At 67.6% G+C, this 56,390-nt stretch carries 52 protein-coding genes, 2 tRNA genes and 2 pseudogenes (1 of these 56 cut by a window edge); 23 read left to right on the top strand and 33 right to left on the bottom strand.

Annotation, left to right across the window (positions count from 1 at the left end; genetic code table 11):
- From rplT to infC, 3 genes are all read right to left on the bottom strand, one after another.
- Positions 1–345, bottom strand: the 5' portion of a protein-coding gene (rplT, locus tag ACYVKL_RS04765) for a 50S ribosomal protein L20 (RefSeq protein WP_040807291.1). The gene continues 36 nt to the left of window position 1, outside the view; only the first 345 of its 381 coding nucleotides appear in the window; it begins with the start codon at positions 343–345; the stop codon falls past the left edge of the window.
- Positions 346–414: 69 nt separating this feature from the next.
- Positions 415–609, bottom strand: a complete 195-nt coding sequence (gene rpmI / locus ACYVKL_RS04760) for a 50S ribosomal protein L35 (protein ID WP_213560616.1) — start codon at positions 607–609, stop codon at positions 415–417.
- A 64-nt stretch (positions 610–673) separates the two neighbouring features.
- Positions 674–1,393 (bottom strand): translation initiation factor IF-3, encoded by a 720-nt coding sequence (infC, locus tag ACYVKL_RS04755; RefSeq protein ID WP_213561037.1) that lies wholly within the window; start codon positions 1,391–1,393, stop codon positions 674–676.
- Positions 1,394–1,734: 341 nt separating this feature from the next.
- On the opposite strand from infC, the gene ACYVKL_RS04750 reads away from it, so the two are divergent.
- On the top strand, positions 1,735–2,103 hold the full coding sequence (locus ACYVKL_RS04750) for a DUF1844 domain-containing protein (protein WP_213560615.1): 369 nt from the start codon (positions 1,735–1,737) through the stop codon (positions 2,101–2,103).
- A gap of 64 nt (positions 2,104–2,167) precedes the next feature.
- On the opposite strand, the gene ACYVKL_RS04745 is transcribed toward ACYVKL_RS04750, so the two are convergent.
- Together ACYVKL_RS04745 and ACYVKL_RS04740 are read right to left on the bottom strand one after the other, a co-directional pair.
- Positions 2,168–2,782, bottom strand: coding sequence for a TetR/AcrR family transcriptional regulator (locus ACYVKL_RS04745; protein WP_379170819.1), 615 nt, complete (start codon positions 2,780–2,782; stop codon positions 2,168–2,170).
- A gap of 6 nt (positions 2,783–2,788) precedes the next feature.
- A complete protein-coding gene (locus ACYVKL_RS04740; protein WP_379170821.1) occupies positions 2,789–3,625 on the bottom strand; it encodes a class I SAM-dependent methyltransferase in 837 nt (278 codons plus the stop codon).
- A gap of 423 nt (positions 3,626–4,048) precedes the next feature.
- On the opposite strand from ACYVKL_RS04740, the gene ACYVKL_RS04735 reads away from it, so the two are divergent.
- From ACYVKL_RS04735 to ACYVKL_RS04720, 4 genes are all read left to right on the top strand, one after another.
- Positions 4,049–4,879 (top strand): LppX_LprAFG lipoprotein, encoded by an 831-nt coding sequence (locus tag ACYVKL_RS04735; RefSeq protein ID WP_213560612.1) that lies wholly within the window; start codon positions 4,049–4,051, stop codon positions 4,877–4,879.
- 212 nt (positions 4,880–5,091) lie between these two features.
- Entirely contained in the window at positions 5,092–6,576 is a 1,485-nt protein-coding gene (locus ACYVKL_RS04730) for a fatty acid desaturase (RefSeq protein WP_379170823.1), read from the top strand.
- Between the two features lie 82 nt (positions 6,577–6,658).
- On the top strand, positions 6,659–7,855 hold the full coding sequence (locus ACYVKL_RS04725) for a type III polyketide synthase (RefSeq protein WP_379170825.1): 1,197 nt from the start codon (positions 6,659–6,661) through the stop codon (positions 7,853–7,855).
- Positions 7,856–7,895: 40 nt separating this feature from the next.
- Positions 7,896–9,800: an ATP-binding cassette domain-containing protein gene (locus ACYVKL_RS04720; RefSeq protein WP_379170827.1), complete on the top strand. Its 1,905-nt coding sequence runs from the start codon at positions 7,896–7,898 to the stop codon at positions 9,798–9,800.
- Between the two features lie 58 nt (positions 9,801–9,858).
- Here the strand turns inward: ACYVKL_RS04720 and uvrA are convergent, their stop codons facing one another.
- The gene (gene uvrA / locus ACYVKL_RS04715; RefSeq protein WP_213560608.1) at positions 9,859–12,861 is read right to left on the bottom strand and encodes an excinuclease ABC subunit UvrA; all 3,003 of its coding nucleotides are present in this window, start codon (positions 12,859–12,861) and stop codon (positions 9,859–9,861) included.
- A gap of 147 nt (positions 12,862–13,008) precedes the next feature.
- Positions 13,009–13,845 carry a sigma 54 modulation/S30EA ribosomal C-terminal domain-containing protein gene (locus tag ACYVKL_RS04710; RefSeq protein ID WP_379170829.1) on the bottom strand — a complete coding sequence of 279 codons (837 nt, stop codon included), beginning with the start codon at positions 13,843–13,845 and terminating at the stop codon, positions 13,009–13,011.
- 258 nt (positions 13,846–14,103) lie between these two features.
- Between ACYVKL_RS04710 and ACYVKL_RS04705 the strand changes: the two genes are divergently transcribed.
- The gene (locus tag ACYVKL_RS04705) at positions 14,104–14,751 is read left to right on the top strand and encodes a response regulator transcription factor (RefSeq protein WP_357202637.1); all 648 of its coding nucleotides are present in this window, start codon (positions 14,104–14,106) and stop codon (positions 14,749–14,751) included.
- 71 nt (positions 14,752–14,822) lie between these two features.
- Entirely contained in the window at positions 14,823–16,568 is a 1,746-nt protein-coding gene (locus ACYVKL_RS04700) for a GAF domain-containing sensor histidine kinase (RefSeq protein WP_379170831.1), read from the top strand.
- Here the strand turns inward: ACYVKL_RS04700 and ACYVKL_RS04695 are convergent.
- Positions 16,565–17,710, bottom strand: a complete 1,146-nt coding sequence (locus tag ACYVKL_RS04695; RefSeq protein WP_379170833.1) for a beta-ketoacyl synthase N-terminal-like domain-containing protein — start codon at positions 17,708–17,710, stop codon at positions 16,565–16,567. The two genes, ACYVKL_RS04700 and ACYVKL_RS04695, sit on opposite strands and share 4 nt — an antisense overlap.
- 236 nt (positions 17,711–17,946) lie before the next feature.
- Here ACYVKL_RS04695 and ACYVKL_RS04690 point away from each other — a divergent pair, with 236 nt between their 5' ends.
- Together ACYVKL_RS04690 and ACYVKL_RS04685 are read left to right on the top strand one after the other, a co-directional pair.
- Positions 17,947–19,290, top strand: a complete 1,344-nt coding sequence (locus ACYVKL_RS04690; RefSeq protein ID WP_379170835.1) for a diguanylate cyclase domain-containing protein — start codon at positions 17,947–17,949, stop codon at positions 19,288–19,290.
- 137 nt (positions 19,291–19,427) lie between these two features.
- Positions 19,428–21,737, top strand: a complete 2,310-nt coding sequence (locus ACYVKL_RS04685; protein WP_379170837.1) for a HelD family protein — start codon at positions 19,428–19,430, stop codon at positions 21,735–21,737.
- An 89-nt stretch (positions 21,738–21,826) separates the two neighbouring features.
- Here the strand turns inward: ACYVKL_RS04685 and ACYVKL_RS04680 are convergent, their stop codons facing one another.
- The 3 genes from ACYVKL_RS04680 to ACYVKL_RS04670 form a co-directional block, all read right to left on the bottom strand.
- Positions 21,827–22,279: a universal stress protein gene (locus ACYVKL_RS04680; protein WP_213560603.1), complete on the bottom strand. Its 453-nt coding sequence runs from the start codon at positions 22,277–22,279 to the stop codon at positions 21,827–21,829.
- Between the two features lie 348 nt (positions 22,280–22,627).
- Positions 22,628–23,047 carry a DoxX family protein gene (locus ACYVKL_RS04675; protein WP_379170840.1) on the bottom strand — a complete coding sequence of 140 codons (420 nt, stop codon included), beginning with the start codon at positions 23,045–23,047 and terminating at the stop codon, positions 22,628–22,630.
- An 89-nt stretch (positions 23,048–23,136) separates the two neighbouring features.
- The gene (locus ACYVKL_RS04670) at positions 23,137–24,000 is read right to left on the bottom strand and encodes a DUF6597 domain-containing transcriptional factor (protein ID WP_379170842.1); all 864 of its coding nucleotides are present in this window, start codon (positions 23,998–24,000) and stop codon (positions 23,137–23,139) included.
- Positions 24,001–24,056: 56 nt separating this feature from the next.
- Here ACYVKL_RS04670 and ACYVKL_RS04665 point away from each other — a divergent pair, with 56 nt between their 5' ends.
- Positions 24,057–24,539 carry a VOC family protein gene (locus ACYVKL_RS04665; protein ID WP_213560600.1) on the top strand — a complete coding sequence of 161 codons (483 nt, stop codon included), beginning with the start codon at positions 24,057–24,059 and terminating at the stop codon, positions 24,537–24,539.
- Between the two features lie 146 nt (positions 24,540–24,685).
- Here ACYVKL_RS04665 and uvrB read toward each other — a convergent pair whose 3' ends face one another.
- Positions 24,686–26,851, bottom strand: coding sequence for an excinuclease ABC subunit UvrB (uvrB, locus tag ACYVKL_RS04660; RefSeq protein WP_379170844.1), 2,166 nt, complete (start codon positions 26,849–26,851; stop codon positions 24,686–24,688).
- 386 nt (positions 26,852–27,237) lie between these two features.
- On the opposite strand from uvrB, the gene ACYVKL_RS04655 reads away from it, so the two are divergent.
- Positions 27,238–27,822 carry a DUF402 domain-containing protein gene (locus ACYVKL_RS04655; RefSeq protein ID WP_357202611.1) on the top strand — a complete coding sequence of 195 codons (585 nt, stop codon included), beginning with the start codon at positions 27,238–27,240 and terminating at the stop codon, positions 27,820–27,822.
- A 68-nt stretch (positions 27,823–27,890) separates the two neighbouring features.
- Here the strand turns inward: ACYVKL_RS04655 and ACYVKL_RS04650 are convergent, their stop codons facing one another.
- Positions 27,891–28,355, bottom strand: coding sequence for a hypothetical protein (locus ACYVKL_RS04650; protein ID WP_213560597.1), 465 nt, complete (start codon positions 28,353–28,355; stop codon positions 27,891–27,893).
- A 212-nt stretch (positions 28,356–28,567) separates the two neighbouring features.
- Here ACYVKL_RS04650 and ACYVKL_RS04645 point away from each other — a divergent pair, with 212 nt between their 5' ends.
- A complete protein-coding gene (locus tag ACYVKL_RS04645) occupies positions 28,568–29,092 on the top strand; it encodes a ribonuclease FAU-1 family protein (protein WP_213560596.1) in 525 nt (174 codons plus the stop codon).
- Positions 29,093–29,170: 78 nt separating this feature from the next.
- Here ACYVKL_RS04645 and coaE read toward each other — a convergent pair.
- Positions 29,171–30,115, bottom strand: a pseudogene (coaE, locus tag ACYVKL_RS04640) (dephospho-CoA kinase); the annotation flags it as partial.
- A 271-nt stretch (positions 30,116–30,386) separates the two neighbouring features.
- Between coaE and ACYVKL_RS04635 the strand changes: the two are divergent.
- Positions 30,387–30,605, top strand: coding sequence for a hypothetical protein (locus tag ACYVKL_RS04635; RefSeq protein WP_379170848.1), 219 nt, complete (start codon positions 30,387–30,389; stop codon positions 30,603–30,605).
- Positions 30,606–30,781: 176 nt separating this feature from the next.
- Here ACYVKL_RS04635 and ACYVKL_RS04630 read toward each other — a convergent pair whose 3' ends face one another.
- Both ACYVKL_RS04630 and rpsA read right to left on the bottom strand, forming a co-directional pair.
- A complete protein-coding gene (locus tag ACYVKL_RS04630) occupies positions 30,782–32,308 on the bottom strand; it encodes a phospholipase C (RefSeq protein ID WP_379170849.1) in 1,527 nt (508 codons plus the stop codon).
- A 141-nt stretch (positions 32,309–32,449) separates the two neighbouring features.
- The gene (rpsA, locus tag ACYVKL_RS04625) at positions 32,450–33,916 is read right to left on the bottom strand and encodes a 30S ribosomal protein S1 (RefSeq protein WP_357202601.1); all 1,467 of its coding nucleotides are present in this window, start codon (positions 33,914–33,916) and stop codon (positions 32,450–32,452) included.
- A gap of 293 nt (positions 33,917–34,209) precedes the next feature.
- Between rpsA and ACYVKL_RS04620 the strand changes: the two genes are divergently transcribed.
- Together ACYVKL_RS04620 and ACYVKL_RS04615 are read left to right on the top strand one after the other, a co-directional pair.
- On the top strand, positions 34,210–35,079 hold the full coding sequence (locus ACYVKL_RS04620) for a class I SAM-dependent methyltransferase (protein ID WP_379170851.1): 870 nt from the start codon (positions 34,210–34,212) through the stop codon (positions 35,077–35,079).
- Positions 35,080–35,104: 25 nt separating this feature from the next.
- Positions 35,105–35,284, top strand: a complete 180-nt coding sequence (locus tag ACYVKL_RS04615; RefSeq protein ID WP_379170853.1) for a hypothetical protein — start codon at positions 35,105–35,107, stop codon at positions 35,282–35,284.
- Here the strand turns inward: ACYVKL_RS04615 and ACYVKL_RS04610 are convergent, their stop codons facing one another.
- From ACYVKL_RS04610 to ACYVKL_RS04600, 3 genes are all read right to left on the bottom strand, one after another.
- Complete coding sequence (locus ACYVKL_RS04610) at positions 35,285–35,449, bottom strand: type II toxin-antitoxin system antitoxin (RefSeq protein ID WP_169815404.1); 165 nt, start codon at positions 35,447–35,449, stop codon at positions 35,285–35,287.
- Positions 35,449–36,183 (bottom strand): SPFH domain-containing protein, encoded by a 735-nt coding sequence (locus tag ACYVKL_RS04605; protein ID WP_379171450.1) that lies wholly within the window; start codon positions 36,181–36,183, stop codon positions 35,449–35,451. The genes ACYVKL_RS04610 and ACYVKL_RS04605 overlap by 1 nt, the downstream gene beginning before the upstream one ends.
- A 209-nt stretch (positions 36,184–36,392) precedes the next feature.
- A complete protein-coding gene (locus ACYVKL_RS04600) occupies positions 36,393–37,757 on the bottom strand; it encodes an FAD-binding oxidoreductase (RefSeq protein ID WP_379170855.1) in 1,365 nt (454 codons plus the stop codon).
- Between the two features lie 70 nt (positions 37,758–37,827).
- Here ACYVKL_RS04600 and ACYVKL_RS04595 point away from each other — a divergent pair, with 70 nt between their 5' ends.
- Complete coding sequence (locus tag ACYVKL_RS04595; protein ID WP_379170857.1) at positions 37,828–38,769, top strand: LysR family transcriptional regulator; 942 nt, start codon at positions 37,828–37,830, stop codon at positions 38,767–38,769.
- Here the strand turns inward: ACYVKL_RS04595 and ACYVKL_RS04590 are convergent.
- Positions 38,727–39,182, bottom strand: a complete 456-nt coding sequence (locus tag ACYVKL_RS04590) for a DUF4383 domain-containing protein (protein WP_379170859.1) — start codon at positions 39,180–39,182, stop codon at positions 38,727–38,729. The genes ACYVKL_RS04595 and ACYVKL_RS04590 overlap by 43 nt on opposite strands.
- Positions 39,183–39,317: 135 nt before the next feature.
- Here ACYVKL_RS04590 and ACYVKL_RS04585 point away from each other — a divergent pair, with 135 nt between their 5' ends.
- Both ACYVKL_RS04585 and ACYVKL_RS04580 read left to right on the top strand, forming a co-directional pair.
- A complete protein-coding gene (locus ACYVKL_RS04585; protein WP_379170861.1) occupies positions 39,318–39,743 on the top strand; it encodes a helix-turn-helix domain-containing protein in 426 nt (141 codons plus the stop codon).
- A complete protein-coding gene (locus tag ACYVKL_RS04580; RefSeq protein WP_379170863.1) occupies positions 39,740–40,579 on the top strand; it encodes an alpha/beta fold hydrolase in 840 nt (279 codons plus the stop codon). Before ACYVKL_RS04585 ends, ACYVKL_RS04580 begins: the two co-directional genes overlap by 4 nt.
- A gap of 50 nt (positions 40,580–40,629) precedes the next feature.
- Here ACYVKL_RS04580 and ACYVKL_RS04575 read toward each other — a convergent pair whose 3' ends face one another.
- The 4 genes from ACYVKL_RS04575 to ACYVKL_RS04560 all read right to left on the bottom strand — a co-directional run bounded on the left by ACYVKL_RS04575 (position 40,630) and on the right by ACYVKL_RS04560 (position 44,560).
- Positions 40,630–41,382 (bottom strand): amino acid ABC transporter ATP-binding protein, encoded by a 753-nt coding sequence (locus ACYVKL_RS04575; RefSeq protein ID WP_379171452.1) that lies wholly within the window; start codon positions 41,380–41,382, stop codon positions 40,630–40,632.
- A gap of 90 nt (positions 41,383–41,472) precedes the next feature.
- Positions 41,473–42,411 carry an amino acid ABC transporter permease gene (locus tag ACYVKL_RS04570; protein WP_357202577.1) on the bottom strand — a complete coding sequence of 313 codons (939 nt, stop codon included), beginning with the start codon at positions 42,409–42,411 and terminating at the stop codon, positions 41,473–41,475.
- A gap of 5 nt (positions 42,412–42,416) precedes the next feature.
- Positions 42,417–43,322 carry an ABC transporter substrate-binding protein gene (locus tag ACYVKL_RS04565; RefSeq protein WP_379170865.1) on the bottom strand — a complete coding sequence of 302 codons (906 nt, stop codon included), beginning with the start codon at positions 43,320–43,322 and terminating at the stop codon, positions 42,417–42,419.
- A gap of 152 nt (positions 43,323–43,474) precedes the next feature.
- Positions 43,475–44,560 (bottom strand): isocitrate/isopropylmalate dehydrogenase family protein, encoded by a 1,086-nt coding sequence (locus ACYVKL_RS04560; RefSeq protein WP_379170867.1) that lies wholly within the window; start codon positions 44,558–44,560, stop codon positions 43,475–43,477.
- A 93-nt stretch (positions 44,561–44,653) separates the two neighbouring features.
- Between ACYVKL_RS04560 and ACYVKL_RS04555 the strand changes: the two genes are divergently transcribed.
- Positions 44,654–45,175: a 2'-5' RNA ligase family protein gene (locus ACYVKL_RS04555; protein ID WP_357202569.1), complete on the top strand. Its 522-nt coding sequence runs from the start codon at positions 44,654–44,656 to the stop codon at positions 45,173–45,175.
- A gap of 62 nt (positions 45,176–45,237) precedes the next feature.
- Positions 45,238–45,606 (top strand): thioredoxin, encoded by a 369-nt coding sequence (gene trxA, locus ACYVKL_RS04550; RefSeq protein ID WP_357202567.1) that lies wholly within the window; start codon positions 45,238–45,240, stop codon positions 45,604–45,606.
- Positions 45,607–45,676: 70 nt separating this feature from the next.
- On the opposite strand, the gene ACYVKL_RS04545 is transcribed toward trxA, so the two are convergent.
- Both ACYVKL_RS04545 and polA read right to left on the bottom strand, forming a co-directional pair.
- Entirely contained in the window at positions 45,677–46,108 is a 432-nt protein-coding gene (locus ACYVKL_RS04545) for a 2-isopropylmalate synthase (protein WP_379170869.1), read from the bottom strand.
- Between the two features lie 539 nt (positions 46,109–46,647).
- Positions 46,648–49,383, bottom strand: coding sequence for a DNA polymerase I (polA, locus tag ACYVKL_RS04540; RefSeq protein WP_379170872.1), 2,736 nt, complete (start codon positions 49,381–49,383; stop codon positions 46,648–46,650).
- A 121-nt stretch (positions 49,384–49,504) separates the two neighbouring features.
- Between polA and ACYVKL_RS04535 the strand changes: the two genes are divergently transcribed.
- Positions 49,505–49,577: transfer RNA gene (locus tag ACYVKL_RS04535), tRNA-Trp, on the top strand.
- A 61-nt stretch (positions 49,578–49,638) separates the two neighbouring features.
- On the opposite strand, the gene ACYVKL_RS04530 is transcribed toward ACYVKL_RS04535, so the two are convergent.
- The 6 genes from ACYVKL_RS04530 to ACYVKL_RS04505 form a co-directional block, all read right to left on the bottom strand.
- On the bottom strand, positions 49,639–50,334 hold the full coding sequence (locus ACYVKL_RS04530; RefSeq protein ID WP_379171454.1) for an ABC transporter ATP-binding protein: 696 nt from the start codon (positions 50,332–50,334) through the stop codon (positions 49,639–49,641).
- Between the two features lie 47 nt (positions 50,335–50,381).
- Complete coding sequence (locus ACYVKL_RS04525) at positions 50,382–51,344, bottom strand: ABC transporter ATP-binding protein (RefSeq protein WP_379170874.1); 963 nt, start codon at positions 51,342–51,344, stop codon at positions 50,382–50,384.
- Entirely contained in the window at positions 51,341–52,558 is a 1,218-nt protein-coding gene (locus ACYVKL_RS04520) for a branched-chain amino acid ABC transporter permease (RefSeq protein WP_379170876.1), read from the bottom strand. The genes ACYVKL_RS04525 and ACYVKL_RS04520 overlap by 4 nt, the downstream gene beginning before the upstream one ends.
- Positions 52,555–53,595, bottom strand: a complete 1,041-nt coding sequence (locus ACYVKL_RS04515; protein WP_213560579.1) for a branched-chain amino acid ABC transporter permease — start codon at positions 53,593–53,595, stop codon at positions 52,555–52,557. The genes ACYVKL_RS04520 and ACYVKL_RS04515 overlap by 4 nt, the downstream gene beginning before the upstream one ends.
- 74 nt (positions 53,596–53,669) lie before the next feature.
- Positions 53,670–54,902 (bottom strand): branched-chain amino acid ABC transporter substrate-binding protein, encoded by a 1,233-nt coding sequence (locus tag ACYVKL_RS04510; protein WP_379170880.1) that lies wholly within the window; start codon positions 54,900–54,902, stop codon positions 53,670–53,672.
- Positions 54,903–55,131: 229 nt separating this feature from the next.
- Positions 55,132–55,755 (bottom strand): ANTAR domain-containing response regulator, encoded by a 624-nt coding sequence (locus ACYVKL_RS04505; protein ID WP_213560578.1) that lies wholly within the window; start codon positions 55,753–55,755, stop codon positions 55,132–55,134.
- A gap of 224 nt (positions 55,756–55,979) precedes the next feature.
- Between ACYVKL_RS04505 and ACYVKL_RS04500 the strand changes: the two genes are divergently transcribed.
- A tRNA-Leu gene (locus ACYVKL_RS04500) sits at positions 55,980–56,066 on the top strand.
- A 59-nt stretch (positions 56,067–56,125) separates the two neighbouring features.
- Here ACYVKL_RS04500 and ACYVKL_RS04495 read toward each other — a convergent pair.
- Positions 56,126–56,212, bottom strand: a pseudogene (locus tag ACYVKL_RS04495) (site-specific integrase); the annotation flags it as partial.
- A 43-nt stretch (positions 56,213–56,255) separates the two neighbouring features.
- Between ACYVKL_RS04495 and ACYVKL_RS04490 the strand changes: the two are divergent.
- On the top strand, positions 56,256–56,369 hold the full coding sequence (locus ACYVKL_RS04490) for a hypothetical protein (RefSeq protein WP_379171456.1): 114 nt from the start codon (positions 56,256–56,258) through the stop codon (positions 56,367–56,369).
- Positions 56,370–56,390 lie beyond the last annotated feature (21 nt).

The following is a 56,390-nucleotide window of genomic DNA, read 5'->3' as shown; positions in this document are numbered from 1 at the left end:
GGCCTTGGCGGCGGCGACCAGCTGGGCGAAGGCCTCGGCGTCGGAGACGGCGAGCTCGGCCAGGATCTTGCGGTCCACCTCGATGCCGGCGGCCTTCAGGCCCTGCATGAAGCGGTTGTAGGTCATGTCGTTCAGACGCGCGGCGGCGTTGATACGAGTGATCCACAGCTGACGGAAGTCACCCTTGCGCGCCCGGCGGTCCCGGTAGGCGTAGGTGAGCGAGTGCAGCTGCTGTTCCTTGGCCTTGCGGTACAGACGCGACCGCTGACCGCGGTAGCCCTTGGAGGCCTCGAGAACGGAACGGCGCTTCTTCTGAGCGTTGACGGCCCTTTTGACGCGTGCCACTTTTCAGTCCTTGATCAAGTAAGGGGTGCGGCGATTGCACCCGGAGGTTGGTCGGTCGGCTCAGCCGAATTACTTGGCGAGCAGCTTCTTGACGCGAGCGACGTCCGCCTTCGCGACGACCTCCACGCCGTCCAGACGACGAGTCCGGGTGCTCGGCTTGTGCTCGAGCAGGTGGCGGCGGTTCGCCTGCTGACGCAGCAGCTTGCCCGAGCCGGACACCTTGAATCGCTTCGAGGCACCGCTGTGCTTCTTCATCTTCGGCATGGATTCCTCAATCTGTCTCGTCCCGGAGGCAGGGGTGAACCCCTGTCTCCGGTGCTTGTCGTTATTACTGCTGCGGGGTGGCCGCCGAAGCTTCGGCAACCGGTGCCTCGGCCGGAGCCGCGGCAGCATCGGTAACCGGTGCTTCAGCCGGAGCCGGCGCCGGCGCACTGCTGCGCTGCTGCGTCGAGCTCGCGTCGTTCTGCGCCTTCACCCGCGTCTTCGCGCCCTTGTGCGGCGCGAGGACCATGGTCATGTTTCGGCCGTCCTGCTTGGCCGAAGTTTCGACGAAACCGAGGTCGGCGACGTCGGCGGCCAGTCGCTGCAGGAGCCGGAACCCGAGTTCGGGGCGCGACTGCTCGCGACCACGGAACATGATGGTGACCTTGACCTTCGACCCGGCCTCCAGGAAGCGCATCACGTGGCCGCGCTTGGTGGCGTAGTCGTGGTCATCGATCTTCGGGCGGAGCTTCTGCTCCTTGATCACGGTCTGGACCTGGTTCTTCCGGGACTCGCGCGCCTTCTGCGCGGTCTCGTACTTGAACTTGCCGTAGTCCATGATCTTGCACACCGGCGGGCGTGCATCGGGCGCGACCTCGACCAGGTCGAGATCAGCTTCCTGAGCGACGCGTAGTGCATCTTCAACACGCACGATCCCAACCTGCTCGCCGCCGGGTCCGATGAGTCGGACCTCGGGAACGCGGATGCGATCGTTGATGCGGGTCTCAGTGCTGATGGGGCCTCCTAGGTCAAGCGGTTCGTCAACGACCGCAAGCAATAACTGCAACCCCAATTTCAACACGAAAGCCCCGTGCTGGTATTTCACCACCACGGGGCCCGAGTCGACCGATCGACGACGCGAACAACTCGCATCGCACCGCACGCAGGGAAAACCCACGCGCAGAACCCATCCGGTAAATGATGGGCGACCGGACCGTGCAATCTCGCTGCCCTGATACAAGAACAGCTGATTGACGGTGGGAGTCGGGCTCCACTTGATGCCCCGAGTCGGTTGCGGGAACCTGTCCGGGACGGTCGTCGCGGAAGAGTCTAACACTCATAGCCGCGAGCTCCGAATCGCCCGCCCCCGCGACCAGCGCCGACCCGCGCGATGGCATTCTCTAACCCATGAGCGAGGCTACCTTGAACGACGATTCCGCCCTCATCGACGGCGAGGTCGTGCGCGAATTGGCCGAGATCCCCGCGGTCGAGGTCATCAGCCGCGCCGCCGTCATGCTGATGAGCTCGGCCGCCGAGAAGCTCGGCCTGGGCGAACCCGATCCGGCCAGCAGCCCGCACCTGGATCTGGACGAGGCCCGCCGGGTGATCACCGCCCTCGCCGGCCTGGTCACCGCGTCGGTGGAATACCTCGGCCCGCACGCCGGCCCGATCCGCGACGGACTGCAGTCCCTGCAGCGCGCGTTCCGCGAATCCTCGGAGTACCCGGACGCCCCCGGCGCGGGCCCGGGCGAGAAGTACACCGGCCCGGTGTACTGACCAGCAGTCGACACGGCCCGCCCCGGACTTCGCCCGGGGCGGGCCGTTGTCGTTTCGGGGGCTGTTATTCCAGCGGCCCGATGCCCGCCAGCAACGTGGTGACGACCGCGTCCTGATCGACGGTGGGCGACGCCATGCCGGGTAGCAGAGCGCCCAGCACCTGGTCGTGACAGATGCCCACCAGGATCGCCGCCGCCGCGGTGGTGTCGGCCCCGGGGGCGATGCGGCCGAGCCGCTGTTCTCCGGTCAGATAGTCCGACAAGAGCATTCGCCAGTCGGTGTGAGCGGCGGGCAGTTCGGCGAAGCGGGTGAGCACGACCGGGGTGGCCAGCAGGCTCGCGAACACCGGGAGCACCGCGCGGTGCAGGTCCAGCCCCGCACGCAGATAGGTACCGAGATTGCCGGCGACGGCGGCCTCGCCGGGTGCGGGCAGGGGCCCCAGCGCACGCTGCGCCTCGTCGACGTGGGCGCGCACGGCGATGGCCAGCAGCGTGTCCTTGTCCGGGAAGTGGTTGTAGAGGACACCGTCGGCCACCCCGGCCGCGCGGGCGATGGCGCGGACGGTGAGGGTGGCGGCCGACCCCTCGGCGAGCAGGCGTTGCGCGGTGGTGACGAGGTGGTCGCGGAGGGTGCGGGCGTCGTCGGTGGCGCGCAGCGCCGCGGCCTTGCGGGGGGACATGGATGGTTACGGTAGCGGGGTCGTGGCGGTGACGAGCCAGGCAGTCATGCGCAGGACGACGCCGTCGGCGCCGAGGTGCGGGACCAGGGCGGCGGAGATCGCCTCGCGGACTCGGTCGTCGGTGGCGAAGCCGGCCAGGGAGCGGTGGTAGCGGACCGGACCCCAGCCCATGATGAATTCGGTGGCGTCGGGGATGTCGGCGCCCCAGCTGCCGTCGGCCTCGCTGTATTCGATGGCGATGTCTTGGAAACCGGCGCTGGACAGCAGGTCTCGGATGTGGTCGGGGTCGGAGAACGGGCCCTCGGCGGGGCTCACCGCGAAGGTGTCGAGATGTGCTGCGGCAGCTCCGAATACGTCGCCGAGGTCGGTGCCGGGGAGCGGCGTCATGGCGACGAGGGCGAGCCGGCCGCCGGGGCGCAGGGCGCGGGCGATATTGGCGAAGGCCGCCACCGGGTCGGTGAAGAACATGATGCCGAAGCGGCTCAGGGCGGCGTCGTAGGCGGCAGCGGGGAACGGATGGATCTGGGCATCGCCCTGTTCGAAGGTGACATTCGAGATGCCTTCGGCGGTGGCGAGCCCGCGGGCGCGGGCGAGCATCGGGCCGGACAGGTCGATTCCGGTCGCGGAGCCGCTGCCGGTCCGGCGGGCGGCAGCGCGGGTCAATTGACCGTTACCGCAGCCGATGTCGAGGACGCGGTGGCCTTCGGCGACGCGGGCGGCAGCCAGCAGAGGCTCGTTGAAGCCCTGGTTCACCGCGTCGTATCGGTCGTGCTGCCCGGCCCAGTGTTCGCCCTCGTAGCCGTTCCAGGCTTCCGACTGGGCGGTATTCACGATTTCGGTCATGATCACTCCTATATGAACGACAGTTCATGAACGCATGTTCATATTGAGCGCAGCGGGCGGACAATGTCAATACCCGAACAGGAGAAGGCCAATATCGGCACAGGAAAAGGGGTTACACCGAACCATCATCGAGCCGCTGGCAAATATTCAGCGACAGAACGGCATCCAGAGAATCGAACGCTGGGCTTGCTGCGATCTTCGCTGACCTGTTAACACTTGGCCCGACGTGCGACATAGCTGGGTTGCAGGGTAATCGCCTGTGCGGCTGCAAGATCGAAATGCGCTGGCGACACCGAGCCGGTGCTGGTTGGATGCCGCAGTATCGCACCGATCGGCGCGAACGCGGGCGACGTCCTGCATACTACGACGGGCGGCGGCAAGGCTGCCCTCACTACGAGATCGAATGGACTTCGGGGGTTGTACATGAATGACTTGATATCCCAGGGGAACCGCACGTCCGGCAGCCGAATTCGGCGCGGCGTCCTCCCGATCATGATCGCCGCGGCCGCGACCGCCGCACTGGTGGCCGGCTGCACCTCGTCCTCCAGCTCGGACAGCAAGGCCACCACCTCGCAGGCGGCCCCGCCGTCGCAGCTGCCCGACGGCGCGCAGATCGTGGCCGAATCCGCCAAGACCACCCAGACCCTGCAGTCGGTGCACGTGGTGCTCGACGTCAAGGACCTGCCGACGCTCTCGGTCAAGAACATCAAGGCCGACGTCACCAACCAGCCGCAGGGCCAGGGCCAGGCCATCGGCGACGCCGAGGTGAAGGTCAAGGAAGGCGGCGACTTCACCAAGACCAAGTTCATGGTCGTCGACAAGACCCTCTACACCGGCGACGGCACCAAGTACTCCCCTGTCGGCCCCGCCGAGAAGATCTACGACCCGGGCGTCCTGCTCGACAAGGACAAGGGTCTCGCGTTCGCCATCTCGCAGGTGAAGAACGCCAAGGCCGAGGCCCGCGAGAAGATCGACGGCATCGACACCGTCAAGATCACCGGCACCATCGACGCCTCCGTCATGGACCCGGTCGTCCCGCAGATCGGCAAGGACGGCGGCGAGTTCCCGATCACCCTGTACATCAAGGACGTCGCCCCGCCCAGCGGCACCGGCACCACCCTGCCCTCCACCGCCGCCTCGCCGGGCACCGGCCCGAACCTGGTGCGCGCCATCGTGACCAAGGACTCGGGCACGGTCACCGTCACCCTGTCCGACTGGGCCAAGCCGGTCCACGTCACCAAGCCCGGCGGCTAGACACGCGCCCGCTTGTCCTGTGAGTTGAGAGCCGGTTCGGGGAACACGCAACGGCGGCAACGGCTGTCGTAGTGCCCCGGCCGGCTTTCGCATTTTTTCCGGGCCACTGTTAACAAAAGCCCGCTTAAGAGATTGTTCAGTGAAATGCAAGCCGCAACGCCGACGATTCCATCCGTAAGTTCGAACGCGGTGTGTGCGTGTGGAGGAAAGCTATGACGATCGAACGGCCCGAGGCCGAGGCGACGATCGAACGGCAGGCGCCAGAAGGTGAATTTCGCCGGCCCCCGCTCGACGGACCGCCGCCGATTTCCAACGTCTGGGTCTACGACGGGAAAGCCTACGACCTCTCCGACTGGATTTCCAAGCATCCGGGCGGCGAGTTCTTCATCGGCCGCACCAAGAACCGCGACATCACCTCGATTGTCGGTTCGTACCACAAGAATCCGGAAGCCATCGGCAAGATTCTGAAGAAGTACGCGCTCGACCGTGACGCCCTGCCGGAGGACATCCACCCCAAAGCCAACGCGCCCGCGTTCCTGTTCAACGAGGGTTTCGACAGCTGGCGCGACACCCCGAAGTTCAGCTTCGACAACAAGGACGACCTGCTGCACAAGGTGAAGGCGCGGCTCAAGGAACCCGAGCTGGCCGCCCGGATCCGCCGCATGGACACCTATTTCAATATCGTGGTCGCCATTCTCGCGGTGGCGTACTTCGCGGTGCAGGGCCTGCGGTTGTTCGAGCGGTCCTGGATGCCGTTGCCGGTCTTCGTGATCGCGATGGTGCTGCTGCGCAGCTCGCTGGCCGGGTTCGGGCACTACGCCATCCACCGTGCCCAGAAGGGCATGAACAAGATCTACACGAATGCCTTCGACTTCAATTACGTCGCACTGGCTTTCGTGACCGCCGACGGGCACGCCCTGCTGCACCACCCGCACACCCAGAGTGAAGTCGACATCAAGAAGAACGTCTTCACCATGATGATGCGGATCCCGCGGCTGTACCGGGTGCCGATCCACACCCTGCACAAGTTCGGTCACGCCGTCACCGGCATGACCATCCGCCTGCTCGACGTCTGCCGCCTCACCCGCAAGGTGGGCATCAAGGACATGTACGGCACCTGGGGCGGGGCGCTGCCGCACTTCATCGGGTCCTTCGGCGCGCGGTTCCTGCTGCTGGGCGAGCTCATCGCCTTCACCGTGATGGGCGACTTCTGGGCCTGGGCCCTGCAATTCGTGATCACCCTGTGGGTCTCCACCTTCCTGGTGGTGGCCAGCCACGACTTCGAGGTCGAAGCCGAGGAACTGGAGCACAACACCGAGGACTGGGGCATCGACCAGATCGAGCAGGCCTACGACCTGAAGGTGGTCGGCAACCGCTACCTGGACTGCTTCCTGTCCGCGGGCCTCAGCTCGCACCGGGTGCACCACGTATTGCCATACCAGCGCAGCGGTTTCGCCAACATCGCCACCGAGGACGTGCTGCGTGAGGAGTCGGAGAAGTTCGGTGTGGAATGGCTGCCGGCCAAGAGCTTCTTCACCGACCGCTTCCCCAAGCAGATCCGCACCTACATCCTCGCGCCGTCCGACGACGCGGTGGAACGCAAGTGGGGGTTCGTCAAGGAGCACTTCTCACCGCTGGCCCTGAAGACCTGTGTCGTCTACACCGCGCAGGGCTTCACCGGAATCGGCACGGTCTGAACCGATTCCGAGCACCGCGGGGCGTCCGAACATGCGCCGGACGCACCGCGGATCTTCACCAAAGAATACGAGGGGAGTCATTGTGTCCATCACCATCGATGAAGGGGCCACTGGGCCCGTGACCCGGTTCGCGGGAGGCGAACCCGGGTACGACTTCGCGCCGACGCCGCTGCCGCCGGCCCCGCCGACCACCGTCGGCGTGATCGAGTCCATCGCCACCGGAGCGCCCGCGCAGATCTTCTCGCAGGCCGAGGCCGCCGCCCAGGTGGCCGGACTGTTCACCGACCCGGCCCAACAGGCCCGGATTCCGCGGATCTACCAGAAGACCCGGGTCACCACCCGCCACCTCGCGGTCGACCCGATCGACCCCGAATTCCTGTCCTACAGCCGGGAATCGGGCACCATCCGCGACCGCATGAACACCTTCTACGACCACGCGGTGCCGCTGGCCGTGGACGTGGCCGGACGCGCCATCGCCCATCTCGAGGACCCCGCCGCCGAGATCGGCATGCTGGTCTTCGCCACCAGCACCGGGTTCATCGCCCCCGGCGTGGACGTGGCCGTGGTCAAGCAGCTGGGCCTGTCCCCCACCGTCAACCGGGTCGTCGTGAACTTCATGGGCTGCGCCGCGGCCATGAACTCGGTGCGCGCCGCCACCGATTACGTGCGGGCGCACCCGGACAAGAAGGCGCTGGTCATCTGCATCGAGCTGAGCTCGGTGAACGCCGTGTTCGACGACAACGTCAACGACGTCATCATCCACAGCCTCTTCGGTGACGGCTGCGGCGCGGTGGTCATCGGCGCCCGCCAGGCGCACCAGCAGCTCCCGGCCGGCTCCATCGTCGTGCGCGACAGCTTCAGCTACCTGTTCGACGACGCCGAGGACGGAATCGTGCTGGGCGTCAACGACAACGGCATCACCTGCGAGCTGTCGGAGAACCTGCCGCAGTACATCCTGCGCGGCGTGGACCCGGTGGTGACCGAGGTGCTGGCGCGCCAGGGCCTGACCAAGTCCGACATCGATCTGTGGGCCATCCACCCGGGCGGCCCCAAGATCATCGAGGAGTCGGTGCGCTCGCTCGGCCTCGGCTCCGAGCAGGCCGCCACCAGCTGGGACGTGCTCGCCGAATACGGCAACATGCTCAGCGTCTCGCTGATCTTCGTGCTCGAGCAGATGGTCGCACAGGCGGCGGCACAGCCGATCTCGACGGGCGTCGCGTTCTCCTTCGCGCCCGGCGTCACCCTCGAGGGCGTCGTCTTCGACGTCATCCGTTCCTGACCAGCCCGACCCGCACAGTCGTCCAGAGAGCCCAGCAGCCATGCAACTCATCAGATTCCTCGTCTCCATCTCGTGGATGCGGATCGCCGGCGTCATCGCCTCCGGTCTCGTCTGCGGTGCGGCCAATACCTACCTGGTGACATTGATTCGGGGAGTGGTGTCACCGGAACCGCACCCGGGCGTCACCGTCGGGGCCTTCGTGGCGACCGCGCTGGTCATCCTGATCAGCGGCGTGATCTCGCAGGTGCTGCTGATCCGGCTGGCGCAGGACGCCATCTACCGGCTGCGCGCCGACCTCAGCTCGCGCATCGTGTCCGCACCGCTCGAACACCTCGAGCGGCTCGGCCAGCACCGGCTGATCGCGACGCTCACCGAGGATGTGCGGGCGCTCTCGCAGGCGGTCACGGCCATTCCGAGCATCTGCATCGACCTGGCCACCATCGTGGGTTGCTTCGTGTTCCTCGCGGTCGTGTCCGGCCCGATCTTCGCCACCACCGTGGCGGGCACGCTGCTCGGAATCGCCTGTGTCGAACTGGTTCTCAAGCGGGTGCGCGCCCTGTACCACTCGGCGCGCGAGAACGAGGACGGGCTGCTGCGCTCCTTCCAGGCGGTGTCGCTGGGCATCAAGGAGCTCAAGCTGCACCGCGGGCGACGGCGCGACTTCATGGACAAGCACCTGCTCGGCTCCGCCGAGACGCTGCGGGCGCAGAACATCGACGCCGGGTCGAAATTCACTGTCGCCCAAGGGTTCGGGCAGCTGTTGCAGCTGGCCACCATGGCGCTCATCCTGTTCGGGCTGGCGCGGTCCCTGCATCTGCCACAGAACGTCATGGTCGGCTATGTCCTGGTCACCACGTTCCTGGCGATGCCCATGCAGAACTTCATGCACCGGATCCCGGACCTGCTACGCGGTGACGTGGCGCTGTCCAAGATCCGCTCGCTCAACCTGAGCATCCAGACCGCGCACGACGAATCGACCCTGCCCTACACCGAGCGGCCCGCCGTCACCGCCGCCCGGCTGGAACTCAACGACGTCGGCTACAGCTATCTGACCGAGGCCCCGCCCGCGTTCCCGCCGCCCGGCACCGGACCCCACCCCGGCGGCGGTGCGCGACCGCATCCCGGCGGCGGCGGTGGCCGGCCCGGGGCGCCGGGCGCGCCCGTGGGCGGACGCCCCGGACCGCATCCCGGCGGACGGCCCGGCGGCCCGCCTCCGGGACACGGGGTGGATCGGCCGGATGTCAACGGGCACAAGTTCGTCGGCCACGGCGGCCGCGGCGGACCCGTACCGATGGCCGGACCCATGGACCCGCCACAGGCCGACGGCTCCGGGTTCCACCTCGGACCGCTGGACCTGACCTTCGAGCCCGGTCAGCTCACCTTCATCGTGGGCGGCAACGGCAGCGGCAAATCCACCCTGGCCAAACTGCTCACCGGCCTCTACGTCCCGCAGCAGGGCCACCTGTCGCTCAACGGCGAGGCGATCGACCACGAGAACATCGAGTGGTTCCGGCAGAACACGTCGGCGGTGTTCACCGACTTCCACCTGTTCGAGGACTATCTGGGCTTCGACGAGGGCGTCGACGAGGAGGTCCGGAAGTACCTGCGGGAACTGCGGATCGACCACAAGGTCACCGTGGAGAACGGCCGGCTGTCCACCATCGCGCTGTCCCAGGGGCAGCGCAAGCGGCTGGCGCTGCTGACCGCTCTGCTCGAGGATCGGCCGATCTACCTGTTCGACGAATGGGCCGCCGATCAGGAACCGAAGTTCCGTGACGTCTTCTACCGCGAGATCCTGGTCTCGCTGAAGAACCGCGGCAAGACCGTCATCGTGATCACCCACGACGACCGGTACTTCGACTGCGCCGACCAGATCGTCAAACTCGACTTCGGTCACATCGCCGAGGTCAAGGAACTCACCACGCCGGTGGCCGCGGCCGAGTAGGCGCGAAAGGCGAAGGCCCCGTACCGGAATCGGTACGGGGCCTTCGGCTATGGAGTCGTCACCGCAGCGCGGCGGCCTTGCGGCGCGCGGCCGCCGCCTTCTTGGTGGCCGCGGCCTGGGCCTCGGTCTTCGGCGCGGCCTTCTTGGCGGGAGCCTTCTTCGCCGCCGCCTTCTTCACGGCCTTGGGTTCGGCCGGCGCCGACGGCTGGGCCTCGAGCACGTCCTTCAGGAACTGGCCCGTGTAGCTTTCCGGCACCGCCGCAATGTCTTCCGGGGTGCCCTGGGCGATGACCATGCCACCGCCGGAACCGCCCTCCGGACCCATGTCGATGACCCAGTCGGAGGTCTTGATGACGTCGAGGTTGTGCTCGATGACGATCACCGAGTTGCCCTTGTCGACCAGGCCGTTGATGACCGCCAGCAGCTTGCGGATGTCCTCGAAGTGCAGGCCCGTGGTGGGCTCGTCGAGGATGTAGATGGTGCGGCCGGTGGAACGCTTCTGCAGTTCTGCGGCCAGCTTCACGCGCTGCGCCTCACCACCGGAGAGCGTCGGAGCCGACTGGCCCAGGCGGACATAGCCGAGACCGACATCGACCAGGGTCTTGAGGTAGCGGTGGATCGAGGTCACCGGCTCGAAGAAGTCCGCGGCCTCCTCGATCGGCATGTCCAGCACCTCGGCGATGGTCTTGCCCTTGTAGTGGACCTCCAGCGTCTCGCGGTTGTAGCGCGCACCGTGGCACACCTCGCACGGAACGTACACGTCCGGCAGGAAGTTCATCTCGATCTTCAACGTGCCGTCACCCGAGCACGCCTCGCAGCGGCCGCCCTTCACGTTGAAGGAGAACCGGCCCGGCTGATAACCGCGCACCTTGGCCTCGGTGGTGGCCGCGAACAGGGTGCGGATCTTGTCGAAAACGCCGGTGTAGGTGGCCGGATTCGAGCGCGGCGTGCGGCCGATCGGCGACTGGTCCACCTGCACCAGCTTGTCCAGGTGATCGAGACCGTTGACCCGGGTGTGGCGGCCCGGCACCTGGCGCGCGCCGTTCAGCTTGTTCTGCAGCACGGTCGCCAGAATGTCGTTGACCAGCGTCGACTTACCCGAACCCGAGACACCGGTGATCGCGGTGAGCACGCCCAACGGGAAATTCACGTCGATGTCGCGCAGGTTGTGCTCGGTCGCGCCGACCACCGTCAGCTGCTTCTTCTTGTCGATCGCCCGCCGCACCAAGGGCAGCTCGATGCGCTCGCGGCCGGAAAGGTAAGCGCCGGTGAGGGAGTCCTTGTCCTTCAGCAGTCCCTCGTACGGGCCCGAGTACACCACCTGACCGCCGTGCTCACCGGCCAGCGGGCCGATGTCGACCACCCAGTCCGAGGCGTGGATGGTGTCCTCGTCGTGCTCGACCACGATCAGGGTGTTGCCGAGACTCTTGAGGCGCGTGAGGGTTTCGATCAAGCGACGGTTGTCGCGCTGGTGCAGGCCGATGGACGGCTCGTCCAGCACGTACAGCACGCCCACCAGGCCCGAACCGATCTGGGTGGCCAACCGGATGCGCTGCGCCTCACCGCCGGAGAGGGTCGCCGCGGCGCGCGACAGCGTCAGATACTGGAGGCCGACATCGAGCAGGAAGCCCAGCCGGGCCTGGATCTCCTTGACCACCTGCGCGGCGATCGCCGCCTGCCGGTCGTCCAGGGTCAGCGTGTTCAGGAACTTCGCGGCATCGCCGATCGACAGATCCGACAGGTCCGCAATGGATTTGCGGTCCGGCCCGGCCGAGAGCGTGACCGCCAGGATCTCCGGCCGCAACCGCGCGCCGCTGCACACCGGGCACGGGATATCACGCATGTACCCGTCGTAGTGCTCCTTCATCGCCTCCGACTCGGTGGCGTCCATGCGCCGCTGCAGGAACGGCATCACACCCTCGAAATCGGCGTAATAGGAACGCTTGCGGCCGTAGCGGTTGGTGTAGGAGACGTGCACCTGCTCGGAGCTGCCCTCCAGCACCGCCTTGCGCGCCTTGAGCGGCAGCTGACTCCAGGGCGTGTCCATGGAGAAGCCGATCGCTTCGGCCAGGCCCGACAGCAGGCGGGTGAAGTATTCGGCGGTCTGCCCGCGCGACCACGGGGCGATCGCGCCGCCGGCCAGGCTCAGATCCTGATCCGGCACAACCAGATCCGGATCGACCTCCTTGCGAATACCCAGACCCGTGCAATCCGGGCAGGCGCCGTAGGGCGAGTTGAAGGAGAACGAGCGCGGTTCCAGATCCTCGATGTCGAGCGGGTGCCCGTTCGGGCAGGCCAGCCGCTCGGAGAAGCGCCGCTCCCGATCGTGGGCGTGCTCGTCGCGGTCCACGAAGTCCAGCACCACGATGCCGTCGGCCAGCCGCAGCGCGGTCTCGATCGAATCGGTCAGGCGCTGTTTGGAACTCGGCTTCACGGCGAGGCGGTCCACGACCACCTCGACATCGTGCTTCTCCTGCTTCTTCAGCTTGGGCGGATCGGTCAGCGCGTGCACCACGCCGTCGACCCGGACCCGCGAATAACCCTGCGAGTTCAGCGACTCGAACAGGTCCACGAATTCGCCCTTGCGGGTGCGCACCACGGGCGCGAGCACCTGGAACTTGGTGCCCTCCGGCATGGCCAGCACCTGGTCCACGATCTGCTGCGGGCTCTGCTTGGCGATCAGATGACCGCAGACCGGGCAGTGCGGGGTGCCCGCGCGCGCGAAGAGCAGACGCAGGTAGTCGTAGACCTCGGTGATGGTGCCGACCGTGGACCGCGGGTTGCGGTTGGTCGACTTCTGGTCGATGGACACCGCGGGCGAGAGGCCCTCGATGAAGTCCACGTCCGGCTTGTCCATCTGCCCCAGGAACTGGCGGGCATAGGCGGACAGCGATTCCACGTACCGGCGCTGGCCCTCGGCGAAGATCGTGTCGAAGGCCAGCGAGGACTTCCCGGATCCGGACAGGCCAGTGAAAACGATGAGACTGTCGCGAGGTAGGTCGAGGTCGACCCCTTTGAGGTTGTGCTCTCGCGCTCCGCGCACCGTCAGGCGATCCGCCACCTGGCCATCCTTCCAACGTTCCGGCATCCAGACATACCCCCGACGCCATGCTAGGTGCACCCACCGACAAGTTGGGTTACGGGCACTGAAACGCTGGTCACACTGTGTTTATTGCCTGCGACGACGGTGATCCCGCCCGCAGCGGGCTCAGGCGGACTTCTCGGCGATCCGGCTGGTCGCCTCCACCGTGGACGGCAGGGCGCGGCGCACGCAGCCCGCGATCACCCGCGGCTGCCGGGCCCGGTCCCGGTCCCGGCCGCGCTCCTCGGACCCGGCCGCGGCGACCAAGGCCAGATCGCCGTCGAAGCGGCGGTAGAGCAGCCGGCCGCGGCGGACATCGGAGTCGATGAAGAACAGGTACGGCAGCCCGCCCAGGCACAGCCGGGCCACCGCCTCGTCCTCGAGCAGCACCGGGACGCCGTCGCGCGGCCGGCCCAGCGTCCGCACCCCGAGCGGTCCGGTCCAGCAGACCACCGCCTCGGCGCCGGTCTCGGCGTCGATGAACAGGTGCGCGTCGTAGTCCATGGCGTCGAGCACCCGGGCGGCCGCCGCGGGCGTGGCCACCTGTAGTCGGAAGTCCTTGCGCCGCACGATCGGCCGCAGTTCGGTGACCGCGGACAGCGACGGGCGCGCCGGATCGGGCCAGGGCCTGGACAATTCGTCGGGCGGACAGCCCAGCCGCAGGTCGAGGCGCTCGAGCGCGAAGGTGGAGGCGAACCGTCCCGGCCCGGAGACCTGTACCCGGAACGCCTTCCCCAGCGCTCGGACGCTCGCCTGCACCAGGGTGGTGCCGTCCTCGGCGTCCCCGTCGGCGGGACCGGGCCAGTGCAGGCGTGCCCGCACCGGCCCGTCGACCCCGTGGCGGCGCAGGATCCTGCCCAGACCGCGCACCACCCGGGTCACCTCACCCGACGGGACCGGCCCCTGCGTGGTAACCACGAAATCCGGATCGATTCCACTCGACCACACATCGAACGCGCCCATAGCCGACCCCGCTCTCCCTGTTCCGACCCGGCAACCGAACTCCATGGCAACACACCCCACCGAGCCCCGACAGTGCCGAAAGTCCCGAAACCGACCACTTTCGGGGAAAATCCTCCGACAAAAGATCGCGCCTCCCCCGAACCGCCCGCAGATTAGGGACCTTCGGCGGTATCCCGTTGCCGCTCCGCGAGTTACGTTGGCCGGGACCCTCGCGCGCCCGCGCGCCGGCCGCGAGTAACCGACATCCTGGAGGCCGTCGTGATCAAAGTCTTCCTGGTCGACGATCACGAGATCGTCCGCCGCGGTCTTACCGACCTGCTGGAGGAGGACCCCGAGCTCACCGTGGTCGGCGAGGCCGGCGACGTCGCCCAGGCGCTGGCCCGGATCCCCGCGCTGCGCCCGGACGTGGCGGTGCTCGACGTGCGCCTGCCCGACGGCAACGGCATCGAACTGTGCCGGGACCTGCTGGCCGAGATCGACGACCTGCGCTGCCTGATCCTCACCTCCTACACCGACGAGCAGGCCATGATGGACGCCATCCTGGCCGGGGCCAGCGGCTACGTGGTCAAGGACATCAAGGGCATGGAGCTGGCCAAGGCCATCAAGGAGGTGGGCGCGGGCCGCTCGCTGCTGGACAACCGGGCCGCCGCCGCGCTGATGGCCCGGCTGCGGCGCAGCACCGAATTCGACGGTCCGCTGGCCGGTTTGACCGATCAGGAACGCAAGCTGCTCGACCTGCTCGGCGACGGCCTGACCAACCGGCAGATCGCCGAACGGATGTTCCTGGCGGAGAAGACCGTCAAGAACTACGTGTCGCGGCTGCTGGCCAAACTCGGCATGGAGCGCCGCACCCAGGCCGCGGTGCTGGCGTCGAAATTGCGTACGGGACAACCACGTTCGGCATGACAACCACGCGGCAACCGCGACGCGCATAGAATCCCGCTGACGTGGCGTATCCGCCGGACCGCAGGACATACATGCACGACACTCCCCGCACCAGCCCTTACTCGGTGCGCGAAACGCTGTCGCAACTGCGATTACGCGAGTTGCTCACCGAGGTCAAGGACCGGGTCGAACAGATCATCGACGCCCGCGACCGCATCGACGGGCTGGTCGAGGCGATGCTGCTCGTCACCTCCGGCCTCGACCTGGACCAGACGCTGAGCACCATCGTGCGCGCCGCGACCATCCTGGTCGACGCCCGCTACGGCGCGCTGGCCGTGCTCGGGCACGAACAACAGCCCAGCCAGTTCATCTTCCACGGCATCGACGAGCAGGCCCGCGTGCAGATCGGGGCGCTGCCCGAGAGCCATGGCGTGCTCGGCCTGCTGCTCGACAAGCCCGAGCCGCTGCGCCTGGACGATCTGACCCGCCAGCCCGCCGCGGTCGGCTTCCCCGAACACCATCCGGTCATGCGCACGCTGCTGGGCATGCCGGTGCGGATCCGCGGCGAGATCTTCGGAAACCTGTATCTCGCCGAGAAATCCGGCGGGCACCCCTTCACCGAGGACGACGAGGTGCTGTTGCAGGCGCTGGCCGCCGCGGCCGGTATCGCCGTCGACAATGCCCGGCTCTACGAGCAGGCCCGCACCCGGCAGGCGTGGATCGAGGCCACCCGCGACATCGCCACCGCGTTCCTGGCCGACAGCGACCCCAGCAAGGTGCTGGCCCACGTGGTCGCCCACGCCCGCGAGCTCACCGCCTCACAGCAGGCGCTGCTGGCCGTGGTCGCCGATCCCGAGGAAGCCCCCGAGAGGGTCACCGAACTGGTGGTGGCGCAATGGTCCGGGCCCGGCGAACCGCCCGCGGGCCAGGTGGTGCGGACCGTGGACACCGCGGTCGGGCAGGCGCTCACCACCCGCACTCCGCTGCGTTTCGACGACGGCCGCCATATCGACCTCGGCACCACCGTCCCCGACATCGGCCGGGCCCTGGTGCTGCCGCTGCACACCCCCGATTCCACCCTGGGCGTGCTGATCACGCTGCGCTCCGCCGAATCCGCGCCCTACTCCGACGAATTGGTGGAGCTGATCGCCGCCTTCACCGATCAGGCCGCCCTGGCCATGCAGCTGGCGGTGGCGCAGCGGCGCATGCGCGAACTCGACATCCTCACCGACCGCGACCGCATCGCCCGCGACCTGCACGACCACGTCATCCAGCGGCTGTTCGCGATCGGGCTGGCGCTGCAGGGCACGGTGCCGCGGGCGCGGGTGCCCGAGGTGCAGAAGCGACTCGCGGACGCGATCAACGATCTGCAGGACGTGGTGGAGGAGATCCGCACCTCCATCTTCGACCTGCACGGCGGCGACGGGCACAGCACCCGGCTGCGCCAGCGCATCGAGCGCGCGGTCAAACAGCAGACCACCGCGACCGACATCCGGGCGCTCATGCACATCACCGGACCCCTGTCGGTGGTCGAGCCGGCGCTGGCCGACCACGCCGAAGCCGTGGTGCGCGAAGCCGTCTCGAACGCCGTGCGGCATTCGGGGGCCGACACCATCACCATCGACATCGGGGTGGCCGACGATCTCACCATCGTGGTCGCCGACAACGGCCGCGGCATTCCCGACTCGATCACCCCGAGCGGGCTCACCAATCTGGCCCGCCGCGCCGAACAGTCCGGCGGCCGCCTGGCGGTGTACCCGCGCCGCGAGATCACCGGCGACGACGAGGACGGCACGACCATCGGCACCAAGCTGCACTGGTCGGTGCCGCTGCACTAACCGGCCGGGCCGAGCAGCACCGCACTGTTGTTGCCGCCCATGCCGAGCGCGGTCTTGAGGGTGAGGCCGTCGATTCCGGGGCGCACGCCGTCGACCAGGCGGGCGTGCGCGGGCGCGACGATCGGGGCCGACACCAGCAGTCCGCGCTCGTAACCCAGTGCGGCGACCGCGAGTTCGAGGGCGGCCGAGGCGGCCTGACAGTGCCCGGCCAGCGGCTTGAGCGCCGTCACCTGCGGGCGGTCATCGAAAAGGTCGGCCAATAGCGCGGTTTCGGCGGCGTCGCACTGGGCGGTCCCGGAGGCGTGGGCATTGAGGCAGGCCACCTCGTCGGGCCGGACGCCGGCGGTGGCCAGGGCGCGGCGCACACAGTCGAAGATCTGCTCGTAGGAGGGTTCCACGGAGACCACGTGATAGGCGTCGCTGGACATGGCTCCGCCGAGCACCGCGGCGTACGGGCGGTCGGCCGCGCGGGTCAGCACGAACGCGATCGACGCCTCACCGAAGACGAAGCCGCGACTTCCCTCCTGGAACGGGCGGCAGGCGTCGAAGGAATCGGCATCGTCGACCGCCGCGCCCAGGGTCACGAAGGCCTGCACCATCTCCGGGCTCGCGGACAGGTCGGTGGCCACCACCACCACGTCGTCGGCCATACCCTGGTCCAGCCACAGTTGCGCGGTGATCATGGCCGCGTTCGCCGAGGAGCAGGCGGCGCTGACGTTCATGGCCGGGCCGTGGAAGCCGAACTCGCTCATCAGCATCGACACCGGGGTCGAGGGGATCAGCCGCAGATAGTCGCGTGAGCGGCGCTGTCCGCCGTCGACGGTGTAGAAGTCCTGCCACTCGTCGAGGTTGCCGAGCACGATGGCATGCACCAGGCCGACCGTCCGGCCCGGCCGCCAGCCGCGCTCCCGCGCGTCGGCCACCGCTTCCCGCCCCGAGTCCAGGACCGCGCGTAGGAAGCGGCTCGGGGGTAGCTCCGGGTCGCCGCCGGGCGGTACCCGGGCGATCCAGCCCTGCCGATCGCGTCCGGGGCCGTACCCTGGATGGAGCCGGGCCGCGGATTTGCCGCTCAGCAAACCCTCCCAGAGGGTTTCTCGGCCCCAGCCGTACCCGGTCACGGCACCGATGCCGGCGATGGTCATATGATCTTGATGTTGACCGTCGTTCATCGGAACGGGGATGGTGCCAGGCATTCGCATCGCTCCTTCTCCGGGCCGCGGCCCGAAATTTCACCACTCGCGGGCCGATGCGTGCGGAACTGTGATTCATTCAATACGGTCGGCAACGTGCACCAGCTAAGTTTCAGATAACAGAATGGTGCAGTACTCCGCAGTTCGATGCCGTGCTCCATTGATGTGTTCGTCACGACGATCAGGGGGTGAATGACGTGGTGGGTAACGATCGGGCGAGGCTTCCGGCCGATGCCGAACAGCTGGCCCAGCGATACCGGTCCCTGGTGGACTACAGCCCCGATGGCATCGTGGTCCACGAACGCGGCGTGGTCGTCTACGCGAATCCGGCACTGCTGCGCCTGCTCGGCGCCGCCGAGCCCGAGGACGTGGTCGGCAGACCCGTCACCGATTTCGTGGCACCGCCGTGCGTGGCGCCCATGCTCGAGCGTATCCGCCGGCTCACCATCGCCGGCACCGCCTCCGACCCCACCGAGATGACCCTGCTGCGCTGCGACGGGCACAGCGTGGAGGTCGAAACAGTGTCGGTGCTCACCGCCTGGCACGACCACCTCGCCTATCAGGTCGTCGTGCACGACCTCACCTCGCAGCGCCGCGCCGAGGCCGCCCAGCAGCGCGCCGAGCACTTCTTCACCTCCGTGGTGTCACAGCTCGAGGAGGGCGTGGTGGTGATCGACCGCAACGGGCGCATCGAATCGGCCAACCCGGCCGCGCGCCGCATCTTCGGCTACGACGCCGAGGACCTGATCGGCACCCACATCGACGACCTCCCGCTGTGCCTGCTCGACGCCAACGCCCAGCCCATGCCCTCGACCTGGTACCCGGTGATCCGCACCCTCGCCACCGGCGAGGACGTGACCCGCTTCGTGTTCGGGCTGGACCGGCCCGACGGACAACGCCGCTGGCTCTCGGCCAACAGCCGCCTGCTCAACCCCGACGACCCCAACTCCCCGGCTGTGTCCTCGTTCAACGACATCACCGAATTCCGGGCCAGCCGAAGGCAATTGGAATACCAGGCCACCCACGACCCGCTCACCGGGCTGGCCAATCGATCGCTGGTGCTCTCGAGGCTGGCCGCGGCGCTGGGCACCACCGAGACGCTGCCGGTGTCGAGCGTGCTGTTCATCGACCTGGACGGCTTCAAGGCCATCAACGACACCCTCGGCCACGCCATCGGCGACACCGTGCTGCAGATCGTGGCCCAGCGGCTGCAACGCGGACTGCGCGCCGACGACGTCGTGGGCCGCATCGGCGGAGACGAATTCCTGGTGCTGCTGTCGGGGCACACCCTCGGCGAGGACCTCGACACGCTCATCACCCGGCTGCGCCAGACCACCTCCGAGCCGATCATCGCCCGCGGGCACCGCATCCAGGTCGACGCCTCGGTCGGCGTCACCCACCTGCACGCCGGCGACACCCGCACCCCCGAGTCCGTACTGCACGACGCCGACCTGGCCATGTACCGGGCCAAGCCGCCCAACCACCAGAGCAGCCCGCTGACTCGCCGCACCGACAGCACGCACGCCTCGTAACCTGCCGATACGGCGCAGGCCACCAACGCGCACTAGACTCGACAACTCTGTTCTCGATGCTTCGCGTGCCGTGCCCGAACGGCTGACGTGGTGAACAAGGAGTTCCCGTATTGCCCGACCACACCGAGGAGCGTTCCGTGCCCGATTCCGCTGACGCGGCATCCCCGGACCTGGAACGCGAGCAGCAGTACCTCACGAAGCTCTACGAACAGCTCGACGGCATGCGCGCCTACGCCCAGCGGCGGCTGCGCACCGTCCTGCTGGAGACCGGCGGCACCCCGCAGGCGCGCAGCGAGCGCGAATCGTTCACCCAGCTCTACTCCGAGGACCTGTCCAAGTACGACGCCGCCGAGCACGGCCTGTGCTTCGGCCGCATCGACATCGCCGCGGGCCAGCCGGGCGCCAACGGGGACGCCACCACCAACGGCGACGGTGAGAACCGCTACATCGGCCGAATCGGCATCCTCGACGAGAGCGCCGACTACGAGACGCTGCTGCTGGATTGGCGCGCTCCCCTGGCCCGCCCGTTCTACCTGGCCACCACCGCCGCGCCCGACGGCGTGACCCGCCGCCGCCACATCCGCTCCCGCAACCGCAAGGTGACCGGGGTCAACGACGAGTACCTGGACCTCGACGCCGCCGTGCGCGCCGGCGTGGTCGGCGGCGACGGCGGCGTGGGCAGCGAGAGCGCGCTGCTGGCCGCGCTCAACGCGGCCCGCACCGGGCACATGAACGACATCGTCGAGACCATTCAGAGCGAGCAGGACGCCATCATCCGATCCGAGCACAAGAGCGTGCTCGTGGTGCAGGGCGGGCCCGGCACCGGCAAGACCGCGGTGGCGCTGCACCGCGCGGCGTACCTGCTGTACACCTACCGGCAGCAGCTGGACAAGGCCGGCGTGCTCATCATCGGCCCGAACTCCACCTTCCTCGACTACATCGGCCAGGTGCTGCCCTCGCTCGGTGAGACCGGCGTGCTGCTGTCCACGGTGGGCAATCTGTATCCGGGAGTGCAGGCGACACTGGAGGATTCGCTGCGCGCCGGGGAGCTCAAGGGCTCCCTCGAGATGCTCGAGGTGCTCAAGAAGGCGGTGCGCGACTGGCAGGACGTGCCGCGCGAGACCATCCCGCTCTACTTCGACGGGCACCAGCTGGAACTGGACCGCAAGATCGTCACCAAGGCCCGCGGCCGGGCCCGCTCCTCGCGCCGCCCGCACAACCTGGCCCGGCCCATCTTCGCCGCCGCCGTGGTCGACGCGCTCACCGATCAGCTGGCCGCCGCCATCGGTTCCAACCCGCTGGGCGGGCGAAACCTGTTGAGCCAGACCGATCTCACCGAGATCCGCGACGAGATGCGGGCCGACACCGAGATCCAGCGCGCCATCGCCGGACTGTGGCCCATCCTCAGCCCGCAGGAGGTGCTGGGCGGACTCTGGGCCGACCCGAGACGCCTGGCCAACGCCGCCGGACAGCTCAGCGCCGCCGACCGCGCCGAACTGCGTCGCTCCGACAGCGGCGAGTTCAGCGACGCCGACGCCCCGCTGCTCGACGAGCTGGCCGAATTGCTCGGCATCGACGACAGCGAGGAACGCGAGCGGTCCCGCCGCCGCTGGCGCGCCCAGCTGGCCGAGGCCCAGGACGCCCTCGACATCCTGACCGGTTCCGCGCCACAGGATCTCGAGGACGACCTCGACCCCGAACTGCTCATGGCCTACGACCTGATCGACGCCTCGCAGCTGGCCGAACGCCAGCAGGTGCGGACCCGGCAGACCACCGCCGAACGCGCCGCCGGGGATCGCACCTGGACCTACGGTCACGTCATCGTGGATGAGGCGCAGGAGCTTTCGGCCATGGCCTGGCGAATGGTCATGCGCCGCATCCCGAATCGGTGGATCACCGCGGTCGGCGACGTCGCCCAGACCGGCGATCCGGCCGGGGCGTCGTCGTGGCAGCAGGTGCTGGAACCGTATGTGGCCAAGCGCTGGAAGCTCACCGAGCTGACCGTCAACTACCGCACGCCCTCGGAGATCATGGCGGTGGCCGGCGACGTGCTGGCCGCCATCGACCCGGCCGCGCCCGCGCCGCGCTCGGTCCGCGACTCGGGCTTCGCGCCCACCGCCACCCGGGTGGCGGTCACCATGCTGGCCGACGAGATCAAGCGCCTGCTGGTGGCCGAGGCCGAGCAGCCGGGCACCACGGCGGTCATCGTGCCGCACGACCTGGCCACCGAACTCGGTCACCTGACCGATGATTCGGTGCGGGTGCTGACCGTCCACGACGTCAAAGGTCTGGAATTCGATGCTGTCATCCTCGCCGAACCGCATCGGATCCTGAACGAATCGCCGCGTGGACTCAACGACCTGTACGTGGCGCTGACCCGCGCCACCCAGCGACTGGCCGTGGTGCACTCCGAGGACCTACCCGAGGTGCTGCACCGGCTGCGCTGACCCGCGCGGCCGAGCGGATCGCCCCCCGCGAACGAGAAAGCGGCCGAGCCCAATCGGGCTCGGCCGCTTCTGCGTCTGCTGAGCAGGTATCAGCGCACGGTGTGCACGATCAGCACGTCGCAGCGCGACTTGCGCGCCACGTCCGAGGGCACCGAGCCGAGCAGGCGGCCGGCCAGGGTGTTGAGGCCGCGGTTACCGACGACCAGCAGGTCGGCGTCCACGTCCTTCACCAGGTCCAGCAGCGACTCGACCGGCTCGCCGACCACGGGCTTCTCCACGACGTTCACCGCGCCCAGGGCGACGGCCTTGTCCCGCGCGACCCGCAGGATCTCACTGGTGGGCGCGGAGCCGCGCACCTGGTAGGCCTCGTCCTTCAGCACGTCCGCGGCCGCGGCGACATCGCGGTCGTCGGTCGGGAAGTAGGCGCAGGCGATGTACAGCGTGGCGCCCTCGTCGCCGGCCAGAGCCGCGGCCCGCTCGACGGCGACGTACGACGAGTCCGAGCCATCGGTACCGACGACGATCGTCCGGTAGGCGGTCATTTCTCCTCCAAGTACAAGGGTCGGGGCCGCGGATTCCTCGATAGTGGGGTTTTCACCGCGGCAACTTCGCCTGACAATAGCGGCATAACCGGCGGAAATATTCGATATCGCAACACATCACACTCCGTGGCGTGATCCGGGCGTGTGACTTTCCCGTCCCGCCCCGAACACGGCCCCGGCTACCAGCGAATTCCCCGACGGTGGCGACGGGGAACACACAATGCCAACAGCGTTGCACGCCTAGGAGATTGGTCACAAGCCCGAAAATCCCGGGGTCGTTCGTTGTGTCCGATCACAACGAACGACCCCGGAAACAGTGACCTCGTATTGCCGATCGCTGCCGATTTCCTACGAGAGGCTGAAAAGCGGTCCGGTGAGCGTCAATCCGAGATCGTGGCCGGTGTGGGCGAAGAAGGCGAACAGCATGAGCGCCGCGCCCGCCAGGGCGATGTCCTTGTTGAAGTTGACCATCTCGGCCTGTTTCGCCTCCGGGTCGGTCTCCTTCCAGAAGGCGTGCATCAGGAAGGCGGTCGGCACCAGGAACAGGATCAGCAGCAGCGCGCCCAGGTCGGCCCAGACGCCCAGAAGCACGCTCAGCCCACCGGCGAGCAGCAGCACGCCCGAGGCCGGCACCGCCAGCGTGGGCATCGGAATCCCCTTGAACTGTGCGTACTGCGCCATCGCCTCGCGTTGGGCCAGATGCCCGAAACCAGAGCCCAGGAACAGCAATGCGAACAGGATTCGTCCGATCAATACCAGCACGTCCATGGCCCGCTCCTTCGATGATCGATCTGCCAATGGATGACATGGCAACCAACCTCATCAGGTTCGCGATTATTCCCGGACCAGCCGGTTTGTCACGATGGTAGCGAGATCCGGGCGTACTCCAGCGGAGGCATTCCGATCTCCTTGGCGAACTCGTTGGAGAAGTGCGCCTGATCGAAATAGCCGAGCTCGAGGGCCAGCGCGGCCAGGTCCGAGGTGCGGCCCTCGGCCAGCAGGTGCGCGCCGTCCTGCAGGCGATAGCGGCGCAGCACCCACTTCGGGCCCGCGCCGACATAGCGGCGGAACAAGCGTTGCAGGGTGCGGACCGGGATGTCGAAACGCTCGGTGACCTGGTCGACCCGGGTCAGGTCGCGATCATGTTCCATGGCCTCGATGATCGCCAGCACCTGGCGGTAGGCGCGCTGGTCCCCCTCGGCGCCCTGGGCGGCCACCAGGAAATCCTCGATCAGCTCGCGGCGGCGCAGGGTGTCCTCGGTGGCGAGCACCGCCTCGGCCAGCGCGTCGGCGGCCGGGAAGATCTGGGCCGCGGGGACCGAGGTGTCGCTCAGCGCGCCCACGTCCAGTCCCGTGAACGCGCCGAACCCGCCGGCCCGGAACTTGACCCCGAACGTCTCACCCGCCCCGGCCAATTCGCGCACGTACTTGGTGGTCCACACGCCGGTGACGAAGGCGCCCGTGCGTTCGTGGGTGCGTTCGAAGGTCAGGTTCACGCAGGGGTACGGCAGCACCTCGGCGAGGAAGGGCGGCTCGCCCCGCCGGTCCCAGCGGACCGCCCAGTACCACTCGACGTAGCGCGCGACCCGTTTGCCCGCGGGCAGCCGGGCATGGTTGTTGGCCGCGTTCTGCTGGCGCGGCCGCAGGATGCCCTTCGCGGTCTCCGGTGGGGGCACCGGCCGTGGCGCGAAACGGTTTTCGGCATTGTCAGCGCTGGTCATCGCCCCTGTCGCTTTCTTACAAGACCATCACGGCCGCGCCGAGGAAGGTAGTTGCCATGAGCGACACAGTGAATCCGATTCCGCAGGACTACCACTCCATCACCTGCTTCCTGGCCGTCCCCGACGCCAATGCCGCCATCGACTTCTACTCCGCGGTCTTCGGCGCGAAAGTGCTGAGCCGCAACGATCTTCCCGACGGCCAGGCCGCCCACGCCGAACTCCTGATCGGCGACTCCACCATCCAGGTCGGCATGCCCATGCCCGACGAGGGCCTGCGCGCCCCCGCCGACGACTGGGTCCACACCAGCGTGGTGCACTACTGCCCCGACGTCGACGCGGTCTCGAAGCTGGCCACCGACAACGGCGCCCGCTTCGTCTCCGAACCCCAGACCTTCGTCACCGGCGACCGCTACGGCCGCGTCATGGACCCCTTCGGCCACCGCTGGATCGTGATGACCCGCGTCGAGGACGTCTCCCGCGAAGAGGCCGAGCGCCGCGTAAACGAATGGATGGCTAGCGCCGCCTCCCCGAGCCTTTAGCGGACGGCTCAGAGCCGCCGGCACCGGGCAACCCGTGCCGGCGGTCTGGTGCCGAACCGATTGTGGACGTACCCGGCGAGTTACCCCGGTCGCCCCGAAATCAGTTGTCGCGCCGACATTCGATTCCACGCCGAAGGTCGTACGTCTCACGACAGTCCGGCGGCGTCCATGCCGCGTAGTTCCTTCTTGAGGTCGGCGATCTCGTCGCGGAGGCGGCCGGCCAGCTCGAACTGGAGCTCGCGGGCCGCGTTCATCATCTGCGCGGTCATGTCCTTGATCAGGTCGGCGAGTTCGGCGCGCGGCATGTTCTTCACGTCGCGGCCCTCGTAGACGCCCGCGCTCACCGCCCGGCCGGGCTCGCCCTGGGCGCGGCGGCCGCGGCTGACATTGCGGCCCGAACCGCCCACCTCGACCTCGGTCTCCTCGGCCTCGCGGTACACCTGGTCGAGAATGTCGGCGATCTTCTTGCGCAAGGGTTTCGGGTCGATGCCGCGTTCTTCGTTGTAGGCGACCTGCTTGGCGCGGCGGCGCTCGGTCTCGTCGATGGCGTGGCGCATGGAGTCGGTGATCTTGTCCGCGTACATGTGGACCTCACCGGACACATTGCGGGCCGCGCGGCCGATGGTCTGGATGAGGCTGGTGGAGGAGCGCAGGAAGCCCTCCTTGTCCGCGTCCAGAATGGCGACCAACGAGACCTCGGGCAGGTCCAGACCCTCACGCAGCAAGTTGATGCCGACCAGTACGTCGTATTCACCCAGCCGCAACTGCCGCAGCAATTCGACGCGGCGCAGGGTATCGATCTCCGAGTGCAGATAACGCACCCGCACACCGAGTCCCAGCAGATAGTCGGTGAGATCCTCGGCCATCTTCTTGGTCAGCGTGGTGACCAGGACGCGTTCGTCACGTTCGGTACGCAGCCGGATCTCGTGCACCAGATCGTCGATCTGCCCCTTGGTCGGCTTGACCTCCACGTGCGGATCCACCAGACCCGTCGGGCGAATGACCTGCTCGACGAATTCGCCTCCGGTCCGGCCCAATTCGTACGGGCCGGGCGTGGCCGACAGGTACACCGCCTGCCCGATCCGGTCGGCGAACTCCTCCCAGGTGAGCGGCCGGTTGTCCACCGCCGACGGGAGCCGGAAGCCGTACTCGACCAGGTTCCGCTTGCGGGACATGTCGCCCTCGTACATGCCGCCGATCTGCGGGACGGTCACATGCGATTCATCGATGACGAGCAGGAAATCCTCGGGGAAGTAATCCAGCAGGGTGGCCGGGGCGGTGCCGGCCGCACGACCGTCGATATGCCGCGAATAATTCTCGATGCCCGAGCAGAAACCGACCTGCTTGATCATCTCCAGATCGTATTGGGTGCGCATCCGAAGCCGTTGCGCCTCCAGCAATTTGCCCTGCTTCTCCAAATCCGCGAGCCGCGTCTCGAGTTCGGCTTCGATGTCGCGCACCGCGCGCTCCATCCGGTCCGGACCCGCCACATAATGGGTGGCCGGGAAAATGCGGACCATATCCACCTGCCGCACCACATCACCGGTCAGCGGATGCAGATAGTAGAGCGCCTCGATCTCGTCACCGAAGAATTCGATGCGCACCGCCAATTCCTCGTACGAGGGAATGATTTCGACGGTGTCGCCGCGGACCCGGAAACTGCCGCGGGTGAACGACATGTCGTTGCGGGTGTATTGCACGTCGACCAGCAATCGCAGCAGCCGGTCCCGATCGATCTCGGTGCCCACCTCCAGCTGCACCGACCGATCCAGATAGGACTGCGGCGTGCCGAGGCCGTAGATGCACGACACCGACGCGACCACCACCACGTCGCGGCGCGAGAGCAGGCTCGAGGTCGCCGAGTGGCGCAGCCGCTCCACGTCGTCGTTGATCGAGCTGTCCTTCTCGATGTAGGTGTCGGTCTGGGCGATGTACGCCTCGGGCTGGTAGTAGTCGTAGTACGAGACGAAGTACTCGACCGCGTTGTTGGGCAGCATCTCGCGCAGCTCGTTGGCCAGCTGCGCGGCCAGCGTCTTGTTCGGCGCCATGACCAGGGTCGGGCGCTGCAATCGCTCGATCAGCCAGGCCGTGGTGGCGGACTTGCCGGTGCCGGTGGCGCCCAGCAGCACCACGTCCTTCTCCCCCGCCCGGATCCGGCGCTCGAGCTCCTCGATGGCGGCCGGCTGGTCACCGGCGGGAACGTGTTCGCTGACCACCTGGAACTGGCTGTCGGTCCGCTCGACCTCGCCGATGGGCCGATGTTCGGAATGGGCCAGCGGCAGGTCGTCCGGGATCTCGGTTGCGAAAGCCATGGCACCAGCCTAGGACGCCCCACCGACAAGTTCCGGTCGCTGTGCCGCCTCTCCGCGCCTTCAGCGGCCGGCCGAGAGCCGTCAACCGTTCCCAACCCGTGCCGGCGGCCGGGTGCCGAACCAATTTTGGACGTCCCCGGCGAGTTACCCTCGCCTCACGAAATCAGTCGTCGCCTCGGGCCGCACATGAGACCATTCCTCATGGCCCGCACACGACTTCGTAAACCGTCGGTAAATGTCCGAATTGACCGTTACCCCAATGGGTTTCACGTTACCGGGGGCGTCGCGATGTCGCGTAGATCTCAGTCCGTTCGCGGCGGTTTGAATCCCGGCTTCCAGGTGTACTCTGAGCTCGCTGGTCGCACGATTCGAAAAGAGGCAGGGCGATGACCGGTTTGTTTACGCCACAGCGGAATTCCACCAATGGCGCGCGCCCGCACCGGACGACCGATGACACTCCCGTGGTGTCCCCGCATCGCCCCAGGCTCGAATACTTCAATCTCGCGGATCTGTCGTGGACCGATTATCGCGGGTTTCTGCATCCCGTGGAGCGCATACACACCGAACCGTTCGGTCTGTATATCGAACGGACAGTGGACAATCCGCGCTACCACTACGTCGAGTCCTGGCTGCTGCCCGAGTTGTCACTGCGCGCCACGGTCTATCACCTGCGCCCGGGCCACGATCGGACGCAGACCCACTACCTCGACATCGGCGACTACGGCCCGTGCGAGAACAAGAAGTGGCGGGCCGAGAGTCACTACCTGCACGTGGTGGCCCGCCCCGGCCGCGCGCCCGAGCTGCTCGGCATCGACGACCTGCTGACCGCGCACGCCGCGGGACAGTTCGACACCGCGCGCACCCATCAGGCCATCGAGCGGGCCGCGGCCGTGGTGGACGGCCTGGCGGCCTGCAGTCACGACGTCGACCGCTGGCTGGCCGGGCAGGGCATCACCCTCACCTGGCTCTGAACGCGACAACGCCCGGTCCGGATGAGCCCGGACCGGGCGTCTGCGATGCGGGGATCTCCGCCCTCCGACTAGCCGGAGATGCTCGGCAGCAGGCCCGACAGGCTCGGGATCAGGTTGCTCGAGCCGCCGCTCAGACCGCAGCCGACGCTGCCGGTGCTGGTCAGCGGGTTGGCCGGCGCCACATCGACGTCGATCGACTTCGAGATCAGGGTCTGGGTCACGGTCAGCGTGTGCTTGCCCGCGGTGCTCGGCGTCCAGTTGATGGTGACCTTGCCGCTCAGCAGCGACGGGGTCACGGGGCTGCCGGGGAGCTCGGACCCGTTGTCCCGGAAGGCCACCGACAGCAGGCGGTCGACGTCGATGCTCGCGGTCAGCGTGTAGGAGCAGCCGACATTGTGGCTGGTGCCGGAAACTTCCAGGCCGGTCGGCCACGCGCCGGCCTGAGGCGCGGCCAGGATGATGGTCCCGGCCACCGCGCCGAAGGTCGTGACGCCCATGCCGAGCCGGCGGGCACGGGTTTTCTGTTCGCTCATGCAGGTATTCCCTTACGGTTGAGTCGCCCGCCCACGTCCGGCGGGTCGTCGTGCGCGACGATACAGCGCAACCGAACAATAGCGAAACATGCACGCTTCAGATAGTGTTTTCGGAATATTCGCCCCGCTCGGCCCCCGATTCCAGCAATCTGCGAGCGACGCCACGATCGCTCCCCTGGACGACCGCCGCCGGACACGCGATGCTGAATGGCATGACTCGCGCGCCCGCGGTGGATCTACACCGACCCAAGGTGGAGTACTTCAATATCGACGAGCTCACCAATATCGATCCCAAGGGTTTCGTGCGGCAGGTCGAGCGATATCAGGTGGAGCCGTGGGGGCTGTACATGGCCCGCACCTCCGACCATCCCGAATTCCACTACATCGAATCCTGGCTGCTGCCCAGCGTGTCGCTGCGCGCCACCGTCTTCCACTTCACCCCCGCGCACCTGCGCGACCAGGACTACTACATCGACATCGGCGAATTCGCGCAGGTCGGACCCAAGCGGTGGAAGTCGGTCGACCACTACCTCGACCTGGTGGTGCGCCAGGGCCGCGAGGTGGAGCTGCTCGATGTGGACGAGCTGCTCGCCGCCCATGCCGCCGACTATCTCACCCTGACCGAGGCCCAGCAGGCCATCGAGTCGGCCACCGCGACGATCGACGGAATCGCCGCGCACGGCCACAGTTTCGAAGCCTGGCTGGCCGCCCAGGGCATCACCCTGACCTGGATGTAGACCGACGCATGCGGGGCCGTCCACACCGAGTGGTGTGGACGGCCCCGACTCGTCGATTCAGTCGCCGACGATCAGATTGACCGCACGCCCCGGATCGGTGTTGGCGTGCAACCGCTCCCCCGCCCCGAGCCGCACCTCCGCGGCGATCGGGTCGTCGGCGGCGACCGGCGGAAAACCGATGTCCGCCAGGCGATCCCGGAGCGCCTCGGCGGTGACGCCGGCCGCGACCGTGATCCGGATGTCGAGGACGTCGGCGGCCGGCTTGCCGGGCACCGCGGTCGGCCCGATGTGGTCGATGCTCGCCGCGTCCGCGCCGCACGCCACGGCGAGCCGCGCGATCACCCGCCGCGCCTGCGCGAACCACTCCGGATTCGCTTCTGCCACGGGCAGTTCCGGCCGGGCGGCGGGGGTGCGGGTGCGCAGATTGCGTTCGAACGGGATCAGGCGCTCGTCCCACAACCGGTGCACCTCGGCGTCGATCAGGCCGCTCGCGCCATTGTTGTCGAGCAGGACGTCGGCGGTGGCGTGCCGCTGGGCGTCGGTGGCCTGGGCGGCGATGCGGGCGCGGGCGTCGGCCTCGTCGATGCCGCGGAACTCCACCAGCCGGCGCAGCCGGGTCTCCTCGGCGGCGTCCACGATGACCACCAGGTTCATGAACGGGGCGAGGCCGTTCTCCACCAGCAGCGGAATGTCCTGCACCACAATGCCGTCGGCGGGCGCGGCCGCGATGAGTTCGGCGGTGCGCTTGCCGACCAGCGGGTGGGTGATGCCGTTGAGGGTGGCGCGGGCCTCGTCGGAGGCGAAGGCCTTGGCCGCCAGGGCCGGTCGATCGAGGCTGCCGTCCGGGGCGAGGATGTCGTCGCCGAACGCGGCGGCGAGCGCGGCCAGGCCCGCGCTGCCGGGGGCGACCACCTCGCGCGCGATGACATCGCTGTCGACGAGCACGGCACCGCGCTCGGTGAGAATGCGGGCCACGGTGGACTTGCCCGCGCCCATGCCTCCGGTGAGACCGATTCGCAACATTCGATCAGTCTCGCACCGATGCCGATTCCGGTGAGCGGCCGGGGTTACCCAGGCCGGCCTGGGGTTTTCACCTGCAAGCACAGTCCTTGCCCGTTCCGTGATGCCGGTGAGATCATTTCGCAACTTTTCCGGCCAATCCCGACCGTTTGTCGGCAACATTCCGACACGCCGGGGTACACGCCCCGCAAAATTCGGTAAGGCACACTTTTGTTCGGCTATCGTTCGCCCCAGGCGATATTAGGCCGGTTCACACGCAAGAGAAGGAATATCAGTGGGCACCAAGAAACTCCAGACGGGTCGCCACCGCCTGGGCCTGGCGGGTACGGTGCATTGCATCGAGATCCCCGCTGTCGCAGCCGCTCTCGCCGAGCACGGACGGTCCTGGCTGACCGCGTTGTTCAGCCCGGCCCGGCACAGCGCGACGGCCAGGCGAAAACCGTCACCCGAGGCCGGCGTCGTCCCGCGCTGGGTGCCCGCGACCGCGGCCTGACCCCGCACCGACCCGGCTCCGCGCCCCCGGCCGTCTCCGAAGCCGGAAGATCCAGCGCCGCCTGCTGATTCGCCGCATACACGCACAGTGGCTCGGTCCATAACCGGACCGAGCCACTGTGTTGTGCGCGTGTCTCCCGATGCGGCACCGGTGATGACCCGGTGCCGCCGGATCGGCTACACGATCAGGCCGCTGGGCCGCCGCCGGGTGCCGGGATCCTGCCGCGGCATTTCGTTCGGCGGCACCGGATACGGGGCGCCGACGGTCGCGGTGCCCAGCGCGATGTTCGGACCGCACTGCGCGATCGCGTCATCGACCTTTCGATCCGCCGGCGCGAACACCGGTTTCGAGGCATCCGGGCCCGACCCGAAGTCGAAGGCCGAGGTCATATCACCGGTCACGCTGCGCCGCCACGCCGTCAGGTTGGGCACGTCGACCCCGAAGCGGCGCTCGATGAGCCGCAGCTGCGAGGTGTGGTCGAAGGTCTCCGAGGCGACCAGGCCACCGCGACTGTAGGGCGAGATGACCAGGCCCGGCACCCGGTAGCCAAGCCCGATCGGACCGGTGATGCCCTCGAACTTCTTGTCGACCGGCACGGTGATGTACTCCCCCGGCGTGCCCGCGGGCGCGGTCGGCGGGGTGACGTGGTCGAAGAAGCCGCCGTTCTCGTCGTAACTGATGATCAGCGCGGTCTTCTCCCACACCGCCGGATTCGAGGTGAGGATGTCGAGCACCTGCATGATGCCGACCGCACCGAAAGCCGGTGGCAGCGCGGGGTGTTCGCAGTTCAGCAGCGACGGAATCACCCAGGACACGGCCGGCAGCTGGTTGGCGGCGACGTCGGCGGCGAAGTCCTGCGGGTAGGCCGGGGCCTTACCGCGCCGGGCCAGTTCGGAATTGGGGTCCGCGGCCTGCTTGAAGCAGCCCATCATGCCGTCCAGGATCACCGACGACAGCGGACCGACGTCCCGGTTGTTGTAGATCTTCCAGCTGACCCCGGCGTCGGAGAGGTTCTCCGGCATGGTTCGCCAGCTGTAGGCGTTCTGCGGGATCAGGGTCGGCGTCTCGAGCAGCGGACCGCCGTTGCGGCCGTCCGGATCGATGGTGGCCGACATCCAGTAGAGGCGGTTGGGGTCGGTCGGGCCGAGCACCGAGCAGTGGTAGTTGTCGAGCAGGGTGAAGGCATTGGCCAGGTCCCAGTGCACGGGGATGTCGGCCTGGGTGTAGTAACCCATTGCGGCGGGACCGTTTCCGGCGCCCACCGACGCGATCGACATGGGCATCCAGCCGTCGTTGCGGCCGTTGTTCCACGCCTTGTGCATGGCCGCCCAGCTGTGGTCCGGGTCGTTGATGCATTCGCCGTCGAGGCTCGCGCCACGGGTGGTGTCGAGGCGGAACGGGTTGAGGAAGCCGTCCGGGGTGGGGCCGACGCCGGGGGTGTAGCCGTACTGGTTCCAGGCCGGGGACGGGTCGTCGAAGCCGCGCACGCCCGACATGGTGCCGAAGTAGTGGTCGAAGGAGCGGTTCTCCTGCATGAGCAGCACGATGTGCTCGATGTCGCCGAGTCCGCCCATACCGGCCGGGTCTGCGGCGTAAGCCTTTTCGATGATCGGGCCGGCGATCGAGGCGAGTGCGCCCGCACCGCCCGCTGCCATGGCTTTCGCCAGGAAATCCCGCCTGTTGACTCCGGCGAACACGCCCATGCTCCGGTAGTACCTTCCGCTAGAAGTGACAGTGACAGTGCATTGAACCCGTCGAACGTAACCGGGTCATTAACGCAAAACGAAGGTCCCCTGGTCAATTGACCAGGGGACCTTCGTTATCGCTTAACGCGGATCAGCGAATCAGGCGTTGCCCGACAGCTTCTCACGCAGCGCGGCCAGCTGCGCATCGCTCGCGAGCGAGCCACCGGCCGGCTCCGAGGAGGACGAAGCGGCAGCCTGGGCGCCCGACTCCGAGGAGTAGTTCGACGGTCCACCGTTGGCAGCCTCGGCGGCGGCGTCGGCGGCCATCTTCTCCATCTGAGCGGTGTGCATCTTGTGGCGACGCTCGGCCTCGGCGTACCGGGTCTCCCACTCTTCACGCTGCTTCTCGAAACCTTCGAGCCATTCGTTGGTCTCGGAGTCGAAGCCCTCGGGGAAGATGTAGTTGCCCTGGTCGTCGTAGCTGTCGGCCATGCCGTACTTCGACGGGTCGAACTCGGCGGTGTAGTCCTCGTTCGCCTGCTTCAGCGACAGCGAGATCCGGCGACGCTCGAGGTCGATGTCGATGACCTTGACCATGGCGTCGTCGCCGACGGCCACGACCTGGTCCGGGACCTCCACGTGGCGCTCGGCCAGCTCGGAGATGTGCACCAGGCCCTCGATGCCCTCTTCGACGCGCACGAACGCACCGAACGGAACCAGCTTGGTGACCTTACCCGGGACGATCTGGCCGATCGCGTGGGTGCGGGCGAACTGACGCCACGGGTCTTCCTGGGTCGCCTTGAGCGACAGGGAGACACGCTCGCGGTCGAGATCGACGTCGAGAACCTCGACGGTGACCTCGTTGCCGACCTCGACAACCTCGGACGGGTGGTCGATGTGCTTCCAGGACAGCTCGGAGACGTGCACCAGGCCGTCGACGCCACCCAGGTCCACGAAGGCACCGAAGTTGACGATGGAGGACACGACGCCCTTGCGGACCTGGCCCTTCTGCAGCTGGTGCAGGAACTCGCTGCGGACCTCGGACTGGGTCTGCTCGAGCCAGGCGCGACGCGACAGGACCACGTTGTTGCGGTTCTTGTCGAGCTCGATGATCTTGGCCTCGATCTCCTTGCCGACGTACGGCTGGAGGTCGCGGACGCGACGCATCTCGACCAGCGAAGCCGGGAGGAAGCCGCGCAGACCGATGTCCAGGATCAGGCCGCCCTTGACGACCTCGATGACGGTGCCCTTGACGGCCTCGTCCTTCTCCTTGAGCTCCTCGATCGTGCCCCAAGCCCGCTCGTACTGAGCGCGCTTCTTCGACAGGATCAGGCGGCCTTCCTTGTCCTCCTTGGTGAGAACGAGGGCCTCGACCTCATCGCCCACGGAAACGACCTCATTGGGGTCGACATCGTGCTTGATGGACAGTTCGCGAGACGGGATCACGCCTTCGGTCTTGTAACCGATGTCGAGAAGGACCTCATCGCGATCGACCTTGACGATCGTGCCTTCGACGATATCTCCGTCGTTGAAGTACTTGATGGTCTTGTCGATGGCGGCGAGGAAGTCCTCGGCAGTGCCGATGTCGTTGACGGCAACCTGCGGCGAGGTGACAGTGGTGGGCATGTGTTGGGAGGCTCCGGACGGATTGTGGTCGGTAGTGGACATGTGGACTTTCGGTATTGCTGCGAACAGCAGGCGTTGGAACTAACGTTGTCATGCACAGCACGCGCTGCGACGGTGCACAACGCTGCCCTGCTGTAACTTCCAAAGACAGCTTGCGGACTCACAGCACGATTGTCTGCTCTACGCGGTCTCGAGAAACCGGGTACAGAAGACACTCGCGGAAAACAGCGTACGCGACGGGTGTTGTACCAAGCAAACATGGGTCCCATCGCAACCCTCGCTAGGGTGAGCTCATGTCCGAAGATCACTCTGCCACCCCCGACGACGCCCGGCACGCCGAGGCCAACGCCCTGCTCGGCACGGTGGGAGTGACCCGCGCCAAGGTCGATTCGCAATCCAGTGCGCGCGCCAGCCGCAAATGGTGGGACGCCGACGCGGCGGCCTACCACGACACGCACGCCGACTTCCTGGGCGTCGACTCCCCCGCCGGGGAGTTCGTGTGGTGCCCGGAGGGATTGCACGAGGGTGACTGGCATCTGCTCGGCGATATAGAAGGAAAGCGGATCCTGGAGATCGGCTGCGGCTCGGCCCCGTGCTCGCGTTGGCTGGCTTCGCACGGTGCGCACCCGGTCGGGCTGGACATCTCGCGCTCGATGCTGGACCGCGGTCTGGCCGCGATGGCCGCGGGTGGTCCGCGGGTCCCCCTGGTCCAGGCCGGCGCCGAGGATTTGCCCTTCGCCGACGCGTCCTTCGATCTGGCCTGCTCGGCGTTCGGCGGTGTCCCCTTCGTCGCCGACTCCGCGCGGGTGATGCGCGAAGTCCACCGCGTACTGCGCCCGGGCGGCCGCTGGGTCTTCTCCGTCAACCACCCCATGCGCTGGATCTTCCCCGACGACCCCGGCCCCGCCGGCCTGCGCGCCACCATCCCCTACTTCGACCGCACCCCGTACGTGGAGGTGGGCCCCGACGGCGAACCCACCTACGTCGAACACCACCGCACCATCGGCGACCGCGTCCGCGAGATCGTCGCCGCCGGCCTCACCCTGGTGGACATCATCGAACCCGACTGGCCGGAATGGCTCGACCGCGAATGGGGCCAGTGGAGCCCGCTCCGCGGCGAGATCTTCCCCGGCACAGCCATTTTCGTCACGGAGAAGCCGTAAGCCGTTCGGCCCGCCCGTAATACGAGTGCCGCACGGCGCCGGTGAAGCCGCGCATGAGGGCTCGGCCGATGCGGGGCAGTTGACGGTGACCTATCGGCCGGCCCTGCGCTACGACGACGGCCGAGCCGGAACCGAGCTGCGGCGGGCGCAGCTGGTCCGGCTCGGCGGGGGCTTCCTGATCGACAACGCCGACCTGGTGTCGTGATTACTTCGGTTCGCGCCCAACCTGTTTCAACGCCAGCCGGAGCGCGTATTCGATCTGGGCGTTGATGCTGCGCAGGTCGTCGGCCGCCCATTTGGCGATGGCGTCGTGGACGGCCGGATCCAGGCGCAGCAGGACGCGTTTCGGCTCACGCTTGGCGGCGGACATCAGGCGTAGAGGGTGCCGGCGTTGACCACGGGTGCGGCGGAGCGGTCTCCGCACAGCACGACCAGCAGGTTGGACACCATTGCCGCCTTGCGCTCCTCATCCAGATCGACCACGCCCTGTTCCGCGAGTCGGTCCAGGGCCATGCCGACCATACCGACCGCGCCTTCGACGATGCGGCTGCGGGCGGCGACCACCTGGGCGGCCTGCTGGCGGACCAGCATGGCCTGGGCGATCTCCGGCGCGTAGGCGAGGTGGGTGATGCGGGCCTCGATGATCTCGATGCCGGCCAGTTCGGTGCGGGCGCGCAGTTCGGTGGTGAGTTCCCCGGCGACCTCGGCGCCGTCGCGCAGGCTGGAGGTGTTCGAGTCATCGGTCTGGTAGGGGTGGGTGGTGGCCAGGTGCCGGACCGCGGTCTCGGACTGGGTGCGCACGAAGTCCTCGTAGTCGTCGACCGCGAAGGCGGCCTTGTAGCTGTCGACCACCCGGTAGACGACGACGGCGGCGATCTCGACCGGGTTGCCGTCGAGGTCGTTGACCTTCAGCTTCTGGGTCTCGAAGTTGCGGATCCGCAGCGAGATCCCGCGCCGGCTGGACAGCGGGGTCACCCAGTGGAATCCGGCCTCGTCGACCGATCCGATGTAGCGGCCGAAGAACTGGATCACCTTGGCCTGGTTGGGATTCACCGTGATGAATCCGCTGGCCGCCAGCACCGCCGCCAGGATGGTGACCGCCATCGCGACGCCGATGACCGTCCGCGCGGCCCCGTCCGCGCCGGTGCTCAGCGCGTGCGACTCCACCACGATTCCGATGACCAGCAGGACGAACACCCCCAGCATGAGGAAGCCGTTCAACCGGAACGCTCGACGCAACTCCATGACACTCTCCTAGTATCGAAGTGATATCACAACGATAGCGCGAGCCATCCCGGTTGAACAGTGCGAATTCAGCGGGGCCGGATGTTGCGGTTGTTGCGGAACAGGTTGGCCGGGTCGTACTGCGCCTTCAGCGCGGCCAGCCGGTCGTAGCCGGCGGCGCTGTACCCGGCGCGGGTCTGCGCCTCGTCGGCCTGGTCGCCGCTGCCGTAGAGGAAGTTGAGGTTGTGGCCGACGGTCCAGGGCTGCAACGTCTTTCGCACCAGCTCCAGCTGATCGCGCACCTGTTCGGCATTGCCCGGCTGCGGCATGGTCAGTACCCGCGCGATGTACTGCGCGTCGCGGTGGTCCATCGAGATGCCGTGCGGGCCCGGGCGGCTCAGCGCACCGCCCAGGTGCCGGAATCCGGCCACCGTCGGCAGCGCGGCGTCCGGGCCGGTCACCTCCAGGAAGGCGTCGGTGGCGTCGGCGGGCAGTTCGGCGAGCAATGCGTTGGTGGCGGTGTAGGCGTGCGGGTGGTCCGGATCCCGGTAGATGGCATGGCTTTCGGTGTAGGGCATCATCCGCAGGTCGTCGGTCATGCGCGCCCCGACCGCCCGCAGTGGCGCGACCAGGCGCTCGCCTTCCTCCGCGCTGCCGGTGAAGGCGATGTTGATGGTCGCCACGTACCGGCCCCGCAGATGCTCGGGCAGCTGCGGGATATCGGGGAAGGTCAGCATGGTGATGGCCGAGGTGACGGTCTCGGGCACGTCGTGGGTCCACAGCCGCCACGCCTCCAGCGCGGGGGCCACCAGCGCGGTGTCGAACTGCAACTGGCCGCCGTACACCTGGGCGACGGGCAGCAGGTCCAGTTCCAGCGCGGTGACGACGCCGAAGTTGCCGCCGGTGCCCAGCACCGCGCCGAACAGCTCGTCACCCGGAGTGAGAGTCCGCAGCCGGCCGTCGGCGGTGACGATCTCGATGGACCGCACATGTTCTGCGGCGTAACCGTATTCGCGGGCCAGGATGCCGACGCCGCCGCCGAGGATGTACCCGACCACGCCGACCGACAGCGAGGAGCCGTTCAAGGGCGCGAGGCCGTGCGCGGCGGCCGCTTCGATCAGCGCTCCGGCCTGCACACCCGCTCCGATGCGAGCGGTGCGCGCCTGCGCGTCGACGCGGATGTCGGTCAGCCTCCGGGTGGTGATGAGCACCCCGCCGTCGGTGGCGACCGAGAGGCCGTGGCCGGTGGCCTGCACCGCGATCGGAAGGCCGTGGCGCGCCGCGTATTCCACCGCGGCACGGACGTCCTCGGCGTGGGCCGCGGCGACGATCACGGCGGGCCGGTGGGTGTAGGCGGTCTGGAATCCGGCGATCTCGGCGTCGTAGCCGGTGTCGCCGGGCTGGAAGACCGGGCCGGTGGTGGCGGGCAGTTCGGTGATCGCTGTCTTCGTCATGACTTCACTCTGCGCGCGCCCGAACAAGAACTCCAACAGATAGATTTTCTCGTAGCTATAATCATCAGTTATGGAACTGCGTCAGCTGCGGTACTTCGTCACGGTCGCCGACGAGGCCAACTTCACCCGGGCCGCCGCGCGTCTGCACCTGGCCCAGCCCGGCCTGAGCGCGCAGATCAAGCAGCTGGAACGCGAACTGGGGCAACCGCTTCTGGACCGCTCGAGTCGCTCGGTCACCCTCACCCCGGTCGGTGCGGCGGTGTTGCCGATCGCCCGGGCGGCCCTGGAGCAGGTCGAGCGCATCACCCACACGGTCGACGAATTCACCGGACTGCTGCGCGGGCACGTACGGGTCGGGATGATCTCCGGCGCGGCCGGTGAGGAGATCGACCTGGCCCGGGTGCTGGCCGACTTCCATCGCGATCACCCGCAGATCGGCATCTCCCTCACCGAGGACGATTCCGAGACCATGTACGCCGCCCTGCGCCGCGGCGACCTGGATATCGGCCTGCTCAGCATCTCCGGCGATCTGGACGCCGACGTCCACTCCGAGACCGTCTACGACAGCCCGATCGTCGCCGCCGTCGCGACCGGCGCCGAGGGCTTCGGCGATCGAATCACCCTGGCGGAGTTGTGCACTCACCCGCTGGTCTGTCTGCCGCGCGGCACCGGACTGCGCGGACTACTCGAAACCTCGTGCGCCGCAGCGGGACTGACCCCCGAGGTGGCTTTCGAGGCCGCCGCTCCGTCGTTCCTGATCCGGCTGGCCGCACACGACTTGGGCGTGGCCGTCATTCCGCGGATCCCGCCGGAGGAGGCGGCCAGGCTCGGCATCCGCACCCTCGAGATCGACCCGGAAATGCGCGGCCGCCTGGTCCTGGCGTGGAGCGCCGAGCGCCCGACGAGCCCGGCCGCGAAAGTCCTGCTCGGCCAACTCCGCATCGCCCTCGCGAGCTGGAAGCGCCCGAGTCAGGCGAACACGGCTCGCAGACCGCGGTCGCGGACGGCCTGAACGCCGACCAGCGCCAGCAGCACGACGCCGGTCACGATGTGTTCGACGGCGTCGCTGCGGTGATGCGGGAAGCTGAACATCAAGACGTTGTGCGCGAAGAACGCCCAGACGCCGACCACGAATCCGCCTCCGACAGCAGCGATCACGCAGTACCAGGCGGCCCAGCGCTTGCGCAGGGCCGCGAAGAGCGCGGGCGTGAACAGCAGCAGGCCCGCCAGGCCGTGCCAGCCGTTGTAGTCCATGCCGAGAACCGGTGTGGCCGGCGCGTGTTCACCCATCGCGAAGCTGGGTTCGGCGATCCAGCCCGCGATCGCCCAGACGATGTGCACGACCCCGACCACCAGCACCGCCCATTGCAGGAAACTCCATCGCGTCCGCGCGATCGGACGCTCTGCTGCCGCTGTCATCTTCATGTCGCCGCCTCCCAACGGTGCGACCGAATATCTACTACAAACTGTAGTTGACTAGACAGCTCCCCGTAAGTGCTCACACAATTTACCTAACCTTCCCTATTGCAACCCCACATAGGGAAGGTTACGGTAGTTTTCGTGACCGATCGTCTCTACTCCGTCGAAGAAGTCGCCGAACGGCTCGGCCTGCACGTGCGTACCGTCCGCGGGTATGTGCGGGACGGGAAGCTGCCGGCCACCCGCATCGGCAAGCAGTACCGCATCACCCGGGCCGATCTGGAAGCTTTCACCGGCCTGCCCGCCCCCGAGGGCGGATCGGTTGCCCGGCAACGGTATTCGGAGGTCTCCAGCATCATCGAGGTCGACGCCGCCGATCCGGCGATCGCCGACCGGGTCGGCACGCTGCTGACCGCGGCGGCGGGCACCCGGACCGAGGAGGGGCAGCCGCTGCGGGTGCAGACCTTCTACGACCGGGAACGCGCCCGCCTGAAGGTCATTCTCGTGGGCGGCCTGGGCGACACCGCCCGGCTGCTCGAATACATGGAAGGAGTTCTCGCGTCGTGAGCGCGATCTACAAGTCCGAGGCCGGACGCGCCGCCATCGCGGCCCGCTACCAGGAACTGCTGCGCCGCTGGCCGGTCGCGGTCGAACAGCTGCACGTGCCGACCCGCGAGGGCGACACCTTCGTGCTCGCCTCCGGTCCGAAGGACGCACCGCCGGTCATCCTGTTGCACGGTTCGGGATCCAACTCGTCCACCTGGCTCGGCGACATCGCTTCCTGGGCAACGGATTTCCGCGTGTACGCGGTCGACATGGTCGGCGAGCCCGGCGGCAGCGCCGAAGCCCGGCCGGAGCTGGGGACCGAGGCCGTCGCACTGTGGCTCGACGATGTCCTGGCCGGACTCGATCTCCCGGCGGCGAGCTTCGTCGGCATGTCGCTGGGCGGCTGGACCGCCCTGGACTACGCGGTCCGCCGCCCGGACAAGGTCACCAAGCTCGCCCTGCTGTGCCCCGGCGGGATCGGCAAGCAGAAATTCGGCTGGATCTTCAAGAACCTGCTCGACCACCTGTTCAGCAACCACGACCTGCGCCGCTCGGCGGCCATCGTCACCGGCCTGAACCTCACCGACCACGCCGAGATCCTCGATGACGTGGCCTTGACGTTCACCCACTTCAATCCGCGCACCGGCAAGCTGCCCGTCTTCACCGACGCCCAGCTGAGCACCGTGACGATGCCGGTCCTGGTGATCGTCGGCGCGGACGACGTCATGTTCAAATCCGCCGACACCGCCCGCCGTGCCGGCGATTCCATGCCGGACGCGACCACCCAGGTGCTGCCCGGAGTCGGCCACGCCATCCTCGGCCAGACCGCACCGATCCTGGAGTTCCTCCGGAAATGACACGATCGGGGAGCTCCCGGCGGTGGGAGCTCCCCGATCGTGTCGTGCGGCTAGAGAATGCGCGAGAGGAACGCCTTGGTGCGGTCGTGCTGCGGATTGGCCAGCAGCTCACGGGGATTGCCCGCCTCCACGACCACGCCGCCGTCCATGAAGACCAGCTGATCGGCGACCTCACGGGCGAAACCCATTTCGTGGGTGACCACGACCATGGTCATGCCCGAGGCCGCCAGTTCGCGCATGACGCCGAGGACTTCGCCGACCAGCTCCGGGTCGAGCGCCGAGGTGGGCTCGTCGAAGAGCATCAGCTTGGGGTCCATGGCCAGCGCGCGGGCGATGGCCACGCGCTGCTGCTGACCGCCCGAGAGCTGAGCGGGATAGGCATCGGCCTTGTCCGCCAGGCCGACTCGGGCCAGCAGCTCCCGGGCCCGGGCCACCGCGTCAGCGCGCTTGAGCTTCTTGACCTGGGTCGGCGCTTCGATGATGTTCTCCAGCGCGGTGCGGTGCGGGAACAGATTGAAGTGCTGGAACACCATGCCGATATCGCGGCGCTGCTTGGCGGCGTCGCGCGGGTGCAGCTCGTAGAGCTTGCCGTTCTTCTCCCGGTAGCCGACCAGGTCGCCGTCCACGTAGAGGCGCCCGGCATTGACCCGCTCGAGATGGTTGATGCAGCGCAGGAAGGTGGACTTGCCCGATCCGGACGGGCCGATCAGGCACAACACCTCGCCGCGCTTGACCTCGAGGGTGATGCCTTTGAGCACATTGAGCGCGCCGAAGTTCTTGCACACGCGCTCGGCGCGCACCATGGGCACCGCCGAGGCCGGCAGCGCGTCCTCGATCAGCGGCGCGGCATCCTTCGAGAACGACATCGAGTCGTCGGACATATCAGCGTTCACCTATCCCGTTCCGCCGGCGACCTGCGCCTGGGCCAAGGCGCGCAACTGTTTCGCGGTCAGCTGCCGCGACGAACCCCGGGAGTAGTACCGCTCCAGGTAGTACTGGCCGATCATGAGCACGCTGGTGACGGCCAGATACCAGGTGGCGGCGACCAGCAGCAGCGGGATGGGCTGAAAGTTCACGCTGTAGATGTCGCGGGCCCGGCCGTAGAGGTCGGTGGTGAGCGGGATGGCCGTCACCAGCGAGGTCGTCTTCAGCATGGAGATGAGCTCGTTGCCGGTCGGCGGGATGATCACCCGCATGGCCTGCGGCAGCACCGTGCGGGTCATGGTCTGCGACCACGACATGCCCAGCGCCACCGACGCCTCGCGCTGCCCCTCGCCCACGGAATTGATTCCGGCGCGCACGATTTCGGCCATGTAGGCGGCCTCGTTGAGACCCAGGCCGATCATGGCGAAGAAGAACGGCGCCGACCAGTGCTGCACATCGAAGCTCGCGAACGACGGCCCGAACGGCACACCCACGGTGATGGTCTTGTACAGCGACGGGAACAGGCCCCAGAACACCAGCTGCACATAGACCGGCGTCCCGCGGAAGATCCACAAGTACGCCCACGCCACCGACCGCAGCACCGGATTCGGCGACAGGCGCATGACCGCCAGCAGCACGCCCAGCACCACGCCGATCAGCATGGCCAGCACGGTCAGTTCCAGAGTCACCAACGCGCCCTGGGCGATTCGCTTGTCACCGAGATACTTGAAGTAGGTGTTCCAGTGGTAGGCGTCGTTCGTCTTGGCGCCCCACACGAACAGGGCCAGGGCGATCAGGATGATCGCGGCGGCAATCCACCGGCCCGGCCGTCGCAGCGGAATCGCCTTGATCGGCTCGGGCTCGGCGCTCTCGACCGGCATCGAGAGGTGGTTCTTGTCCTGCGACATAGAGGTCAGCTGGCTCCGTTGATGACGGACTTGGTGATCGCGCCCTCCTGGACGCCCCAGTTCTCGGCGATCTTCTTGTACTGGCCGTTGTCCATCAGGTACTGCACGGCTTCCTGCAGCACCGGCGCCAGCGCGGAGCCCTTCTTGACCGGCCAGCCGTAGGGCGCGGAATCGAAGATCTTGCCGGCGGGCTCGATCTTGTCGCCGGCCTGCTTGATGGCGTAGGCGGTCACCGGGGAGTCGGCGGACATGGCGTCGACCTGGCCCTGCACCAGGGCGTTGGCGGCGGCGGACTGCTCGTCGTAGGCGACCTTCTGGATCTCCGGCTTGCCGGCGGCGACGCAGGCCTTGGACTTGGCCGGGATCTCGTCGGTGTCCTGAACGGTGGTGCGCTGCACCGCGACCCGCTTGCCGCAGGCATTGTCCGGGTCGACGGTCTTGCCCTTCTGCTGGGCCCACTGGCTGCCCGCGGAGAAGTAGTCGACGAAGTCGGCGGTGGCCTCGCGCTCCTTGTTGTCGGTGAAGGAGGACATGCCGAGGTTGTAGGTGCCGGCCTCGATGGAGGGGATGATCTTCTCGAAGTCGGCTTCCTTGTAGTCGGCCGACAGGCCCAGCACCTTGGCGACCGCGTCCATCAGGTCGACGTCGAAGCCGACGATTTTGCCGCTGCTCGGATCCCGGTACTCGTTCGGCTGATAGGGCACGTTGACGCCGACGGTCAGCTTGCCGGAGGACTTGATGTCGCCGGGCAGCTTGGCGGCGATGGTGTCGACCTTGGTGACATCGACCTTGGCCACCTCGGGACCGTTGGACTCGGAATTACTGGTACACGCGGTCAGCGCGAGGGCGCCACCGGCGACGACGACGACGGCCCGCAGGGCACGCCCGCGAAATGAATTACGAACAGACACAGCAGTCCTCCACAGTTCGGGTGCGCGACATCCGTGCGTCGCTCGCCGTTTGAAATGTAAGCGAGTGACACCGTCCGCGTCGGCCGGTAACCGAACATTAATCGGCGACACGCCTGCGCGTGGCCGAACACGCCCGGCCCGGAAGTGCGCGCTCACCAGCGGTGCAGCCGTGCGCGCACCTGCTCGGTGAATTCGGAGGTAGAGGCTAGCCCACCCAAATCGGACGTTGCAACACCAGCTCGCAACGTATCAGCAACCGCGTGTTCGATGCGGTCTCCGACCCGGCGCAACGCGCTGTAGTGATGGGTGCGGCTCATCCAGTGCAGCATCGCCGCGGCGGAGTTGAACAGCGCCACCGGGTTCGCCCGATTGCGCCCGGCCAGCGTCGGGGCCGCCCCGTGCACGGCCTGCGCCATGATCTGGGTATCGGAGCAGTTCACCGAGGCGGCCATGCCCAGCGAACCACTCAGTTCACCCGCCAGATCGGACAGGATGTCGCCGAAGAGATTCTCGGTGACGATCACGTCGTAGTCCCCCGGCGCGCGGACCAGATGCGCGGCCGCCGCGTCCACGTGCTCGTCGTTCACCTCGATCTCCGGGTACTGCGCGGCCACCTCATAACAGATGTCGCGGAACATGCCCATGGTCATGGGCAACACATTGGCCTTGTGCACCACGGTCAGCTTCTTGGAGCGTTCACCGGCGATCTCGAACCCCAGGTGCGCGATCCGCTCGATCGCGGCCCGGGTGAACACGCCGACCGACAGCGCGACATCGCGCGAGGGCTGAAACTCGCCGGAGCCGGCGGCCATATTGCGGTCGGCGTAGAGGCCCTCGGTGTTCTCGCGCAGGATCAGCAGATCCATGTCCGTGGCGAGCGAGCGCACCCCCTCGAGGGTGCGGGCGGGCCGGATATTGGCGTAAAGGCCGAATCGTTTGCGGACCGCGCCCGCCGGCGGCAGCCCGGCCCGATGTTCGGGAGCGTAGGAGGCGCTGTCGTGCGGGCCCATGATCCAGGCGTCGAGTTCGGCCAGACCGGCGAGGGTCTGCTCGGGCACCGGGCTGCCGTACTGCTCGATCCCCGCGTGGCCCAGCGGCAACACCACCCATTCCACCGGCGGCAGGCCCGTGGTCGCGAACGCCTCGTCCACCACATCCCGGGTGGCGCGGACGATTTCGGGGCCGATGCCGTCGCCCTCCAGCAGACCCAGCCGGGTTCGAGTGTCGCTCTCGCTCATGGCTGCCATCCTCGCGCAACCCCCGCCACGGCCGCGCCCCGGCACACACGGCCACGCCTGTTTCGAGACCTGGGCGGGTAAATTCGACAGACGATGGTGCAATCGGTGGAGCTGGTGCTGGACGCGACGTCCGAGGCCGAGGTGCGGCGGCAGTGGGCGGCGCTGAGCGAACTCGGGCTGCACACGCCCGGACCCGGATACCGGCCGCACATCACCATGGCGGTGGCCGAGGAGATCTGGCCGCGACTGGACAAAGCCTTGGCGCAGCAGGACTTCCGGCCGTTCCAGGTCCGTCTCGGCGGACTGCTCGTCTTCGGCACGCATGCGCCCGTGCTGGTGCGAGCGGTGGTGCCGTCCGCACCGCTGATCTCCTTGCAGCACAGGCTCTTCCGGGTGGTCTCGGACTGCCCGGGCATCCCGGGCAACGTGCGCCCCGACAGCTGGACGCCGCACGTCACCCTGGCCCGGCGGTTACGGCCCGGCCAGTTCGACGCCGCGCTGGGCGCGGTGGCAACCGACAAGGACCTGCGGGTTACCGTGGAGGACATCCGGCGATGGGATGGTGCCCGGCGCGTCGAATGGTCCGTGACCGCGGGACACCGGCCCGCCCCGTAGCCCGGGGAAGATAACCACAGGGCCCGGCGTTGGACCGGGGACATCGATCACGAGAGGACACCATGGCCACCCAGACCCTGACCGAACAGAACTTCGACGAGGTAGTCACCGGCAACGACGTGGTTCTCGTCGACTTCTGGGCCTCGTGGTGCGGCCCGTGCCGCAGCTTCGCCCCCACCTTCGAGAAGTCCTCCGAGACGCACCCCGACGTGGTGCACGCCAAGGTCGACACCGAGGATCAGCAGGGCCTGGCCGCCGCGGCCAACATCCGCTCGATCCCGACCATCATGGCCTTCCGCGAAGGCGTGCTCGTCTTCGCCCAGCCGGGCGCGCTGCCCCCGGCCGCGCTCGAGGATCTGGTCACCCAGGTGAAGGCCCTCGACATGGACGAGGTCCGCAAGCAGCTCGCCGAGCAGGAGCAGGCCAAGTAGGCTCGCACCGCCGCAGCATCAGCGCCGCAACTCCCGAAGGAGCTGCGGCGCTTCGCTTTTCAGCGGAGGCTCAGAAGTGCGAGCCGAGGTGGTTGATGCCGGCGATCATGGCACGGATGGTCGACTCGGCGGCGTCGTCGGCGAGGGCGGCGCCCCAGCCACGACGGCCGTTGAACTCGCACTGCACGAAGGTGGCGGTGCCGTCCGGGGTGCTGCGCTGGTGGAAGGCGAGGATCTCCACCGGGTAGCCCTCGTCGTAGAGCGCCGAGGTGAGCGCGGCCACCGGGCTGCCCGTCGCCACGACGGTGCGCAGGTGAGAGGCGATTTCCAGGGTGGCGGTCCCGGCGCGGTCGCCGATCGGGGTCCAGTCGCTGAGCTTCACCGGGCCCATCGGGTCGCAGTAGCGGTCGTGGAACTCGGCGGGGGTCAAGGCGGCGCATTCGGCCCGCAGGCTCGCGGGGGCAGCGGCAAAGAACATGGCGGTATCCAGAGTGATGGTCATTGAACTAGGTCTTCCCGACTTCTTCCGAAGAATTGACAGAGGGGACCAGCAAAAGAAAGTTCTATCGGCCGCAGCGAGGGGCCGGTCCGAATCAGACCCCGCTACGGCGGAGAACTACGAGTACCCGATCGCCGGCCACATTCGCGGTGAGCGAAATAAGCGCTGCGCGGTCGCGGTCTGCGACATCGAGCGCTGCGCTGCGGCTGTTGGCGGGATTCGGCACGGGGTCGAGCATAGGGGGAGGTCCGCGCGATGGCAACCACATTCGTGATCGACCCACGAGTAACTTCGTCGCAGGTCACCGCCGATGCGACGGGCGCCACACCGCCTCCGGCCCGTGCTCCGGCAAACACTGTGGGCCCGGCAAACATCCGATACGTGAACTTCCCCAGGTCGACGCAATTCCGGCAACCCGTACAGCCGGTGGCGGGTGCGCGCGCCCGGGCGCACATCCGGCCCCTCGAACGCTGACCGCCCGCACCGAATCCCGGTGCGGGCGGTCAGCGTGTCGCGCGACTCACGGTCGCGTGTCGAGTTTCCTAGTGCGCGGCCGAATCCCAGCTGCGGCCCACACCCACCGACACCTCGAGGGGCACCGACAGCTCGATGGCATTGGACATGTGCTCGCGCGCAAGCGATTCCAGCTGCTCCCGCTCCCCCGCCGCGACCTCGAAGACGAGTTCGTCGTGGATCTGCAGCAGCATGCGGGATTTCAGACCGGCCGCGCGGATCGCCTTCTGGGTATCGATCATGGCGACCTTGATGATGTCGGCGGCCGTGCCCTGGATCGGGGCGTTGAGCGCCATCCGCTCGGCGGCCTCGCGGCGCTGCCGGTTGCTGGAGTCCAGATCCGGCAGGTAGCGGCGGCGGCCGAAGAGGGTCTCGGTGTAGCCGACCTTGCGGGCCTGATCGACGGCGTCGTGCAGGTAGTCGCGGATGGCGCCGAAACGGTTGAAGTAGATGTCCATCTGGACCTTGGCCTCGTCGGCGCTGATCTTCAACTGCTGCGACAGCCCGTAGGCCGACAGTCCGTAGGCCAGGCCGTAGGACATGGCCTTGATACGGCGGCGCAGCTCCGGATCCACCTCGGAGATCGGGATGTCGAAGGCCTTGGAGGCGACGAAGTTGTGCAGGTCCTCGCCGGAGTTGAAGGCCTCGATCAGGCCCTCGTCCTTGGACAGGTGGGCCATGATCCGCATCTCGATCTGGCTGTAGTCCGCGGTCATCAGCGACTCGAAGCCGGGGCCGACGACGAAGGTGTCGCGGATGCGGCGGCCCATGTCGGTGCGGATCGGGATGTTCTGCAGGTTCGGCTCGGTCGAGGACAGCCGGCCGGTGGCCGCCACCGTCTGGTTGAAGGTGGTGTGGATGCGGCCGTCGTCGGCGACCGACTTGAGCAGGCCGTCGACAGTCACCTTGAGGCGGGTGGCGTCGCGGTGCTCGAGCAGGTGCTGCAGGAAGGGGTGCTGGGTCTTCTCGTAGAGGCTCTCGAGCGCGTCGGCGTCGGTGGTGTAGCCGGTCTTGGTGCGCTTGGTCTTCGGCATGTCCAGCTCGTCGAACAGCACCACCTGCAGCTGCTTGGGCGAGCCCAGGTTGATCTGCTTGCCGATGACGCCGTACGCGTTGTCGGCGGCCTCGGCGACGCGCTCGGCGAACTCGCGCTGTAGCTGCTCGAGCTGATCGGAGTCGACGGCGATGCCGGCGGCCTCCAGGTCGGCCAGCACGCCCAGCAGCGGCAGTTCCATGTCGTGCAGCAGCGCGGTCGACTCGATGCGCTCGAGCTCGGCGTCAAAGGCGTCGGCGAGGTCGAAAACCGCGCGGGCGCGCAGCATCTGGGCGTTGGCGGCCTCGGCTTCGACTTCGTCCTCGTCGTCGAGCAGCGACAGCTGGGTCTCGCCGCCGTTGTCCACACGCAGTTCCCGGCTCAGGTAGCGCAGGGACAGGTCTTCCAGGTTGAAGGTGCGCTGTCCCGGCAGGATCAGGTAGGCGGCCAGCGCGGTGTCGCTGCTGAGCCCGCCCAGCTGCCAGCCACGGCCGCGCAGGGCGTGCATGGCGTTCTTGGCCTCGTGCAACGCCTTCGGGATCTCCGGGTCGGCGAGCCATTCCCCCAGCGCCTTCTCGTCCTCGGGGGTCAGGGTGTGGACGTCGATGTAGGCGCCCTCACCGTCGGCGGCCGCCAGCGCGACGGCCTGGGTGTCACCCTGCACCGGCGAGCCGTTGCCGACCACCGAAACCCCGTGCCGCACACCGGTTCCGGCGTGCTCGGCGAGCCACGCGGCGACGGTGCCCGCGGACAGCGCGCTGCCGCTGATCTCGAAACCGGATTCGGCCTCGGGCTCCACCGGGGCCAGGGTGTCGAAGAGCCGGTCGCGCAAGACCCGGAACTCGAGCTCGTCGAACAGGCGGTGGATCTTGTCCCGATCCCACGGCTGCACGGCCAGCTGGCCGGGGGCGTACGGCAGCGGCACGGTCTTCACCATCTCGGTGAGCTGCCGGTTCAGCACGACGCTGGACAGGTTGGCGCGCAACGCGTCTCCGACCTTGCCCTTCACCTTGTCCACCTGGTCGACCAGGGTGGCCAGGTCCCCGTACTCACGGATCCACTTGGTGGCGGTCTTCTCCCCCACGCCCGGAATGCCCGGCAGGTTGTCGCTCGGGTCGCCGCGCAGCGCCGCGAAGTCCGGATACTGCGCCGGGGTGAGCCCGTACTTCTCCTCGACGGCCGCCGGGGTGAACCGGGTCAGCTCGGAGACGCCCTTCTTCGGGTACAGCACGGTGACGCTGTCGTTGACCAGCTGCAGCGAGTCCCGGTCGCCGGTCACGATGAGGACCCGGAAGCCCTGGTCGACGGCCTGGACGGTGAGCGTGGCGATCAGATCGTCCGCCTCGTACCCCTCGATGGCCATCACCGGAATACCCAGCGCCCCCAGCACTTCCTGGGTGGTCTCCACCTGCCCCTTGAACTCGTCGGGCGTGGTCGCCCGATTCGCCTTGTACTCCGGGAACGCCTCGGTCCGGAAGGTCTTGCGGCTCACGTCGAACGCCGCCGCCACATGCGAAGGCTTCTCGTCCCGCAGCAGATTGATCAGCATCGCCGTGAACCCGTACACGGCATTGGTGGTCTGCCCGCTCTGCGTCTTGAAGTTCTCCGCCGGCAGCGCGTAGAACGCGCGATAGGCCAGCGAATGCCCATCCAGCAACAGCAGGGTCGGCTGTTCCCCGGACACGGACGTAGGCGCGACAGCAGGACGCTGATCAGTAGAGGCAGGGGTCACCCGAGAGAGTCTAGGTATCACCCCCGACATCCGTGGGCAGCGGGCATACTCGGCCGGTCGCCCCAGGTCAGCGAAACCGATTTCACCCGAGCCGGGGGACCTGGTACCGTTTCCTCCGCCAAGGGGTGTAGCTCAATTGGCAGAGCAGCCGTCTCCAAAGCGGCAGGTTGCAGGTTCGATTCCTGTCGCCCCTGCTTGAAGGTTCGGGCCGGTCACCGGAAGGTGACCGGCCCGAATGCTTTTCGGGGGGTGGGGTCAGCCGACGCCGAGGTAGGCGGACTTGACGGCGGGGTCGTCGAGCAGGGCTCGGCCTTCGCCGGTCTTGGTCACCTCGCCCGTTTCCAGGATGTAGGCGCGGTCGCTGCGGGTCAGGGCCTGCTGGGCGTTCTGTTCGACCAGCAGGACCGTGGTGCCCTGGGCGTTGATGTCGGCGATGATCCGGAAGATCTGCTGGATCACCATGGGGGCCAAGCCCATCGACGGCTCGTCGAGCAGCAGCAGCGTGGGGCGGGCCATCAGGGAGCGGGCGATCGCGACCATCTGCTGTTCGCCGCCGGAGAGGGTGCCGCCGACCTGTTTGCGGCGTTCCTCCACGCGCGGGAACAGGCCGAAGACCCATTCGAGGGTCTGGTTGTATTCGGCCTTCGTCTTGAAAGGGCGTCCGTAGCAACCCATATCGAGGTTTTCCTGGACCGTCATGCCCGGGAACACGCCGCGGCCCTCGGGAGCCTGGATCAGTCCCTTGCCGACGCGTTCGTGCGCCTTCATGCGGGTGATGTCGCGGCCCTCGAAGAAGACGCGGCCCCGAGTCAGCGGCAGCAGGCCCGACAGGGCACGCATGGTGGTGGTCTTGCCCGCGCCGTTCGCGCCCAGCAGGGTCACCAGCTCACCCTGGGCCACCGACAGCGAAATGCCGTGCAGGGCTTGGATCCGGCCGTAATTGACCACCATGTCCTCGACCCGGAGCAGGGCGTCGGCGGTGGCGGGGGTCGGGGAGGTCACTGACCGTCACCGCCTTCCTCGTCGGGCACGCCGAGATAGGCGGCGATCACCTTGGGATCCTCACGAATCGCGGCGGGCAGGCCGTCGGCGATCTTGCGGCCGAACTCGAGCACCACCACACGATCGGTGACACCCATGACCAGACGCATGTCGTGCTCGATCAGCAGCACGGTGAAACCGTCGTCGCGGATCTTGCGGATCAGGTCCATGAGCGCGGACTTCTCGCTCGGGTTGAAACCGGCCGCGGGCTCGTCCAGGCACAGCAGTTTCGGTTCGGTGGCGAGCGCGCGGGCGATCTCCAGGCGGCGCTGGTCACCGTAGGAGAGATTGCGTGCCTTCTCCACCGCCTTGGCGCCGATACCGACGAATTCCAGCAGCGCCATGCCTCTTTCGACCGCGTCGCGCTCCTCGCGCCGATGCCGGGGGGTACGGAACACCGCGCCCGGAATCGAGGTCTTGTGCCGCGCGTCGGTGCCGACGACCACGTTCTCCAGCGCCGTCATCTCGTTGAACAGGCGAATGTTCTGGAAGGTGCGGGCGATGCCCAGGCGCGTGATCTCGTTGCGCTTGGACTTGGTCAGCGGCTTGCCGTCGAAGTACACGGTGCCCGCCGACGGCTTGTACACCCCGGTGATGGCGTTGAAGCAGGTGGTCTTGCCCGCGCCGTTGGGCCCGATGAGGCCGAGGATCTCGCCGCGCAGGATGTCGAAGGTGACGTCCTCGAGCGCGGTGAGACCGCCGAACTTGACGGTCAGCCCCTCGGTACGCAGCAGTGGCGCGCCGACGGCGGTGTCGATGTCACGTTGCGGGGCAACGGCTTCCGCGACCGCCCCGGGGTCCTTGTAGACCGGCAGCACCTCGGTCACGTCCAGCATGCCCGCGCTCGGTTCGGCGGGCGGCGGGGAGTATCCGGCCGAGAGGTCCTCGTTGTCGAACATTGCGTCGCCCGGCCCGGTCACTGGTCGGCTCCCGCCGTCGCGCCGGCCACGGGACGACGAACCGCTCGCGCGATCTGCCTGCCGTAGGCCAGCAGTTTCTGCCGGACCGGGAACAAGCCCTGCGGCCTGAAGATCATCATCACCACCAGCGCGAGTCCGAACATCAAATACTTGTAGTCGCCCAGGGATTGGTCGCCGATCTGCACCGACTGGAACCGCCACGGCAGATACGCGATCAGGAACGCGCCCACGATCACGCCCAGCTTGTTGCCCGAGCCGCCGATCACCACCGCGCACAGGAACAGCATCGACTTGATGATGTCGAATTCGCCGGGGCTCACGTACGACACCTGACCCGCGTAGAGCGTGCCGGACAGCCCGCCGATGGCCGCACCGATGGTGAAGGCCCACAGCTTGAACTTGAAGGTCGGCACGCCCATCATCTCGGCGACGTCCTCGTCCTCGCGGATCGCCACCCAGGCCCGGCCGACCCGGCTGCGCTCCAGGTTGCCGACGAACAGCAGCACCAGGATCACGAACACCAGGCCCAGCCAGAACCACCAGGTGCCGCTGCCGGCCCGGTCGAGCAGATTCATCGAGTGCTTGTCGCCCAGGTTGCCGGAGGAGAAATAGCCCTCCGGATGTTGTTGCGATTCACCGACATTCGGGTGCGCGATCCGCGACAGACCGAGGCTGCCGTTGGTGATGTCGCCCAGATTGTCGGCCATCAGCCGCACGATCTCACCGAATCCGAGGGTGACGATGGCGAGGTAGTCGCCGCGCAGCCGCAGCGTCGGGGTGCCCAGGACGAGCCCGGACAGCGCCGTCGCGGCGATCGCGAACGGCACGCAGATGAACCACGACCACGGCGTGTTCAGCCAGCCGTCGGCCTGGTTCCAGGGGCTGTTCGGGCTCGTCATCAAGCCGACGGTGTACGCGCCGACCGCGAAGAAGCCGACATACCCCAGGTCGAGCAGACCCGCCTGGCCGACAACCACATTGAGGCCGATGGCGATCAGCGCGTACATGGCGAACTGAGCCATGACGACGCCGAAGTTCACCGCGGGGGTGTCGATCAGCGGCGGCGGGAACAGGGGCAGCAGCGCGATCAGGATGATCGCGGGCACTCCGATCCCCCACTGCGCGGGCCGGGCCAGTCCGTCCCACCAGGAGCGGATGGCGTCACCGACGCCGCGCATCGGCCGGGTCGGTGCGGGTTGCGTGGTGTGACTCATGCGCGGGCCCTCCCCAGCGACTCGCCGAGAATGCCGGTCGGGCGGAACATCAGCACCAGCACCAGCAGGGCGTAGGCGACGACGTCCTTCCATTGATTGCCGAAGAACATCTGCCCGTACTGCTCGATCACGCCGAGCAGCAGACCGCCCAGCAGCGCACCACGCAGATTGCCGATACCGCCGAGCACCGCGGCGCTGAACGCCTTGATGCCGAGCAGGAATCCGCCGTTGAACACGATCGTCCCGGCCGGCCGCAGCAGCGTGTACAGCAGGGCGGCGGCGCCGGCCAGCAGGCCGCCGATCAGGAAGGTGAGCATGATGACCCGCTCGCGCGATACGCCCATGAGCGTCGCGGTGTCCGGGTCCTGGGCGACCGCGCGAATGCTGCGGCCGAATTTGCTTCTGTTGATGAACATTTCGGTGCCCACCGCCAGCAGCACCGCCGCGACGACGATCACGATGGACACATTGTCGATCCGCGCGCCGCCGATGGTGAACTGGGTGGTCGGCTCGACCAACCGGATATTGGTCTGCGCATTCGTGCCACCCAGTTTGTTGCCGGTCAGTTTCGGCAGCGCGTAGTGCACGAATTCCTGGATCACGAATGACATTCCGATCGCGGTGATCAGAAATGCGAGCGGCTTCGCGCCGCGTTTACGCAACGGCCGGTATGCCACCCTTTCCAACCCCACCGCGGCGACGCCGGAGACGGCCATACCGATCAGCATGGCGACACCGAGATAACAGACCGTCAGCACCACGCCTTGGTGATACGCGTCGGCCCGGCCGGTGAAACCCAGTAATTCCAGGCCCACATAGGTGCCGAACATGCCCAGCATGAATATTTCCGAATGGGCGAAATTGATCAGGCGCAGCACGCCGTATACGAGGGTGTACCCGACGGCGACCAGCGCGTAGATCGCGCCATAGGTCAGGCCGTTGACGGTCAGCTCCCAGAAGCTGTGGACCACCCCGGATCCGTTGAAGTCGATCGACTTGGCCAGCAGGTCCGCGCCGACGGTTGCGGAAGAACTCATTCGCTACTTTCGCCAGGGAGGACTCAGCGTGTGCGCACACTGTCGGCGCGCACACGCTGAGTCGAATCCGTGAACTACTTGACCTGATAGATCCAGATACGCGCGGCCGAGAGCTCGCCGGTGGGACCGAACTCGAACGGCTTCGACAGGCCCGTGCCCTTGTAGGTGCGCACGTACTCGAGCAGGTCGGGACGCGTGACCTTCCCGGCGTCGATGCCCTTGAGCAGGATGGTGGTCAGGTCGTAGGCCTCGACCGAGTAGACGCCGGGCGCCTGGCCGTTGAGCGCCTTGTAGTCGCTGGCGAACTTGTCCGGCGCCGGGCCACAGGGGCACGACAGCAGGGCGTCCTTGGACGCGGTTCCGGCCTGGCGCACGAACTCCGGGTCGTTGGAACCGTCGGCGGACACGAACGGCGTGGTCACGCCCGCGGTGCGCAGCTGCTGCACGAACGGGGCGGACTCGGCGTAGTAGCCGGAGTAGAAGATGGCGTCCGGCTTGGCGGCCGACAGCTTCGACACCGCGGCGGAGAAGTCCTTGTCGCCTTCCTTCACGCCGATCGCGCAGCTGGTGTCGTTGGCCGCGCCGAGCGCCTCGGAGACCGACTTGGCCAGGCCCGTACCGTAATCGGTGTTGTCGGCGACGACGCAGACCTTCTTGAAGTTCTTCGTGTTGACCAGGTACTTGCCGACCGCGGCGCCCTGATCGTCGTCATTGTTGAGGCCGCGGAAGAAGGTCTTCCAGCCGTTCTTCGACAGTGTGGCGTTGGTGGCCGAGGCGGTCAGAGCCGGCAGGCCCGCCTCGCTGATGATCTGACCGGTCGCCTTGGTCTCACCGGAGAAGGTCGGACCGACCAGGCCCACGATCGACGCGTCGCTGACGACGGTCGGGACGACGGCCGTCGCGTTCTGCGGCTTGCCCTCGGTGTCGAACTGCTTGACCGACACCTGACAGTTCGGGTTGGCCTTGTTGTGCTTGTCCAGCGCCAGCTTCACGCCGTCCAGGACATTGATCCCGAGCGCGGCGTTGCCGCCGGTCAGCGGGCCCACCATGCCGATCACCTGCGGGGCGCAGGTGGCCTTGCCGTCACCGGCCGGATCGGCCGCGGCGGTCGCCTCGGTCTTGGGCACTTCCTTGCCGTCCGGGCCGATCTGCACCAGCGGCTGGATCGACAGCGCCGAGCCCCCACCCCCGGAACTGTCGTCGGACTTGCTGCTGCAGCCGGCACTGCCCAGTGCGAGCACGGCCGCGGCCCCGACGACAAGCATCCGGACCGTGCGACTGTGCCGCATGGTCGACGTGCGCGTCATTGAACCAAGCACGATTCACCTCATGTTCTGTGCGCCCCCGGGGTGACCGAGGAAGGCCGCCCCATCGATCGGCCCGCACAGAAACATAGTCCGGCCAGGTTAGCTCCGCATCACATTCGAATCATCCATGTGACATCGCAACTAACGCGGAACGCCCCGCTGTTACCGCACTGTTAATTTCTCCAGTGCATTAGTGGCAACAACAGGGCGACAACCCGGCAAATGCGCCTTACTTCGGCGCGAGGTTCTCCAGCACGACTTCCGCGACCGCCTTCATAGTGGTGCGACGATCCATCGCGGTGCGCTGAATCCACTTGAACGCCTGCGGCTCCGAGAGCCCCTGGGTCTGCATGAGCACACCCTTGGCACGCTCGACCAGCTTGCGGGTCTCGAGCCGGTCGGTCAGATTCGCGACCTCGCTCTCGAGCGCGGCGATCTCATGGAATCGCGATGCGGCCAATTCGATGGCCGGCACCAGATCCGACTTGGTGAACGGCTTCACCAGGTACGCCATCGCCCCCGCGTCGCGTGCCCGCTCGACCAGGTCACGCTGGCTGAAGGCGGTCAGGATGACCACCGGCGCAACGCGTTTCGACGCGATCTCGGCGGCCGCGTCGATGCCGTCCCGGCGCGGCATCTTCACGTCCATGATCACCAGATCAGGCCGCAGCTCCTCGGCGAGGTCGACGGCCTGCTGACCGTCACCCGCCTCACCCACCACGTGATAGCCCTCCTCGGAGAGCATCTCCACCAGGTCCATCCGGATGAGCGCCTCGTCCTCGGCAACCACCACCCGCTTGGGGGCGGACGCCGCAGCGTCCTTCTTCGAACCGCCCCCTGCTGTCGTTCCCATAGATGAACCCCTGTCGCTTCCGAAATACCGATACCCGATGCCACCTCGTCTTGCGCCACCCTCACAGGACCAGCACGCACCCGAGTCACCCAAAGAGTACCGTTCACCCGCCCCTACAACCCACGTACCCAGCGCAAACTGACCAGTATCACAACGGTGTCGTCCCCCGACCCCCTCGATTAGCTCGTTCGCACCACGACCCGCTATCATTTCCCTCGCGGTGCGCCGAGTTGGCGGAATTGGCAGACGCGACGGTCTCAAAAACCGTTGCCCGGAAGGGCGTGTGGGTTCGATTCCCACACTCGGCACCAGGGTAGAGGGCGGTTCCGGTGATCACCGGAACCGCCCTTTTCTATGCGGTCCGCGGCAGCCCCAGCATCCGTTGCACGACTTCGATATTCGCCCCAGCGCTGATGGCCGATGAGGCATCGGTATGCCGAAGGCCATGCGGGACCACTCCTCTCGAGGAATCCCACCGAAACGGCCAGAGCTACACGGAGATTGCCGATCGACTCGGCATCACCAAGGGGCGCATCAGCCAGATCCGATCTACCGCATCCGGTCCCGAACGCGCCCCTTCTTCGGAGTCGGCGGAGATGAGGAAGCCTGGATAGGGGAAGGTGGCGAGGACTAGG

The organism is Nocardia tengchongensis (assembly GCF_054781395.1).
This window is presented reverse-complemented; position numbering and strand designations above follow the sequence as displayed.

Coding starts and splice junctions, on each gene's coding strand:
- rpmI (WP_213560616.1), bottom strand. CDS start 609: ATGCCGAAGATGAAGAAGCACAGCGGTGCCTCGAAGCGATTCAAGGTG.
- ACYVKL_RS04750 (WP_213560615.1), top strand. CDS start 1,735: ATGAGCGAGGCTACCTTGAACGACGATTCCGCCCTCATCGACGGCGAG.
- ACYVKL_RS04745 (WP_379170819.1), bottom strand. CDS start 2,782: ATGTCCCCCCGCAAGGCCGCGGCGCTGCGCGCCACCGACGACGCCCGC.
- ACYVKL_RS04740 (WP_379170821.1), bottom strand. CDS start 3,625: ATGACCGAAATCGTGAATACCGCCCAGTCGGAAGCCTGGAACGGCTAC.
- ACYVKL_RS04735 (WP_213560612.1), top strand. CDS start 4,049: ATGAATGACTTGATATCCCAGGGGAACCGCACGTCCGGCAGCCGAATT.
- ACYVKL_RS04730 (WP_379170823.1), top strand. CDS start 5,092: ATGACGATCGAACGGCCCGAGGCCGAGGCGACGATCGAACGGCAGGCG.
- ACYVKL_RS04720 (WP_379170827.1), top strand. CDS start 7,896: ATGCAACTCATCAGATTCCTCGTCTCCATCTCGTGGATGCGGATCGCC.
- ACYVKL_RS04710 (WP_379170829.1), bottom strand. CDS start 13,845: ATGGGCGCGTTCGATGTGTGGTCGAGTGGAATCGATCCGGATTTCGTG.
- ACYVKL_RS04700 (WP_379170831.1), top strand. CDS start 14,823: ATGCACGACACTCCCCGCACCAGCCCTTACTCGGTGCGCGAAACGCTG.
- ACYVKL_RS04695 (WP_379170833.1), bottom strand. CDS start 17,710: ATGACCATCGCCGGCATCGGTGCCGTGACCGGGTACGGCTGGGGCCGA.
- ACYVKL_RS04680 (WP_213560603.1), bottom strand. CDS start 22,279: ATGACCGCCTACCGGACGATCGTCGTCGGTACCGATGGCTCGGACTCG.
- ACYVKL_RS04675 (WP_379170840.1), bottom strand. CDS start 23,047: ATGGACGTGCTGGTATTGATCGGACGAATCCTGTTCGCATTGCTGTTC.
- ACYVKL_RS04670 (WP_379170842.1), bottom strand. CDS start 24,000: ATGACCAGCGCTGACAATGCCGAAAACCGTTTCGCGCCACGGCCGGTG.
- ACYVKL_RS04665 (WP_213560600.1), top strand. CDS start 24,057: ATGAGCGACACAGTGAATCCGATTCCGCAGGACTACCACTCCATCACC.
- uvrB (WP_379170844.1), bottom strand. CDS start 26,851: ATGGCTTTCGCAACCGAGATCCCGGACGACCTGCCGCTGGCCCATTCC.
- ACYVKL_RS04655 (WP_357202611.1), top strand. CDS start 27,238: ATGACCGGTTTGTTTACGCCACAGCGGAATTCCACCAATGGCGCGCGC.
- ACYVKL_RS04650 (WP_213560597.1), bottom strand. CDS start 28,355: ATGAGCGAACAGAAAACCCGTGCCCGCCGGCTCGGCATGGGCGTCACG.
- ACYVKL_RS04645 (WP_213560596.1), top strand. CDS start 28,568: ATGACTCGCGCGCCCGCGGTGGATCTACACCGACCCAAGGTGGAGTAC.
- ACYVKL_RS04630 (WP_379170849.1), bottom strand. CDS start 32,308: ATGGGCGTGTTCGCCGGAGTCAACAGGCGGGATTTCCTGGCGAAAGCC.
- rpsA (WP_357202601.1), bottom strand. CDS start 33,916: ATGCCCACCACTGTCACCTCGCCGCAGGTTGCCGTCAACGACATCGGC.
- ACYVKL_RS04620 (WP_379170851.1), top strand. CDS start 34,210: ATGTCCGAAGATCACTCTGCCACCCCCGACGACGCCCGGCACGCCGAG.
- ACYVKL_RS04610 (WP_169815404.1), bottom strand. CDS start 35,449: ATGTCCGCCGCCAAGCGTGAGCCGAAACGCGTCCTGCTGCGCCTGGAT.
- ACYVKL_RS04605 (WP_379171450.1), bottom strand. CDS start 36,183: ATGGCGGTCACCATCCTGGCGGCGGTGCTGGCGGCCAGCGGATTCATC.
- ACYVKL_RS04600 (WP_379170855.1), bottom strand. CDS start 37,757: ATGACGAAGACAGCGATCACCGAACTGCCCGCCACCACCGGCCCGGTC.
- ACYVKL_RS04595 (WP_379170857.1), top strand. CDS start 37,828: ATGGAACTGCGTCAGCTGCGGTACTTCGTCACGGTCGCCGACGAGGCC.
- ACYVKL_RS04590 (WP_379170859.1), bottom strand. CDS start 39,182: ATGAAGATGACAGCGGCAGCAGAGCGTCCGATCGCGCGGACGCGATGG.
- ACYVKL_RS04575 (WP_379171452.1), bottom strand. CDS start 41,382: ATGGTGCGCGCCGAGCGCGTGTGCAAGAACTTCGGCGCGCTCAATGTG.
- ACYVKL_RS04570 (WP_357202577.1), bottom strand. CDS start 42,411: ATGTCGCAGGACAAGAACCACCTCTCGATGCCGGTCGAGAGCGCCGAG.
- ACYVKL_RS04560 (WP_379170867.1), bottom strand. CDS start 44,560: ATGAGCGAGAGCGACACTCGAACCCGGCTGGGTCTGCTGGAGGGCGAC.
- ACYVKL_RS04555 (WP_357202569.1), top strand. CDS start 44,654: ATGGTGCAATCGGTGGAGCTGGTGCTGGACGCGACGTCCGAGGCCGAG.
- trxA (WP_357202567.1), top strand. CDS start 45,238: ATGGCCACCCAGACCCTGACCGAACAGAACTTCGACGAGGTAGTCACC.
- ACYVKL_RS04545 (WP_379170869.1), bottom strand. CDS start 46,108: ATGACCATCACTCTGGATACCGCCATGTTCTTTGCCGCTGCCCCCGCG.
- ACYVKL_RS04530 (WP_379171454.1), bottom strand. CDS start 50,334: ATGGTGGTCAATTACGGCCGGATCCAAGCCCTGCACGGCATTTCGCTG.
- ACYVKL_RS04520 (WP_379170876.1), bottom strand. CDS start 52,558: ATGAGTCACACCACGCAACCCGCACCGACCCGGCCGATGCGCGGCGTC.
- ACYVKL_RS04515 (WP_213560579.1), bottom strand. CDS start 53,595: ATGAGTTCTTCCGCAACCGTCGGCGCGGACCTGCTGGCCAAGTCGATC.
- ACYVKL_RS04510 (WP_379170880.1), bottom strand. CDS start 54,902: ATGACGCGCACGTCGACCATGCGGCACAGTCGCACGGTCCGGATGCTT.
- ACYVKL_RS04505 (WP_213560578.1), bottom strand. CDS start 55,755: ATGGGAACGACAGCAGGGGGCGGTTCGAAGAAGGACGCTGCGGCGTCC.